Below are 57,671 nucleotides of genomic sequence, written 5' to 3'. Positions count from 1 at the left end.
GGCGCAGCATGCCTTCCGGGTCGGGGAAGGTCGCCGGGTCCCAGACGAAGTCGACCCAGTGGAACTGACGCATCCAGAAGCAGTCGAAGTGGAACACCGACAGCGGCAGTCCGCGGTCGGCCATTCCGTCGACGAACTCGGTCACGGTCTTCTCGTCGTACGAGGTGGTGAACGACGTGGACAGCCAGAGACCGTACGACCACGCGGGGATGCGGGCCGGGCGGCCGGTGAGCGCGGTGTACCGGCGCAGCACGTCCTTCGGGTGGGGCCCGTCGATGACGTAGTAGGTGAGCGACTGGCCCTCGACGCTGAACTGGGTCTGCGTGACGACCTCGGAGCCGACCTCGAACGACACGTGCTCCGGGTGGTCCACGAAGACCCCGTAGCCGGCGCTGCTCAGGTAGAACGGGACGTTCTTGTACGCCTGTTCGCTGGCGGTGCCCCCGTCGGCGTTCCAGATGTCGACGGTCTGCCCGTTCTTGACGAACGGGCCGAAGCGCTCGCCCAGTCCGTACACCGTCTCACCGACGCCGAGCGCGAGCCGTTCGTGCACGTGCCGGCGGCCCTCGGCGTCGGTGACGACGCCGATGCTGCGCGCTGTGGACGCGGTGACCAGCCGGTCGCCGTGCAGGAAGTCGACCTTCCACCCGTCGATCAGCGCGACCCGCGCGGTCAGCTCGCCGGTGGTCAGTGTCGCGCTGAGCCCGGTGACGTCGACGGTGACCGGGTGCGTCGCGTCGGTGCTGAGCCCGAAGCGCGGCTCACGGGGCAGCCCTCCGGTGTGGTGGGCGATCGTCACGCCGATGACGCCGGGGGCGGGGGAGAAGAACCGGACGGTGACCAGGGGACGGTTGAGGGTGTCGCCGCGTCCGGTGATCTGACCGGTCGGTGCGAAGACGGTGAAGCCGCGCTCGTCCGGCTCGACCGACTCCACGGTGCCAGGGCGCAGGACGCTGACGCCGGGGCGCAGCTGCCAGTACCCGTCGGTGAACTTCACTTCTCGGCTCCTGCCGTGATGCCGCGCGCAAGAGTGCGCTGGAAGATGAGGAAGAAGAGGATGGCCGGCACCAGGCTGATCAGCGCGCCGGCGTTGGTGGTCGGAGCGTCCATCAGCCGGTCGCCCTGCAACGACGCCAGCGCGACCGGAATGGTCTGCGTCTGGTTGTCGATCAGCATGACCAGCGGGATGAGGAACTCGTTCCACGTCCAGATGAAGAAGAAGATGAGCAACACCGCGAGGGTGGGCCGCAGGTTGGGGAAGACCACCCGCCACAGCACCGTCCACTTGCCGGCACCGTCCAGCGCGGCGGCCTCCAGCAGCGAGCGCGGGAACGTGCTCATCACCGAGGCGAGCAGGTAGGTGCCGAACGCGCTCTGGATCACGGTGAAGATGATGATCACCGAGAGCTGGGTGTTGTAGAGGCCGACCTGCTTCGCCACGTAGTACAGCGGGTAGATCAGCGCCTCCTGCGGCAGCATGTTCGCCAGCAGGAAGAGACCGACGATCCACAGCCGGCCACGGACCCGGCCGATGCCCAGGGCGTACGCGTTGAGCAGCGACACGGCGACGCCGAGCACGGCCACGGAGCCGGCGATGATCGCCGAGTTCCAGAACTTGAGCGGGAAGTTCACCTCGGTCCAGTACGTGCGCAGACCCTTGGTGTAGAACTCCGTCGGCCAGCTCAGCGGGCCGCCCGACGAGTAGTCGCCGGGTGACTTGAACGCGTTGAGCAGCATGAACGCGAACGGCACCAGCATGACGAGCGCGCCCAGGGTGACCAGGGCGAGCACCACCCAGCGGCTGACGCCGCGGTGGTGTCGGTCGCGTACCGGTCGGGCCGGCGTCACCGGCGCGGCGCTCGGTGTGAGCGTGACGGCCATGTCAGAACCCCCGGTCCCGGCGCTCGCTGCGGGCCTGCATCCAGATGAAGATCCCGGCCACCACCACGATGATCAGTGTCAGCACCATGGAGATCGCTGAGCCGTAGCCGACCTGCAGCTTCTTGAAGAACGTGTAGTAGGCGAAGTACGACGGCACGTTGGTGGCGTTGTCCGGGCCACCCCGGGTCAGGGCGAAGATCGGCCCGAACACCTTCAACGCGGCGATGGTGCAGGTCAGGGCCACCACGAAGGTCTCCGGCCGGATCTGCGGGAGGGTGATCGCCCGGAACCGGTGCAGCCAGTTCGCGCCGTCGACCTCGGCCGCCTCGTACAGCTCGGGGTCGACCCGCTGCAACGCCGCCATGAAGACGACCACCGGGTAGCCGATCTGCACCCAGATCATCACGGCCATCACGGCCGGCAGGGCGGTGCCCGGGTCGCCGAGCCAGTCGTGGCGTAGCGCGCCGAGACCGACAACGTCGAGGAGGCTGTTGAACGCGCCGTCGGGGCGCAGGATCCAGCCCCAGACGATGCCGGCCACCACGACGGGCAGCACCTGCGGGAGGTAGAACGCGGCCCGCAGCGCGGCGGCGGTGCGCGGCTTGAACCGGCGGCCGATGACGTCGAAGAGCACCGCGGCGAGCAGCAGCCCGAGCACTGTGGGCACCACGACCATCGCGACGAGCATCCAGACGGTGTTGCGGAACGACGCCCAGAACACGTCGTCGTGCAGCAGATGCTGGTAGTTGTCCAGGCCGACCCACCGGGGGTCGCCGATGCCGGACCACTTGGTCAGCGACAGATAGAGGGTGCCGATCAGCGGCGCGCCGATGACGAGGAGGAAGAGCGCCGCTCCGGGGAGCAGGTAGAGCCAGTAGGCCGCGTTGCGGCCGCGGCGTCTGCGGCTTGGCGCGGGTGGAGTGGGGGTCGCGGCCGGCGGTGTGGCGGCGACCGTTTCGGAGACTGCCATGGAAGATCCTTCCCGGCGGGGCGGGCGGGCGCGCCGGTTGTTCCGGTCACGCCCGCCGCTCGCCGTGTCACTTGCCGGTGATCTCCTTGACGCCCTCGGCGTACGGCTTGGCGATCGTGTCGAGGACCTGGTCGGGCGACTTCGAGCCGTTGATCAGACCCTGGAAGCCGGAGACCAGCACGTCGTAGTAGCCGGGGACCGGCCAGTCCGGGTAGAAGGCGAGCCCGTCGGACTTGCTGACCGTGTTGAAGTCCTCGATCAGCTTGCGGTCCTTCGGGTCGCTGATCTTCGAAGCGTCCGCGGCGACCGGAACACCACCGTTGTTGCCGATCAGGTCCTGAATCTCCGGACGCAGGGTGATGTCGATGAAGTCGTACGCCAGGCTCTTGGCCTTGCTGTTCTCCGGGACCACCCAGAGGTTGCCGGAGGAGCCGGCCTGGAGGGTGTTGCCGGGGAAGAGGAAGGTGTCCCAGTTGGCCTTCATCTCGGCCTTGAACCGGCCGTACCACCAGCTACCGGAGACGATCATCGGAACCTTGCCGCCGATGAAGGCGGTACCCATGTCCTCGGCCTTGAGGCTGGCCGAGTTCTTGGCGACGTAACCCTTCTGTACCCACTGGGCGAAGGTCTCGGCGCCGTACTTGAGCGGGTCGGCCTTGAAGTCGACCGGGTTCTTGTAGAGCTGGTAGTTGTCGACGAACTGCCGGTCTGCCTTGGACAGGGCGAGCTGGTAGAAGAGCTGCCCGGCCGGGTACTCGGCGCCGGCCATGCCCAGCGGAGTGACGCCCTTACCGACGAAGGTGTCCATCGCGGCGGTCATCTCGGCCATGGTGGTCGGGACCTTGACGCCGTTCTGCTGGAACAGGTCCTTGTTGTAGTAGACAGTGACGTACTCGCCGTAGTTCGGCACACCGAACCAGTTGCCGGAGCCCATCACGCCCTTGTCGCTGTACCGGGCGGTGGTCTGCAGGCTGGGGCTGAGCTTGTCGGCCCAGCCGCGCTTGTCGGCCTCGCTGCTCAGGTCGGCCAGCAGGCCCTGGGAGGACAGCAGCCCGGCGGTGGCGTTGCCCTTGTTGTACTCCATGATGTCCGGACCCTCGGACGAGTTGATGATCATGCCAGCGTTCTGCTGGATCTGCTCGAACGCCTTGCGCTCGAAGCGCACCTCGACGCCCGGGTGCTCGGACTTGAAGATCTCGATCGCCCGGTTCCAGCCGACCCCCATCGCGCTGGTCTCGCTCTCGTAGTGCCAGAGCTTGAGGGTCTTGGCGTCGCTGTCGTCCCCGTTGTCACCACCGCCGCAAGCGGCCACGGTGGTCGTCGCGGTCGCGGCCAGGGCGATCGCGGCGACGAGCCGGCGGAATCGCTGCATTACTATCCTCCTCGTTGAGTACTAGCCGGTACTTCACGTGGCCCGTCGTCGCGTTGCAGCGCGATGGCGGGCCGTTTTCGCTGGTCAGCCGCCGTTGTTCGGGGTTGGACCAGAGGTTGCCAGTGCCGGCCGCCGGGGTGCGGCGGTCGACCCGCGGATCTCCAACGTGCACGGCAGCAGTTGCTGGTGACGCTGGTCCGCGGGGCCATCCAGGTGGCGCGTCAGCGCCTCGATCGCGATCCGGCCCAGTGCTGAGCCGGGCGACGTCATAGCGGTCAGCGCAGGGGTGGCCAGCTCGGCGACCTGCGGCGAGGTGACCATCGAGACGACGGAGACGTCATCGGGCACCGACAACCCGCGGCCGGTCAACTCGCCGAGGATGCCGAAGATGGCCGTCTCGTTCATGGCCAGCACCGCGGTCAGCTTCGGGGCCTGCGCGAACGCGGCGGCCAGGGCGGCCCGACCACCGGCGGCGCTGTCCTCGGCCGCGATCATCACCGGCTCCAGGCCGTGCCCGGTCATCGCCGCGGTGAAGGCGTCCCGGGTACGCAGCGCCGGCCCGTAACCGCTGGCCAGTGTGGCGGCCGAGTGGTTGACGTAGACGATCTGCCGGTGCCCGAGGCTGACCAGGTGCGCGACGGCCTCCCGGACGGTCTGGTCGAAGTCGATGTCGACGTAGGAGAGCGTGCTGGTGTCGCCGGTGCGGCCGATCAGCACCAGCGGCACCCCCACCTCCTGGAGCACGGTGACCCGCTCGTCGGCCAGCTGGACCTCCATCAGCACGACCCCGTCGAGCATTCGCTGGCTGGCCAGCCGACGCAGGTCGTCGGGGTTGCCGCCGCCGACCGGGGAGAGCACCAGGTGGTAGCCGGCGACGCTGGCCGCGGCGGCGGCACCGGTGACGAAGGCGGTCTCGGTGGCGCCGAGGCCGCGTTCGTCCATCGGCATCAGCAGGCCGAGGATCCGGCTGCGGCGACTGGCCAGCCCCCGGGCCATCGCGTTGGGCTGGTAGTCGAGCTGTGCCATCGCGGCGAGCACCTTGTTGCGGGTGGCCTGCGAGATCGGCCGGGTGCCGGTGAGCACGTACGAGACGGTGCTGACCGAGACTTGTGCGAGGCGGGCGACGTCGTGCATGGTGGCCACCGCGTACCTCCTTTGGCCTGGGGTGGGACCGCTTCCCGAGACTTCGTCGAAGCGCTTCGACGAAGCGGTTCGACAGGACGCTAGGCCACCCGTTACGGCGACGTCAATAGCCGATGTCGAAAAGAATTCAACGGTCAGGCGGCGCCCGCGCGGTGCCGGCGTAGCGAGAGGGCCGCGCCGATCTTGCAGTTTCTGTTGCCGCTATGGGTGGATGTGCACCTTGCGTTGGGACAGAAAGTGCAAGATCGCGGAGCGGGGGCAGCGCATGGTCAGGGCAGGTCGAAGAGGGTGGCGGCGTTGTTCCAGCAGACCGCGCGCAGCCAGTCGTCGCCCAGGTCCAGCCGGGCCAGCCCGGCCACCTGGTCGGCGTACGGGTACGGGATGTTCGGGAAGTCGCTGCCCAGCAGCACCTTGCCGGCCAGTCCCAGCTCGCGCAACCGGGGCAACTCGTCGGTGGGGAAGGGGACGAACTGGTCGAAGAAGGGCGTGAACGCCATGGTGGTGTCCAGCCGAACCCGCTCGTACGTCTCGGCGAGGTCCAGGAACGCCCGGTAGTCCGGGGCACCCAGGTGTGCCACCACAGCGGTCAGCCGAGGGTGCCGGGCGAGCAGCGCGGCGAACGGGTCCGGACCGGTGTGGGCGGTCCCCACCGGGGCGTGCCCGGCGTGCACCACCACCGGCACACCCGCGTCCGACAGCATCCCCCACACCTGGTCCAGCGCCGGATCGGTCGGCGCGAAGCCGCCGACCTGCAGGTGCACCTTGAACAGCCGGGCACCCTCCGCGAGGGCCGCCGCAACGTACCCGGGGGCCTCCGGCTCGGGATGGAACGTGGCCGAGGCCAGGCAGCCCGGGGTGTCGCGGGCGAAATCCAGCGTCCAGCGGTTGAGTTCCGCTGCCATGCCCGGCCGGTGCGCGTACGCCAACGCGCTGAACGCCCGAACCCCGAGCCGGCGCAGGTGCGCGACCCGGTCGGCGTCACTCCACCGGTAGCGGATCGGCCACTCGGTGCCGACCAGCGGCCCGGCGGCGTCGAAGTAGGCCCACACCCGGCGCAGCAGTCGCGGCGGCAGGAAGTGCACGTGCACGTCGGCGAGGCCCGGCAGCCCCAGAGCGCGGCAGAAATCCGGCACGCGCTCGTCCGTGACCGGCGGGACCACCGACGCCGGATCGGTCATATCTCGATGTCGAACCGGCTCAGCACCGAGGGAGCGATCAGGCCGACGGTCGCGAGCGCCGAGACGACGGTCAGTGCGATGCGCATCCCGACCACTTCGGCCTTGCTGCCGACGCGCAGGGCGATGCGGTTCGGCAGGCCGATCATCATCCACATGCGCCGCTTGATGGGGATCGGCCAGAGGATCGGCACGCCGGCTCGGGTGATCATGTCGCCGAGGATGTGCACGAAGCAGCCGACGCCCAGCGCGGTGCCGATCAGCGGATAGCCGCGTCCGCCCGGCAGGTTGGCGAAGGTGAACCAGGCCGCACCGGCCGACGCGAGAGTGATGATCACCCAACCGGCACGCTCGGCCCACTGGTCGAACAGGCCGCGCAGCGCCAGGCCGAACATGAAGAACAGGATGGTGATGACCGCCCACTTGCCGTACGCGGCGCAGAGCGCGGTGGTGCCCCAGCCGACCAGCACGGTGAACGGCAGCGTGTGGGTCAGCGTCCGGTGCCCGTTGTTGCGGCGCGGATCCTTGCTGAGCTTCGTGGCGTAGTAGACCCCGAGGGAAATCTTCTCCATCACCTCGGCGGCGAAGAGCGAGAAGACTCCGAAGGTGCGGGCCACGGTGGCCCCGCCCTGGTTCTTGGTCACCTTGCCCGACATGTCGAGATCGGGAAAGAGCGCCCCGCCGGCGCACACCGCGGTGCCCACCGCCAGCGCGAGCGGCGACTGGTGGTAGTCGGCGAACTGCTCCAGTGCCCAGGAGCCAGTTAGCCACACCGCCGCGCCAGACAGCGCGTGTTGCGGTCCCATCATCTCGGCTCACCCTCCCCAAGGATCTTGAGCGCCAAAACTACGCCACTGTAGTCGGCGTCGGCGCCGCAGGGGCATCACCCGGAAGGTCCACATCGGACGGCGTCACAGGGTGGGGGTGAAGCTCTGCCGGATCATCGGCAAGTATGCCGCGTTGACCTGCCAGTCGAACTCTTCTGTCAACCAGGAGACGGTGTAGGAGCGGTCGGCCGACGTGTTGATCAGCAGCCGGAAACTGTGCACCGGAACGCCGAGAGTGTTCTGCCAGCCGCACTCCCACACCGCGCCACCCTCGAAGATGTCCATCGCGGAGATGTCCACCTTGCGATAGCCCGGCAGCGCCGCACTCGCGGTCAGCCGAACCTCCTCGGACTTCCAGTGCGCCACCGGATCCGCGCGGGCCGGCCCCGCCTCGACGCTGAGCACCCGGGACCCGCTGTATCTCCGGAAGCAGGTCACCGGACCCTCGGTCCAGCGCGCCCACCCCACCGGGGCGGCGATCCGAAACCGGGTCGGGTCGTCGTACCAGGTCCACCCCTCGGGCAGCCGGTATTTCGCGTCGGCTGGCGGTGACACCGACACCACCGGGGTCGCCGACGGTGGCGGGGACGACGCGCAGGCGAACGCCGCCGGCCGGGAGGTCGGCACGCCGCCACCCGAGCCCGACGGTGGCGTCCGCTCGTCGTTCCGGTTGACCAGGGCCAGCGTGATGCCTCCGGCGACGAGCAGAGCGGTGAGCGCACCACCCAGGGCGATCAGGCGTTGTCGCCGGACGGGCCGGCGCGCCGGGCGCGGGCTCGAGGTCGGCGTCAGCGTCGGCGGCTCGCTCGGCGGGGGCACCGGTTCCACCGGGTGGGGCGTGATGGCCCGGCCGGCGCTGCGGACCGCCGCCACCGCCGAGGACCGGGCCGGCCCCGCCGGCTCGTCGTGGCTCACCGCGGCGCTGCGCAGCAGCGGCTCCGCCTCGACGGCGGTCAGCCGCCGCCAGGGGTCGCGCTGCAACAGGCCGGTGAGGACGGGACGCAACGGACCGGCTCGACGCATCGGGTCCGGTGGTTCGGTGGCCAGCGCGCTGAGCGTCGCCATCGCACTCGACCTCGCGTACGGTGACTGCCCCTCGACCGTCGCGTAGAGCGTCGCACCCAGCGACCACATGTCGGTTCGCGCGTCGGACACGCCCTCGCGGGCCCGCTCGGGGGCGACGAACTGCGGTGAGCCGAGCACCGTGCCGGGCCCGGTCATCGTGCCGTCGCCGCCGTCGAAGGTGGCCAGCCCGAAGTCGGTGAGCAGCACTCGCCCGTCGTCGGCCACGAGCACGTTGTGCGGCTTCACATCGCGGTGCAGCACTCCGGCGGCGTGCGCGGCCCGCAAGGCGGCGAGCACCGCCAGCCCGATCCGGGCGGTGCGCTGCGGGCTCAGTGGCCCCTCGGCGTTGATGATCTGCTGCACCGAGCGGGACGGCACGTACTCCATCACGATCCAGGGGCTGTCCCGGTCGTGCACCACGTCATAGAGGCGGACCACGTTGGGATGGTTGAGTCGGGCGGCGGTGCGGGCCTCACGCAGGGTTCGCAGCCGCAACTCCTCGCGCTCGGTCTCGGCCAGCCAGGACGGCGGCACGACCTCCTTCAGCGCCACGTCGCGATGCAGCATCTCGTCGCGAGCAAGCCACACCCGGCCCATTCCGCCGGTGCCGACCAGGTCGAGCAGCCGGTACCGACCCGCGATCAGCAACTGATGCACGGTCGCTCCCCCTCGGTCACCCCGGGATCCACGATAGCCACCAATGTCGGCTTTCTCATCCACTGTGCGGCCTCGATCCAGACCGGACGGTGGCCCGGATCATGGCCATACGGTGCAGGTCAGCGGGGTGCTCGGAAACTCTTTCGCACCAGTTCCCAGTCGGGTGCGGCCCCGGTCCAGTCCTCGTCGTAGGTGATCCAACCCAGCGTCCAGCGGTCGGCGCCGAGGATCTGTTGGCGGGCGCGCAACCAGGCTCCGTGCGGTGTCCGCCAGCGGCACTCCCACTCGGCTGAACCGCCGCCGGTAGCGAGCCGGATCTCGTCGTAGCCGGGCAGGGCCCCCGCCCCGGCCGCCGCGTCGCGCAGCGCCCGCAGCCGCTGGAGAGGATCGACAGCGCCGCCCTCGGCGACGCTGAACGCCCGGCCGGTCGCCGGGTCCTGGAAGCACACCACAGCGCCGTCGCGGGAGGTCAGCCACGTCGCCGGTACGGAGACCCGAAAGCCGGCGGTGTCGGCGTGCAAGACCCAGCCGGGCGGCGGTTGGAACTCATCGCCGGAGCTCGGCGTGCCGGGCCGCACCGGCGTGCCGACGATGTCCGGGCGGACACAGGCGAACGGGGGCGGGGGAATGCCCTGCCGCCTCGGTGGCGGCCCGGGACCGAACGGCCCGCCGTTGGGCGGCTGGTTCGGCGGCGGGGAGGACCAGCCGGTGGTGTCACTGGGCTTGTCGCCGGTGACGGTCAGCGCGGTGCCGACGCCGGCCACGACGGCCACCAGCAGCGTCACGGCCACCACCGCCACCCGACGCGCGGTATGCCCGGCGGCCGGCGGTCCCGGGGCCGGAGTGGGGGAGGCGTCACCGGTTACGGCCGGGTCGGGCAGCGGAATTGTGGGTTCCTGGTCGTCGGGGTCGTCGGGGTCGTCGGCCGCGGTGGCCTGGTCGACCAGCACCGGCGTCGGCTCGTCGGCCGAGGGCCGGTCGGTCACCGCCGGCGGGCCGGTCGCGGCCGTCCTGAGTAACCGACGGGCCGCGTCGTGGTCGAGGCGGTCGACCGGGTCGCGACGTAGCAGCCCGTGAAGCACCGGTGCGAGCACACCGGCGTGCGGGGCAGGGTCTGGCGGGTTGGCGGCCAGCGCGCTCAGGGTGGCCATCGCGGTGCTGCGGGCGTACGGGGACTGCCCCTCCACGGCGGCGTGCAGGGTCGCCCCGAGCGACCACAGGTCGGCGGCCACCGAGGACACCCCCTCGGCGGCCCGCTCCGGGGCCACGTACTGCGGGGAACCGAGGACCATGCCGGGGCGGGTCATCGCGCCGTCGCCACCGTCGAAGGTCGCCAGCCCGAAGTCGGTGAGCATCACCCGCCCGTCGTGCGCCACCAGCACGTTCTGCGGTTTGATGTCGCGGTGCAGCACCCCGGCGGTGTGCGCGGCCTGGAGCGCGTCGAGCACGGCCAGGCCGATCCGGGCCGCGCGGGCGGGCTCCAGCGGCCCCTCGGCGTCCACGACGTCCTGAAGGGTGCGGGACGGGACGTACTCCATGACGATCCATGGGCTGCCCTCGACCGCGACGACGTCGTAGAGCCGGACCACCGCGGGGTGGTTGAGTCGGGCCGCGGCGCGCGCCTCCCGCATGGTGCGCGAGCGCACCTCGGCCCGTCCACGATCGTCCAACCAACTCGGTGGAACGATCTCCTTGACCGCTACCTCGCGGTGCAGCATCTCGTCGCGGGCGCGCCACACCCGACCCATGCCCCCGCGACCCACCAGGTCGAGCAGCCGGTACCGACCGGCGATCAGCACCTGTGCACGCTCCTCCTCAGCCGCTGTTCGGGATACACACCCTAACCAGCGGATCGGAAGTCACCTATAGGTCATCTGACGTACGTCAGCACGCGGCGGGGTCGGCCTGGGTCAGCAGATTTCCCTCCGGGATGGCGATCCGGGGCCGTCCGCCGGCCAGTCGGGCCGCGGCGCGGCGGGCCTGCACGGGGCCGTGTTCGCGACGAGCGGTGGCGTAGCTGGCGGCGGTGCGGCCCGCGATGGTGGCCCAGCCGTACCGCTCACCGACCATGGTGCGGGCCCGGCGGGCCAGCCGCCGGGCGAAGATCTCGTCGCCGAGCAGTTGGCCGACCGCGCCGGCGAGCGCGTCCGGGTCGCTGTGCGGGAACGTCACCCCGGTCACGCCGGGTTCGACGATCTCGGCGAGACCGCCGGTCCGGGCCACCGCCAGTGGCGCTCCGGCGGCCGCCGCCTCCAGCGCCACCATGCCGAACGGCTCGTAGAGGCTGGGGACCACTGTCGCGTCGGTGGCGCCGAGCATCGCCGGCAGTTGGGTGGAGTCGAGAAACCCGGTGAACCGGACGGTCGAGCTCAGCGCCAGCCGCCGAGCCTCCGCCTCCAGCTCGGTGCGGTACGGGCCGTCGCCGGCGATCACCACGCGCAGCCCCGGATGCCGTTCGCGCAGTCGGGGTACGGCGTGCACCAGGTGCTGGACGCCCTTCTCGTAGACCAGCCGTCCGGCGTACCCGACCAACGGGCCGTCCCCGGCGAACCGTGCCCGCGCCGACGCGACCGCTCGGGGACGGGCCCGCCAGGCGCGGTCGTCGACCCCGTTGGGCACCACGTCGACCTGGCCGGCCGGTACGTCGAAGAGCGTGGTCACCTGCTCACGCATGTATCCGGAACAGGTGATCACCCGAATGGAGGAGCCGCTGAGCCAGTGCTCGACGCCGTGGATGGTGCGGTTCATCTCCTCCGGCAGCCAGCCCTGGTGCCGCCCGGCCTCGGTGGCGTGCATGGTGGTGACCAGCGGGAGGTCCAGGTGCTCGGCGAGGGTGACGGCCGTGTGGGCGACGAGCCAGTCGTGGGCGTGGATGACGTCGTAGGAACCGGCCTCGGTGGCGCGGAGGGCGGTGCGGGTGAGGGTGTGGTTGAAGGCCATGGTCCAGGCCAGCAGCGAGTTGGTGGCGAGGGGGAAGGTGACCGGGTCTTCGGGGGCGCGCAGGATGCGGACGCCGTCGGCGTACTCCTCCAGGGGTGCGCCCTCGGAGTGGCGGGTGACGACGGTGACCTCGTGGCCGGCGGCGGCGAGGGCGACGGAGAGGGCGTGCACGTGTCGGCCGAGACCGCCGACGAGCACCGGCGGGTACTCCCAGGAGAGCATCAGCACCCGCAGCTGTCGGGCGGGGTTGATGTCGATCACGTGGGCATCGAGTGACATGCGGCCCCCTTTGAATTGTCCCCGGGCGCGCGCCGACCGACACCGGAATCGATGTCGCCGTCGCGTCTGGATCGAGGCCAATCCTGCCGGGATCGCGATAACCAGCGGCGACACCACCGTTGCGGTCGTGTAAAGCGCTACTGGCTCTTTCGCCGCACCCGCAGCAGCTCGGCCACCGACCATGCCTGGAACGGGCACCCGGTAGCGGTGTGCGGCGCGAGGCCATCGGCCGTCTCGCTCACCGAGCCTATCCCATATTCCATCAAATGTGCCTCAATGCCAACGAACACGTCATCGACGGACATCTTGCCGCGGCGCGCGGCGTCCACGTACGGGCCGAGCAACCACGGCCACACCGTGCCCTGGTGGTAGCCCCCGTCCCGGTCGGCCGGGCCACCCCGGTGCCGACCCACGAACTCCGTCGCGTCCGGGACGAGACTGCGCGGCCCGAGCGGGGTGAGCAGCCCGTCCGCGATCCGCCGCAACGTCGCCTCGTCCGGCTCCATCGGCGCGTACGGCAGCGACCAGGCCAGCAACTGGTTGGGGCGCAACGCGTCGTCGTCGTGCAGGGCCGCCCCACCCAGCGGGTACGCCGGTGCGGGCGCGTCCAGCACGTCGTGCAGCCAGCCGGTCGGCGTCGGGAACCGCTCCCGGAACGAGGCGGTCGCCTGCCCGTGGTGTCGCCACAGCTCGTCGGCGCTCTGCCCGGCCAGCTCGGTCAGCTCCGCGAGCCCGGCCAACCCGTTGATCCACAACGCGTTGACCTCGACCGGCTTACCGGTACGCGGAGTGACCGGCACCCCGTACACCCGGGCATCCATCCAGGTCAGCGCGGTGCCCGCCGCGCCCTGGGTGAGCAGCCCGTCGGTCGGGTCGACGCGGATCCCGTACCGGGTGCCGGCGACATGAGCGTCGATCACCGTGCGCAGGGCGGGCAGCAACTCGTCGCCGAGGTCGGTGTCGCCGGTGACGCTGACGTGCCGGCTCACCGCGTGCAGGAACCACAGCGTGCCGTCGACGGTGTTGTACTCCACCCGCCCCGTGTCGGCGGTGTTGGCGAGCATCCCCTCGGACAGCGTCGCCGCGTACGCCCGCAGCAGTTCCCGCCCCTCGTCGGCGCGGCCGGTGCAGAGGAACAACCCCTCGTACGAGATCATCGTGTCCCGCGACCAGGCCCCGAACCACGGGTACCCGGCCACCACGTCCACCGCCGCGTGGTTGGTGCGCACCACGAACGCGTCCGCGGCCAACGCCAGGGTGGCCGCCACGTCGTCGGTCGGCTTCGCCGCCGCCACCACCTGCCGGTTGCGCCGTCGGGCCGTCGCCACGATCTCCGTGGCCGGCGGCGGCTCCTCGTCGAGTCGACCGGCCCAGGCCCGCACCGACACCGTGTCGCCGGGGCGTTCCAGCTCGCCGGAGAAGCGGCCCGCGTACCAGAGGTCCTCGTCCGGGTGCAGACCCCGGTTGGCCTCCTCCCGGTGGTGCACGCCCAGCCACCACTGCCCCTCGGGGGCCCAACCCGGGCCGGCGAGCCGGTACGCGCCCTCGACCACCGCGCCGTCGGCCACCGCCTCGACCTGCGGGATCGGGCCGTCGGCCCGCCGTTCGCCGTGCGCGTCCCGCCAGGTGCAGGCGGCCGACAGCTCCAGCCGGACCGGACCACCGGCAACCAGCCGGTGCACCACCGCGACGCAGGAGCGGCCGGGCAGCATGGCCAACTCCCGTTCGATCACCACCGCGCCGATCCGCCACCGCCACCGGGGCAGCCCGTCGACCAGGTCGAAGCGCTCCAACAGCTCGAAGCCGCGCGGGTCCACGTCACCGGAGGCCCACTCGTGCGCGCCGAGGCGCACCCGCGCGCCGGACGGCAGGGTGACCGCCGGATCGAGACTGACCAGTCCCACCTGACGGGACGCCGGCGTTTCGCCGGGAACCACCAACAGACCGTGGTAGCGACGGGTCCGCAACCCTCCGACCGTGCCCATCGCATAGCCACCAAGGCCGTCGGGGACCAGCCACTCCCGGCTGGCGGCGCTGGTCAGATCGCCGCAGATCTGCGGGCCGAAGTGAATGTCGATCAACTTTCCTCCACCGGCGGCGGGGTGTAACACGCCACGACGAGAATGGCCGCTGTGGTCAAGTACCGCGGCGACGTCAAAGATGTGCACGTGATCACTGACCGATCGTCCTCCGACGCCTCGCCACCCGACGCTGAGCGGCTCCGGCTCGCCCAGGCCGACTCGGGGGAGCAGGACTGGCGCGCATGGGGTCCCTATCTGTCCGAACGGGCGTGGGGGACGGTACGGGAGGACTACAGCGAGCACGGTACGGCCTGGGACTACTTCCCGCACGACCACGCGCGGTCCAGAGCCTACCGGTGGAATGAAGACGGGATGGCCGGCGTCTGCGACGAACGACAAACCTTCGCCTTCGCCCTCGCCCTCTGGAACGGCAAGGACCCGATCCTCAAGGAGCGGATGTTCGGCCTCGGCGGCGACGGCGGCAACCACGGCGAGGACGTCAAGGAGTACTGGTGGTACGAGGACTCCACGCCCACCCACTCCTGGATGCGTTGGCGCTACCACTACCCGCAGGCCGCCTTCCCGTACGACGAACTCGTCGCGGTGAACGCGTTGCGCGGCCGCGACGACACCGAGTACGAGCTGGTGGACACCGGAATCTTCGACGACGACCGGTACTGGGCGGTGACCGTCGACTACGCCAAGGCGTCCCCGACCGACCTGTGCATGGTGGTGACCGTCGCCAACCGGGGCGACCAGGCGGCGACCCTGCACGTCCTGCCCACCCTCTGGTTCCGTAACACCTGGGCCTGGGGTCTGCCCGGCGGCGACCGGATCCCCCAGTTGACCGGCCAGGGCACCCGGCTCGTCGGCGAGCACCGGGTGCTCGGCCAACTGCTGCTGGAGGGCGACGGCGGCCCCGTGCCGCTGCTCTGCGACAACGACACCAACGCCGAACGGCTCTGGGACCTGCCCGGCCGCTCCCCGTACCCGAAGGACGGCATCAACGACCACGTCGTCAACGGCGCGGCCACGGTCAACCCGGCCCGGGAGGGCACCAAGGGCGCGCTGCACTACGTGCTCGACGTGCCGGCCGGCGAGCAGCGCCAGATCCGGCTGCGGCTCACCCGTACCGCGTCGCCCCCGGCCGCCGCGCCGCCGCCGCCGGCCGACCTCAGCGACGGCTTCGAGGCCGTGGTGTGGGCGCGACGGGCCGAAGCGAACCGCTTCTTCGCCGGGGTGATCCCGGCAGCCGCCAGCCCCGACGAGGCGCTGGTCGCCCGGCAGGCCATCGCCGGTCTGATGTGGGGCAAGCAGTTCTACCACTTCGACGTCAAGCGCTGGCTCGAAGGCGACCCGGGCTCGACGCCGCCGCCGGCCGGGCGTCGACACGGTCGCAACAGCGCCTGGTGGCACATGACCAGCTTCGACGTCATCTCCATGCCCGACCCCTGGGAATATCCCTGGTACGCGGCCTGGGACCTGGCCTTCCACTGCGTGAGCATCGCCCGGGTCGACCCGGGCTTCGCCAAGGACCAACTGCTGCTCCTGCTGCGCGAGTGGTACCTGCACCCCAACGGCCAGATCCCGGCGTACGAGTGGGCGTTCGGTGACGTGAACCCGCCGGTGCACGCGTGGGCGGCGCTGAAGGTGTTCGAGATCGACGGCGGCCGGGACTACGACTTCCTGGCCCGGGTGATGCACAAGCTGCTGCTCAACTTCACCTGGTGGGTCAACCGCAAGGACACCGGCGGCAACAACGTCTTCGAGGGCGGCTTCCTCGGGCTCGACAACGTCGGGCCGTTCGACCGCTCGGCGGCGCTGCCGGTCGCCGGTGTGCTGGAGCAGTCCGACGGCACCGGCTGGATGGCCATGTACGCGCTGAACATGCTGGACATGGCGATCGTGCTCGCCGAACACGACCGGACCTGGGTGGACACCGCCACCAAGTTCTTCGAGCACTTCGCCTACATCGCCGCCGCCGCGTACGAACAGGGTTTGTGGGACGACGAGGACGCCTTCTTCTACGACGTGCTGCGCCTCGCCGACGGCACGAAGGTGCCGCTGAAGGTCCGTTCCGTCGTCGGCCTGCTGCCGTTGGCCGCGACTACCCGGCTCACCGCGAAGACCCTGCACCGCATACCCGAGTTGGGCGCGCGGTTGCGCTGGTTCCTCACCAACCGACCGGAGTACGCCCAGGTGATCGGCGTCCGCCGGCTGGGCCCGGACGGCCGGCAGCAGCGACTGCTCTCCATGGTCGGCCCGGAGCAGGTCGTCCGGCTGCTCGCCCGGATGCTCGACCCGGACGAGTTCCTCTCCGACTTCGGCCTCCGGACGCTGTCCCGCGCACACCTGGACAAGCCGTTCTCGGTCACCCTCGGCGGGCAGGAGTTCTCCGTCGGCTACGAGCCGGCCGAATCGACCAGCGGACTGTTCGGCGGCAACTCGAACTGGCGCGGTCCGATCTGGATGCCGACGAACTTCCTGCTGATCAGCGCGCTGCGGGACTACGCGGCGTTCTTCGGCGACGACCTCCAGGTGGAGTACCCGACCCGCTCCGGCGTGAAGCACACCCTGGACGAGATCGCCGACGACCTCTCGGCCCGGCTGATCGCGCTCTTCACCCAGGACGACTGGGGTCGACGCCCGATCTACGGCGCTGCGCAGCTGTTTCAGACCCACCCGGACTGGCGGGACCTGATCGCCTTCCCCGAGTACTTCCACGGTGACAACGGGGCCGGCCTGGGCGCGTGGCACCAGACCGGCTGGACAGCCCTGGTCGCTGACCTCATCCTCACCCTGCGCCGCTGACGTCCTCGTGGAGATTTCCCGAGCCCTCGCTCGAATGGGGGTCGCTGCTGGAAAGTAGCTGAGCGATGCCGCTCCGTATATCACCCGTTCCTAACCTCCACCCGACGTGTCTGTCTGCAGACCGGAGGGAAACGGGTGAAGACGAGATTGCGGGGTCCCCTGATCGGGGGGCTGGCGCTGGTTCTGGTGGCGACGCTGGGCGGGACGGAGGTCCTACCGGACCGGTATTCCGACGCAACGGACCGTGCGGACCGTACGGCGAGCGCCGTTGAGGACGCCGGTTTCCTCTCCCGGGTCGGTAAGGCCGCCGGAAGCCTGGTCGGAGGCGGAGGATCGGACCGGGCCAGGCCCGAGGCGGTCAGCGCCGCGTTGGCGGTCCACGAGAAACCGCCGCCGGCCAAGGTGTGGTCGCCGCAGAAGCGGGTCAAGGAGCTGACCGGCAAGCGCACCGCGAACAGCCGCGTCTACCAGCTCGCCGATGGGCGGACCCAGGCGGAGATCTCGGCGGTGCCGCTGCACTACAAGGATTCCAAGGGCCGCTTCCAACCCATCGACACCAAAGTCAAGCCCACCAACGACAAGGGCTACGTCCAGAGCAACCGGACCAACACCTTCACCAGCCTCTTCGGTGACAGCTCCAAGCAACTGGTCCGCTTCGAGCAGGACGGCCGCAGCATCGAGTTGGGCCTGGCCGGAGCCGCCAAGAGCGTGAGCCCGACGGTCACCGGTTCGACGGTCACCTACAAGAACCTGGCCGGTGGTGCGGACGTCGTCTACGACGTCACCGCCACCGCCCTCAAGGAGAAGATCGTGCTGCGCAAGGCCCCCGCCGGGCCGGCGTCGTACACGTTCACCCTCGACACGGCCGGCCTTACCGCGCAGCAGCGCCAGGACGGCTCCATCGCGTTTCTGGGCCGCGACGGCGGCGAGCCGGTCTTCGTGATGCCGGCGCCGTTCATGTACGACGACAAGGACGACGCGTCATCGCCGCACGGCAAGGTGTGGAGTGACAAGGTCTCCCAGCGTGTGCAGCAAATGTATGGGCAGACGACGGTCACGGTGTCCGCGGACGCCGCTTGGCTGGCCGACCCGGCCCGGGTCTACCCGGTGGTGATTGACCCGACCATCAAGATCCAACCGGTGCCGGACGACGCCCAGGACGTGGCGATCTATTCGGGTGCCACCACCACGAACTACAACGACACCTACCAGTTGAACGTGGGCACGACCGCGGCGGCCACCTGGCGTTCGTTGCTGAAGTTCAACCTGGACACGATCCCGGACAACACGCCGATCGACGACGCCCAGCTTCAGCTGTACTACTCGCAGACCCACACCCACTGGGCCTACGACGTGCCGATGCAGGCGCACCGGGTGACCGCGGACTGGACCGAAGACACCGCGACGTGGGGCACCATGAGCGACAAGCTCGCCGGTGCGCCAGCGGCCAACACCGTCACCAAGGACGACGGCGACGCCGGTACGTCGGTTACTGGATCGTGGCCGTACTCCGGGAACACCACGTTGACGCCGAAGGCGATCAACGGCGACTACAAGTACCACGCCAGCAGTCTTTCGACGGACACCCACACCTGGGTGCCGACCATCACCGAGTCTGGCGACTACCAAGTGGAGGTCCACTACGTGGGTGCCTCCGACCGACCGACGAACGCTCCGTACACGGTGCACTTCTCCGGCGGGTCCAAGAAGTACACCGTCGACCAGACCACGCCGTCCAGCGCGGGCAAGTGGTTGACGCTGGGAACCCATCCGTTCGTCGCGGGCACCACCGGCAAGGTGGTACTCAACGGCGTTCCGGGCACGTCCGCCAACGCCGACGCGGTGCGGTTCACCAAGGCCGGCGCGGTGAAGCAGTACGCCAAGTCCAGCGTCTGGAACTCGTTCCCGGTGCGCAACGTGGTGCAGGAGTGGGTCAACGGCACGGCGAACTACGGGTTCATGGTCAAGGCCCTCGACGAGGCGACCAAGGGTCGCGGCGGGCCGACCTACGAAGCCTCGGAGTACGCCTACAACAATGATCGCCGGGACTTCAACCTGCCGAAGCTGGTCGTGACGTATGGCCGGCAGGGTGTGACGGTGGCGCCGCCGACGACGATCACGTCGACGGGTGCGCTACTCGACTGGCCGGGGTACGCCGATCCGTCCACGTCGACCGGTGACGACATCGTCGAGTACCAGGTGCACCGTAGCGTGCACCAGAACTTCTCCCCGTCGGCGGCGACACTGATTGCCCCGGTCTCCACCGGCACACGGACGTACCAGGACACCACGGCGGTGCCGACGGCGGCCGACAACACCGACCCGATGGACCGGAAATTTTACTACTACATGATTGCGGTGAAGACCCGCGACGGGCAGGTGCTCGCCGGTCCGACACAGGCGGCGATGCTGCCCAAGGCGGGCCGGATCACCCGGATCTACCGCACCGGTCAGACCGACACGACACTGTCGGCGGGACGGCCGACGGAGAACGTGGACGTCTACGACGGCGACCCGTACGTCAGCCCGGGCAACAACTCGTCCTATTACGGCGACACCCGCGGTCTGGTCAAGTTCCCCGACCTGGCCGGGATTCCGAGCAGCGCGCAGGTGGTCGACGCGCAACTGCGGATGTACAACACCTACCTCTACCCGGGTGACGACACTGACGAGAACGTCGACGTCTACAGACTGACGACGGCGTTCGATGAGACCAAGGCGACCTGGCGCACCAGCAACGGCACCACCCCGTGGCTCACCACCGGCGGCGGTGGTGACTACGACGCCAGTTGGAAGGCGAGCTTCAACGGGTTCACCAACGATCCGGAGTGGGAGAACTGGAACGTCACGCCCGCGGTCAAGGGCTGGCTCGCCGCGCCCGCCGACAACAAGGGTTTCCTGTTGCGGCAGCGCGATGAGACTAACCAGACGGCGCGTGCGATGCTGCTGTCCTCCGAAGGCGCCGAGCCGATGCTGCGCCCGACGCTGGAGGTCACCTACCTGGAGCAGACCGCCGAGTCGACCTACTACGCGGCGGCCACGCCGAAGCTGACCACGCCGAACAGCAGCTACAGCGTGCCGGTGACCCTGTCGAACCCGACCCTGGCCGCCTGGAACCCGACGGACTGGGAGCTGGCGTACGACTGGAAGCGGGCCGACGGCACCACCGACGGCGCCGACGCCACCTACGAGCTGAAGACGCCACTGCCCGAGAGCATCCCGGCCGGTGGCACGGTCGACGTGACCGCGCAGCTGAAGACCCCGCCGTCGTCGACGGAGGGAAACAAGCGCACCGACTACGTGCTGCAGTGGGACCTGCGCAACAAGCTGACCGGTAGGAAGCTGTCGGAAACCGTCCCGGCGATCACGCCACTGCCGCAGAACGTGGCGGTCGAAGAGCCCACTTCGGACCAGCTTGGCCTGGAGAAGTTCTACTCGTACGCGGGGAAGAACACCGGCGCCGGCGGCACCCTCATGAACAACCTGTATGCCGGCAACACCGTCTGGTCGTACAACGCCCTCACCAACCCGTCGCGTGGCCTGTCGACGTTCGTGCGGATGTCCTACAACTCGCTGGACACCACCGACAGTGTCGCCGGGTTCGGCTGGTCGCTGCAGGCGTCGTCGATGATGCGCCTGGGCACTCCGCTGGACTTCCACCCGAACCCGAACCCCACCAAGGTCACCATGACCGATGGTGACGGCACCAGCCACTGGTTCACCTGGGACGCGGCGGCGAGTGAGTGGAAGAGTCCCAAGGGCGTCCACCTGTACCTGGAAAAGGTGACCAGTCTTGACTGCAAGCCGAACACGCAGGAGCCGCGGGCCTGGCGGCTGACCAAGCCGGACCGCACGCAGTTCTACTACGACTGCGAGGGCTTTCTCTCCAGTGCGGTGGACAACAACGGCAACGAGATGCGCTTCACCTACGAGGAGCGTAAGTCCAACAACAAGCCGACCAAGTTCCTGCGATACCTGACCGACGCAACCGGCCGGCAGACGTTGACCATCGACTACTACGCCAAGGGGCAGAGCTACTCCTACATCGACGACACCACCTGGGCCAAGGCGTCGGCGACCAACCTGACCAACCCGCACATCATCGATCACGTCTCGCAGATCACCGACATCTCGGGACGCAAGCTCACCTTCACCTACACGGACAAGGGTCTGCTCGGTGAGCTCATCGACGGTGCAGGGTCGACCAATGGCGACCCGAAGACGTTCAAGTTCGCCTACGACATGACGCAGGGAAACAAGAACGTCAAGCTGGTGAAGGTCACCGACCCGCGGGGCAACGCCACCGGCCTCGTCTACAACTACCCGCAGACCGGTGACGACCCCGCGTTCCACTGGACGACCAAGTCCTACTCCGACCGGCTCGGCCACCCGACCCAGTTCGGCTACGTAGACCCGGATGGCTCGCAGGGCAAGAACATCAACGCCACGGTCCTGGACGCGGAGAACCACACGACCGCGTACCAGATGGACGGTTATGGCCGGCCCGTCCAGACCAACAACGCCAAGTCCGAGATCACCAAGCTTGGCTGGGACGACGACCACAACGTCATCCGGCTGGAAGAGGCCAACGGTGCGGTCTCCACCTGGGCATACGATGCCAAGACCGGTTACCCGACCGAGACCAGGGACGCCGAGGCCGTCGCCAACGGCACGCCGGGCACCGTCCTGGCCTACCAGCGCCAGCTCAACGGCTATGTCGCGGACCTGACGGAGAAGACCAGCCCGGAGGGCCGTAAGCACACCTTCGGCTACGAGGCCGACGGCGACCTGGCGTGGTTGGTCGACCCGATCGGCAACACCACGTCAGATCCGGACGACTACCGGACCTCATACACGTATGACGCGTGGGGCCAGATGCTGACAGCGACCGACGCCAACGGCAACACCACGAAGAATGACCTGTTCGACGCGAACGGCTACCCGCAAAAGATCATCGACGCGAAGACGAAGGCGACGACGTTCGCCTACGACGTCCGCGGCAACGTCCTGAAGGTCACTGACGCCCACAGCAAGGACACCACCCAGACGTACGACACGTTCGGCCGTCCGCTGGAGAACAAGGCCCCGGTCAACCAGGCCGGCGGCGATTACATCACTACGCCGGCTCCGAAGTACGACGAGAACGACAACGTCTACGAGTCGTTCGCCCCGAACGGCGCCGTCACCACGGCGTCCTACGACAAGGCTGACCAGCTCAGCTACTCGCTGGCGCCGGTCGACGTCATGGGTGATCCGGAGCGAAGGACCTCCTACACCTACGACAAGGTTGGCAACCTGCTCACCACCACCGAGCCGAAGGGCAACCTGACGCCGTCAACCGGTGACTTCGTCACCACCAACGCCTACGACGAGATCTACCAGGTCACCAACGTCACGAACGCCGAGGGCCACAAGATCTCCTACGAGTACGACAACGTCGGCGACGTGAGAAAGGTGATCGACCCGCGGAAGAACGCGTCGACGTCGACCACCGATTACACAACGCTGTACGACTATGACAGGGCGCATCGGTTGATCAAGACCACGGACGCTCTGGGTAAGTTCTCGACCACCACGTTCGATCGTGATGGCCTGGTGAAGGCCACGACCGATCAGCTCGGTCAGACCACCGAGGTCGTTCTCGACCCACGGGGCAAGCCGAGTGAGGTCAAGGTGCCGCACAAGAACGAGGCTGGGACGATCACCTATCGCACCACCAAGTACGAGTACGACCAGGTTGGCAACCAGACCCGACTGATCACTCCGCGAGGCGTCGCGAGCACCGACGACCCGGACGACTTCGCCACGGTCACCGTCTACGACGAACTGAACCGGGTAAAGGAAACCCGGACCGCGTACGACAAGGACGATGCCCGCTACAAGACCGCAGATGTCACCACATACGAGTACGACGATGTGGGCCGGCTGGCGAAGGTCAGTGTGCCGCCGTCGGCGGGCGAGTCGGTCCGCAACGACACGACCTACAGCTACTTTGACAACGGTTGGACGAAGACCAGCAGCGACCCGTGGGACGTCGTCACGTCGTACGACTACAACAAGCTCGGTGCCCAGACCGCGCGCACGGTGACGTCGGCGGGTGGGTCGTCGAACCGGACGATGACCTGGTCATACTTCCCGGACGGCAAGCTCGCGTCCCGCACCGACGACGGCGTACCGGTCGGCAAGCACGTGGTCCTGGTAGACAACTCCGATTTCAACAACGTCACGGCTGCCGGCACCTGGACCACCGCGACGTCGGCGACCGGGAAACACGGCCCCAACTACGCCACCCGGCCGGCGGGGACCGGGACGAACACCTTCACCTGGCAGCTCAACGTGCCGCAGAACGGTACGTACGAGGTGTTCGCCCGTTACCCAGAGATCACCGGCGCCGCCACCGACGCGAAATACACCGTGAAGCACGGCGGCGGGGACGCAGTGAAGACGGTCGACCAAACCACCAACACGGGAACGTGGGTCAGCCTCGGCTCGTACAGCTTCGCCGAAGGCAACAGCCACAAGGTCACTTTGACCGACGAGGCTGGTGGAACCGTCGTCGCCGACGCGGTCAAGCTGGTCCGCGACAACTCGGGCGAGACTGACGACGAGAAGGTCGACTACCGATACCACTACGATCCGAATGGCAACCAGACGACGATCGAGGACAAGAGCCTCGACGCACTGATCGACGCCTACGAAATGACCTACACGGGCCTCAACCAGGTCGAGGAGGTCCGCGAGTACAAGACGGACGCGCTGAAGAACGCGACGTCCTTCACCTACAACGAGAACGGATCACCGCTGACGGTCGGGCACGACCGAAAATATGCCGCATACACGTACGAGGCGCGTGACCTGGTGGAGACCGTTGTCAACGGGGCGTCCGCGAACGATCCGGATAGGAAGACGACCAGCTTCACGTACACCGACCGGGGGGAGCGACTCCAGCAGGTCAAGGGCAACGGCAACCTCGTCAACTACACGTATTACCTGGACGGGCAGCCGAAGACCCAGGTTGAGAAAACGGCCGGCGGCAACCTGGTCGCGGACCACCACATGGAGTATGACCTCAACGGGAACCGCAAGCGCGATACGACGACCAAGATGGACGCCGACGACAATTCGGCGACTCTGAGCACGCAGTACGACTACACCTACGATCCGCGGGACCGGCTCGCGTCGGTCACCAAGACCGGCACCGGTGCCGGCGCCGAGAACTACGTCCATGACGCCAACAACAACGTCGTCAGTCAGTCGGTCGGTGGCGTCAACACCACGTTCGACTACGACCGAAACCGGTTGCTGACGTCGACGACCTCCGGGATCACGTCCTCGTACAACTACGATCCGTTCGGCCGCCTGAACACCGTCACCTCCGGTGGCACGCTGCTCCAGCGGAATGTCTACGACGGCTTCGATCGGATCATCGAGAACCGGACCAGCACATCCGTCACCAAGTACACGTTCGATCCGCTGGATCGCACCAGGACCGAGACGACCAACGCCGGCACCGGCCAGGAGAAGACCGTCACCTTCAACTACCTGGGTCTGTCGCGCGATGTCATCGACGAGGAGGTGGCGGGCTCGATCACGCGTTCCTACCACTACTCGCCCTGGGGCGAACGGCTCGCGCAGCTCACCCACAAGGCGGGCGGCACGACGGAGTACGCCTACTACGGGTACAACACGCGCACTGATGTCGAGGTGTTGACGGGGAGCAACGGAGACACGCTGGCCACCTACGGCTACAACGCCTACGGGAGCGACGATACGGCCCAGTTCACGGGTCTCGACAGGCCGGATCCCGCGAACCCGGACAAGGAGCCGTACAACACCTACCGGTACAACGCTAAGCGAGTGCAGGGTGGTGGCTCGGGAACCTACGACATGGGCTTCCGAAACTACGACCCGGGCCTCAACCGGTTCCTGACGCGAGACAGCTACAACGGCGCTCTGGCCGATCAACGGCTCGGCCTTGACCCGTGGAACGCCAACCGGTACGCGTTCGCCGGGGGTAACCCGATCTCCCGGGTCGAGATCGACGGTCACTCGTCGTGTAGTTGGAATCCTCTTACCTGGGGGGACTGCGCGGAGGACGCCTACAACGCGGCGGATGAATTCGTCACGAACACAGTTCCGGAGTTCGTTACCGAGGACATTCCCGAGTGGTGGGACGAGACCGCCGTGCCGGCGATGGAGGACGCGTGGGAGGACGTCAAGAAGGAAGCCGGTGAGGCCTGGGAGAACACGAAGGAGGTCGCCAACCAGGTCATGGACTCGGAGCTCGTCGCGGGCGCCGCCGACTGGTGGAACAAGTACGGCGGATATGTGGGCTTGGCGGCTGCGGGCCTCTGCATCATCATCTCCGCAGGTGCCTGCACCGGGCTGGCACTGATCGTCGCCGGGGCGAGCATCATGTCACGCGGCTACAACCTCCGGGAGAAGGAGAAGGCCGGGACAGCCACGGCGACGGACTACGCTGACACGTACACCGGTGCCTTCATGGATGGAATGTTCGCTGCGGTACCGGGGGCCCGCGTGGCCGGAGCCAAGTTCTGGGACACTCCGTACAATCACTTCGTTGCCGGATCTGCCGCTCAGGCGGGAGCCTGGACGGCTGGCCAGCTTTACCCGGGCGGCCTTCTGTTCAACCAATTTCTCGATGGTAAGTAGGCAGTCCGAGATCATGTCGTGACGACGTGTCGGGGGTCGCTAGGTGAAGTGCCCAGCGGCCCCCGACCACGGTGTTGAGGGAGCAGAAATGCGGCCTGACTTTGACGACCGCCGAGCGCGTGTACTTGTGGCCCTGATCGCCGTCTTGGCGATGCTGTTCCTGGTGGCTGCATCGTCAGTGGCGGGCGCGTTCTGGTTTCGCAATGGCACGTACAGCGACGGGCAGGTCGTCAGCGGGTTGGCGCTGGACGTCGTGCCGGGCCGACAGGGCGAGGCGAAGGTTGAGTACTTTGTCGATGCCACCCGGTATGAGGCCTGGGTCTACTGTGGCACTTCCTGCCCGAACGAGGGCGACCGCATGGAGGTCGAGTACTCCGCCGGTGATCCGACGGAGGTGGTCCGGAACCGGACGCGTCCGTACTCGGCATTGGCCGTGGGGGCGCTGTCTCTCACTGCCCTCGGAATCGTGGCCTGTGTGGTTCTGCTGCGCCGCGACATGGTGGCGCAACGTCGGTGAGGCGCCGCCGCTCCGGCGACGGCATTGAGAATATTCGGGATCGACCCCGGAGGTGGCTTCAACAATGACGAATGGGTTTGACGATGAAGAATGAAAGCCCCGCCGTTCAAGAGGGGAAGGTGTCCGTCACCTTCAGCCGCCCGGCCGGTAGCTTCCTCTACTCGGCCAGCAAGCCCCGGCTGTCACTCGACGGCGGGGAGCCGATGACGCTTTCCTGGGGCACTCACCGTCTTTCGGTCGCCGCAGGTCGCCATCGCGTACAGGCATGGGTGCCCTACATCCTCCCTCTTCGGGCTGGTCGCGCAGAGGCGGTTGTCGCTGTCGGGTCCGGGCGAACCGCCGAGATCGAGTACGTTGCACCGGTGGTCACTTTCGCAAAGGGCTACCTTGGGGCGCCGACTCGGCGGAGCGCGAAGCGCTCCTCGATGGTGATGACCTTCAATGGTATTGCTGTTGCCCTCTTCGTGCTCATGCTGGCGGTAACACTCCTGGCGAGGTAGTGACCGAACGCGCGACCGGGTCCTAGTTGGTGTCGAACAGGGTTCGGTCGTCCACCAATCGTCGTGGCGGGAATGCCCTCGCAGCCCTCGCAGCCCTGGCCGCCCTGGGCATTCCCGTGGCTCGGTATCCGGTGTGGCGACTCTCTCGCGGGTCGTCTAAGAGCCCTGCACCCGGGGCCCGCCTACCGAAGCGCCCGATTTGTTGCCTACCATCAGATCACGGAGCCAGTCGGTTCGGGCGGCCTGGTTGCACAACCATCCCGGGCGTTTTTTCTGCCAATTCCGTTACATCGACACGCCGTCGTCAAACATAGACGTTCGTCACCATTTCGATGCCCCGTGCAAGTCTTGTCGTGCCGATGCGACGCCGCCTAGCCTGAGAGCGCGCTCAAGGTTCAACGGGGGAGCGGTGAGATGAAGATCGATATTCGATTGTTGGGCAATGTGGAGCTACGGGTCGATGGTCGGCTCGTGACGGTAAGTGCCGCAAAGCGTCGTGCGGTGCTCGCCGGGCTTGCCCTTGAGGCGAACCGGCCGGTCTCGCTGGACCGGCTATCGAACATGGTCTGGGCGGATGCCACTCCCGCGTCGGCGGTGGCGAACCTCCGCTCTCACGTGGCCGGCCTACGCCGCGCGGTAGGCGACCGGATCGTCGCCCACCCGGGCGGGTACGAGCTGCGGTTGGCCGCGGGCGAGTTGGACGTCGTCGAGTTTCTCCGCCTGGCGGGGGACGCTCGGGCGGGACGTGACAGCGGCAACGCCGTGGCCGTGATCGTCCAGCTCACCGATGCCCTCGCCCAATGGCGCGGGCCAGCCGGTGGGGGTGTACCGCGCAGCACCTCCTTGGACAATCGGTGGGCGACGCTGGACGAGCAGCGGCTGCAGATCTTCGAGGAGTTGGCCGAGGTTCGGTTGACTGTCGGTGAGCACGCCGACTTGCTCGCCGGTCTGCGGGAGCACCTTGCGGCCCATCCGTTGCGGGAACGGGCGTGGGGTCAGTTGATGCTCGCCCTCTACCGATGCGGCGACACCCCCGCCGCGCTGTCGGCGTACCGAGCCGCCCGAGACAGCCTCTACCACCAACTCGGCATCGAGCCGGGCAGCGAGCTGGCGACACTGCACCGCTCGATGCTCGACCGGTCGCCTGAGCTGAGCTGGGTGCCGCCCGTGTCGGCTGCGTGGGTCGAGCGGGTCGTTGTTGCCCGTACGCCCGAGCCGGCCGTCGACGAGGGCCGGGTGGCGCCCCGTGAGCTTCCGGCGGACCTGGTCGCCTTCGTGGGGCGTACCCGGGAACTGGCCGACGTGGTCGCCGCGGTGACTGGCCCGACGCCCGCTGTCGCGGTCGTCTGCGGCACCGCTGGCGGTGGTAAGTCCGCGCTCGCGGTCCGCGCCGCTCACACCGTCGCGGACGCCTTCCCCGATGGTCAGGTCTACATCGACCTCGGGTACCGGACCGATGTGGCGGCCGAGGAAGTCGTCGCACGGGTGCTGCGCAGCCTCGGCGTCGCCGCCGTCGACGTTCCGAAGCGCCCAGAGGAGTGGGTCGGTCGGCTCCGCTCCCAGCTCTCCGGCCGCCGGATCCTCGTGGTGCTGGACGGGGTCACCCACGCAGCGCAGGCGCGCCCGCTGATCCCCGCCGGTCCCGGGCCCGCGCTTGTCGTGGTCGGCCAGCGCCAGTTGCAGAGTCTCGACGGGGTACGTCGGATCACGGTCGGCGCGTTCGGTGACGCCGAGGGGCGGGTCCTGCTCGGCGTGCTGGCGGGCCCGGAGCGCCTCGACGCCGATCCTGCCGCGACGCGTGAGCTGCTCCGGCTCTGTTCCGGCTCGGCCCTGGCCCTGCGGGTCGCTGGCGCCCGACTGGCCGGCCGACCGGCGTTGCCCGTAGGTCGGCTGGTCGAGCAGGTCGGCGACGGGCGTGGGCGGCTGGACTGGCTGGCCCACGGTGACCTCTCCATGCGAGATCGACTCGCCACCGGCTACGCAGCGGTCCGCTCGGAGGACGAGGTGGCCGGTCGGCTCTTCGAGCTGCTCGGCGGCGCACCGGACGGGCAGTTGCTGCCGGACGGCGCCGCGGCGCGGCTCGGCGTCAACACCGAACGGGCGTGGCGGGCACTGGAGGAGCTGATCGACACGCACTTGGTCTACCTCGACGAGCCCGGCAGGTACCGCCTCCCGGCGTTGGTCCGCGAGTACGCCGCCGAACTGGCCGCGCTGCCGTCCGTGCAAGGGCAGCCGAGCAACGGGCGGCGTCCGCTCCCGATGACGGTCCGGCGCTGACCGGTTTGCTCGGGCACTTCCGAAGGGGCGCGGACGCGACGATCGGTCAGATGGTGATCGAACCTATTCGGTGAGCACCTTCACGGAGTCGGCGAGCCCGTCGTTTCGGTTGACACCGACGAAGAATTCGCTCCCCACATGGGTGACATCTTCGATCTCGTCGGTCAGGTTGTTCCCCGGAATGCCGATGTCGCTCTCCACGTCGCCGCCGGACCAGTTGTACTGGTACACCCAGTTCCATCCGGTGGTGGGCGTGGAGGTGTTGATCGACCTGGTGTTCCAGATGTAGTTCTCCGAGCAGTCGATGCCTTGGTCGGACCGATTATCGTGGCTGGTCAGGTTGCTCTTCACCAGCGTCCATCCACTCGTGAGCGCGCCGGCACCGGGATGGGTCCACAGGCTGCCCAACCGCCGAGCGGCATATTTGCCAGCCCCGCCGGCAGCCGTCGCGCTGTAGCAGAGGCCGCTGATGTTGCCTATCGGTAGGCGCACTTCCCCGGTAGTGCCGACAGACCCGTCGGCGTTCAGGCGCACGATTGTCACCTTGTCGCTCAGAAACGCGGACTGGCTCCCCTGAGTGGCAATCAAGGCCGGACCCTGGCCCAGGTAGTTCGAGTTGTAGGCGAGGTCGTTACCGTGGCCGAGGGTGGGTATCGAGGTTGGCGCCCCGGCGCAGACCCAACTGGTGCCGTCCCAGGTTGAGCCGTCCCGCAACCACCTGGACAGGACCGGTTCCGCGCCGGCCGCCTTCGTGAAGATGATGTAGAGCTGGCCGCCCGGCCCTGCCACCATGCCCTGCATGACCGTACGGCCGGCCTTGCACGCACTGCTGTTCGGGATGTTCAGCCGTTCCGCCCCGCTCCTGTTGGTGGCGGCGTAGGCAGCCGCCGCCGGGGCGATGGCGATTCCCATCGCCAGTGCGAGCACGGACGCGACGCTCGACAGTTTCTTCACCTGGGTGTCTCTCCTTCAGGGGCCAAGGCGAGCGCATGGTATCAGTTGATGCCGACCCGTCTATGTGACGTCCGCGCGGTACGGCAGGGCGACGACGCCAACCGGGGTCGCTGATTGGTTGCCCGGTCGGGACGGGACTGCCTAGCGTGTCACCGTGCAGATCATTGGTCCTGGTGCATGTGGGCGCGTCGGGTGAGTGGCCGTCTTCGCGAGATTGCTCGACAGACGGTCGCGATCGCCGAGTCGGGAAGCTATCGCAACGGCACCGGGAATGATGTTGTCATCGGTGGGTCCGTCCGTGCCGCGGTCGCCGGCACTCGTCATCACCTGCCGGACGAGGTGCTCCCGGTGGGAAGCCCGGGGCCTGGCGCCGGCAAGGTCGAGGTGACGGACGAGTCGACGTTGCAGGCGGCCGGTCGGCTTGGACCGGGTGCGGCGTGCCTGGTGTTCGCGTCGGCCAAGAACCCCGGTGGCGGGTTCCTTGGTGGGGCCAAGGCGCAGGAGGAGAGCATCGCTCGTTCGTCGGCGCTGTACCCGTGTCTCCTCGCCGCGCCGGAGTTCTACGCGTTCCATCGCGGACAGCCGGATCTGCGATACAGCGACCGGGTCATCTACTCCCCGGGCGTGCCGGTGTTCCGCGACGACAGGGGCAACCTGCTCGATCAGCCGTACTCGACGGCCTTCCTGACCGCTGCGGCGCCGAACCTGGGCGCGATCCTCCGCAACCAGCCCGAGCACGCGGCGGACGTGCCGGCGGTGCTGGCCCGGCGTGCCCGGCGGGTGCTGGAGGTCGCCGCCGCGCACGGGCATCGGACGATCGTGTTGGGTGCGTGGGGGTGCGGGGTCTTCCGCAACGATCCCGCCACGGTGGCGGGCGCTTTCGCCGACGCACTGCAGGTGGTCGACCGATTCGACCACGTGGTGTTCGCCATCCACGACGGCCTGCCCGGCACACCCGTCTATCGCACGTTCGCGAAACGTTTCCCAGGAGCTGCCGCGAGGTCGGCGGGAGACCACGGCTGGTAGGCAGTCAAGCTGCGCGGGATCTAAGCGCGACGAACCAGGCGTCGTCGATGCGACGCAGCCAGATGACGTCGGAGTACGGCGACCCGTCCAACCGTCCTGAGATTGTGGCGCGAACCTCGGCATCGGACGCTGTCGTGTCGAACCGGCGGTCCGACACGACGAGACGACCGCCACCGAGTTCGGTGAGTCGCCGGCTGATCTCAGCCGACGAGTCGGTGCCCGGATCCGCGAGGTCGGTGAGCTTTCCACGATCGCGGTCGTGAAGTGCGGTGACGTAGTCGGCCACGGCGGCCTCGGGCGAGGTGGCGCCACCGGGAGCCGCGAACCGAAGAAATAGGACCGTCACGATCACCGCACATGCGGCGAAGATGCCACCGACAAGGATCCATCTTTGCCGCCTCATGTCCCGTGAGCATACGTCGGTAGTCGTGGTCGGAGCCTCCGCGATCCTTTCCACGGAGGCTCCGACCACTGCTGGGTGATGCGGTTCGGCTAGCTCACAGGCGCGGGTCCTGTTGGACCTTCACGGCGTTGAGGATCGGGTCGCCCTCGCCCTTCTCGCGGAGCAGCTCGATCTTCAGGTCGCCACCGGTGTGCTCGACGGTGACGCTGTTGAGGTCCGCGGTCAGCGCACCCACCTTCGCCTGCACGTCGTGGTCGTGGAGCACGGGCTTGCCGTCGACCAGGACATCGAAGGCGCGCTTGCCGGCCTTGACCTTCTCGATCTCCGCGAAGTCGAGACCGATCCGGTACTTCCCGGCGGGGGCGTTCTTGAACACGTAGCTGAACGTCTCGCCGGTCCGCTGGGTGCGGAACAGCGCGTCGTCCTCCGTGCCGGCGATGTCGGCCTTGGTGTTACGCGCCTTGCCGCCGACGTAGCCCCACGACAGCTTGCCGAGCCCCTGGTCGGGCGACCAGACGAAGCCGTCGGCACCGACGTGCCCGGACCCGCCCACGTCGACGCCCTGCCAGTAGGCCGAGGTCGCCAGGCGGACCGACTTGAGTTGGGTCTCGCCCTTGCCGGCGTTCGACGCCACGAGCACGTCCCCGAGGAGCACACCGGGCTCGACGCCGGCGTTGTCGGCCGTCGCCTTGACCGTGGTGGACTCCCCGGCCGCGAGCGTGACCGTGCCGGTTGCGGCCGCACCCGTGAGGGTCAGCCACGAAAGGTCCGCGGCCTCGTGCCCGCCGTCGCTGGTGCGCTTCTGCTCGCTGAGCCGCACCTCGAGCGGGGCGGAGCCGGTGTTGGCCACTGTCACGTCGGCCGTCGCCTTCTGGCCCTTGTCGAGGAGCCAGTCGAAGTCACCTCCGGTGACGGTGGCGATGCCCGTGGTCAACGCCGTGTCGACCACCTCGGCCTGGTCCTTCCTGGTGATGGTCACGGGGTGGCTGGCGGTGACGTAGTTCGGCGCCTCGATCTGCACGGTGTTCTCGCCGACCAGCGCCTGGGCCTTCCACCGGCCCTTCACGTCGGTCGTGATGACCCGCTCACCGGCCGGCCCCTTGAGGGTGACGATCGCGCCCTCGATCGGCTTGGCGTCGTTCTTGTCGGTGATCGTGCCCTCGATCGTGCCGGCGGCCGGGAGGGTGTACTCCAGGCCCAGACCGGCCTTCAGGACGGGTTGGTTGAAGGAGTGCTGGCCCGCGGGGTTGCGCGTCAGACTCTCCACACCGACCGTCGCCGACGACCCTCGGGTCAGGGGGTTGTCGCCGCCGACGCCGTCGCCGTACCCGATCTGGATTCGTCCGTCGGCGATCAGGGTGACCGAGAAGCTCACGCGAGCCGTCCGGTCGTTGTAGAAGGCGGCGTTGCGCCACTCGATGACCTCCGCCGCCACGCCGTCCACCTCGGTCCTGCCGAAGTAGATGCCGGCCTCGTCGTCGACGATGAGGTCGTCCCAGAACGGATAGATCGCGTCGATCGGACTGGACGTGGGCAGTGCCGTGTTGCCTCCCGACGTGTTGGCGCGGTCGAAGGTCAGCGTGCCGTTCGTCGTCACGCACACCCCGTCCCAGGCCGTGTCGTAGAACGGGAACAGGAAGCTGGTGTCGAACCACAGCACGCCGCAGAGGTCATCGCCGTGCCACCCGGACTCCTCCGTGCCCTGGCGGTAGAGCCCGTCGGTCACCTTCATCGCGTACGAGCGACCGGCGGGGGCGACCGGCACGGGGCCCGGCTCCGGCTGCTCGGGCTGGGGCTCCGGCTCCGCCGCGTCTGCGCGCGGGTCGAGCGTCACCCGCAGCGCGGCGATGGTCGGGGCCTTCAGGCCCTTCGAGCCCCGCAGCTCCACGGTCAACGGTCCGCCCTCGTGCTTCACGGCAGCGGTGCGCCAGTCGGCGGTGTTCGGCCCTACGGCCGCGGCCGGGTCGTACGCGTACTCGGTCAGCGCTCCGTTCACGAGGACGTCGAACACCCGCTTGCCCTTGGCCACCTTGTCGATCTCGGCGAACCCGAAGTCGATCGCGTAGGTGCCCTTGGGAGCGTCGGGGAAGCGGTAGAACAACTGCTTGTCCGGCGTGGTGCGCTGCGACTGGAACAGGGCGTCGTCCGTCGTGCCGTCGATCCCGGCCTTCGTGGAGGCGACCTTCGTCTTCCCCTCGTAGCCCCACGCCGTCTTGCCGGCGGCCTGGTCGGCGGACCAGGCGTAGCCGGAGCCGTCGGTGAACTGTGAGCCGCCGGCGTTGACGCCGACCTGGTACTTCGTGGTCGTGAGCGTCACCGGGACGTAGGTCTTGGACTGGCGTCCGGAGTCGGATCGCACCACGATGTTCGCGCCGAGGACCCCCGGCTTGGCGTCCTTCGAGGAGATGGAGACCTTGACGGTGGTCGACTCGCCCGGGGCGAGGGTGCCGCCGGTCGAGGAGAGCGCCAGCCACGGCAGGTCGGTGACCAGGTCGTCCTCGACGTCGACCAGCACGACGTCATCGGCGATCTGGTCCGTCGCCCACAGCGCTCCGGTCGCATCGGTTTCGAGGCCGCCGCCCTGGCCCACCTTCTGGCCGGGGAACCACCACGCGTTCACCAGCGAGCAGTCGTCGGGGTCGACCTGCAGCAGGCGGGTGGGCCGGTTCGAGGTGAGGTCGGTGTACCAGATGGTGTCGGACGCCTGGTTGTAGGCCAGGCCCATCACCTCGGGCAGCGGCGGGGCGCAGAAGGACAGCAGCGCACCCGCGTTGTCGTGCGACGTCCCGGCGACCGTCCCGATCATGCCGTTCGCCCGGCCGCCGACGTAGAACACGTCCTGGGTCGGGTTGTAGGCGAGGCCGGTCAGTTGCAGCGTCGACCAGTCACCCTTGATCTGCCGGGTTTCCTTCCCGGTCTGCCGGTCGAAGCAGTGGATGTAGCTGGCCGGGCTGTCCTCCATCTGGCACATGTCACCGGTCTTGGTGTCCAACGCCATGTCGAACGCCCGGTACGCGGGGTTCCACGACGCGTCGAAGACCTTCCCGGTCGGTTTGCCCGTCACCGTGTAGGCGGTGTTGGTCCGCGCGATGTAGTCGTGGACCCAGACGTCGCCGTCGTACCCGATGCCGGAGGGCTCCTTCTCCGCGATCGTGCCGGGGATGGCGATCCGGGTGATGACGTCACCGCCGGCGGTCGGGCCGACCTTGGCGGCCGCCTGTGCTTCCGCCGTGCTCTTCGTCGCCGCCTTGCCGTCGACGTTCGACGGCTTCATGCCGCTCGCGCCGGCCTTCCAGGCGGCGAGGTCGATCATGCTGTCCGCGCCCTTCCCGGTGCGCCCGGTGGCGCCGGTGGCGTCCAGGTCGGGGTGGCGGGCGGCCTCGCCCAGGGTGTACGTGAGTGGGGCGGAACCGTTGTTGGTCAGCGTCAGCGCGCCCGCACCGTTCTGGTCGGTGCCCAACAGCGCGTCGAGTCCGTCGGCCTTCAGGCCGGCGGCACCCGTGGTCAGACGCGCGTCGATCTTGGCGCTCGCGTAGAGCTTGTCGAGGGAGAAGGGGTACGCCGCGGTGGTGTAGTTCGCCGCGTCGACCGTCATGGTGTAGTCGCCGACCGGAAGCTGACGGTGCACGATGCCCGTCGCGTTGGTCGTGACGGTCTCGACGAGCCCCACCTTGTTCGTGAAGGAGACCTTGGCATCGGCCACCGGCAGCCCGTCGTTCTGGTCGACGACGGTCGCGTCGAGGTACCCGAAGTCCGGCATGTCGTAGGTGACGGTCATCCCGTCGCGCAGCACCGGGGCGCTGTCGGAGAACCGGATGCCGTCGACGCCGGCCCAGCCCTGGATGCCGGTGACGGCGTGCGAGCCGGCGGTCACCGGGTCGTCGGCCCCGACGCCGTCGCCGTACCCGAAGATCACCGTGCCGGAGCGGGTGAGCGTGGCCGAGAAGTTGACCGGCTCCGTGTAGTCCGATCGGTCCGGATAGGCCCAGAGCTTGGCGTTGCGGTACTCGACGACGAACGCGTCCTCGCCGTTGACCTTGGTGGCTGCCGTGAAGACGCCGCCGCCGGCGGCGAACTCGACGGGGGTCTGGACGTAGAACGGGAAGATGCCCGCACCGCCGCTGCCGGGTCCGGTGCTGGTGTCCGGGGATATCACGCCGCGCCGGCCGATGCCGAGGGTGTCGTGGCTGCCGTTGTAGAGCGCGATCGGGAATGGCAGCTTGACCGTCGCCCACACGCCGCTGGTGAAGGTGACCGGGTCGGTGCCGCGCAGGTACTCACCTTCGGAGACGGCGCAGCTGTAGCCGCCCTTGTCGACGACGAGCCCGACGGGAATCTCGGGCGACTCGTTCTGCGCGCCGACGGTCAGCGGCACGGTCGTCGGCGAGAAGCAGGCGTTGGGCTTGACGTTCAGCTTGTAGCCGCCCTCGGGGACAGCGGTGATCGTGAACGCGCCGTTGGCATCCGTGCGTACCGGCTTCAGCGGCGTGTTCATGACTGTGACGTCAGCGTTCCCGACGGGCTGCTTCTTGTCGTCGATGACCCGGCCGCTGATGTCGTGCCTCGCGGCGGCGGTGAGCGGCAGCTTGACGGAGGTGTCCTGGCCGAGGGTGACAGTGACGTTGGCGGTCGCGGTCAGGTAGCCGAAGACCTTGGTGCTGAGCTGGTAGTCACCGACCGGAAGGTTCGTGGTGAACCGACCGTCCTTGTCGGTTCCGATCGACCGGCTGAACGGTCCGCTGATCGTCACCTCGGCGGCGGGCACCGGGGCACCGTTGGCGGTGACGACACCGGTCAGGGTGCCTCCCGTGCGGGGCGCCAGCTCAAGCAGGCGGACGAGGTCGAGCCGGCCTTCGCCGTACTTGTTGTTGAAGGCGGCGGTGCCGCCACACTCGGTGTCGTCGACGTCGACGGCCGACGCGGCGAGCAGGCGGCGGGTCTCCTCGACCTGCCCGATCAGGGTCGGGTCGTAGCTCCACAGCGCTGCGGCGGCACCGGCGACGTGGGGTGACGCCATCGAGGTGCCGGACATCTCGACGTAGCTGTTGTTCGGGTAGGACGACCGGACTGCCTCGCCCGGAGCGGAGATCTCCGGCTTGATCCGACCACCCTCACCCTCGCCCTTGCGGGAGAACGACGCGAGCGTGCCGTCCGACGAGTACGCGCCGACGGAGTAGGCACTCTCGGCGGAGCCGGGCGAGGAGACGGTGTCGCAGGCCGCGTAGGGCGCGGTGTTGCCCGATGACCAGACGCTGAAGATGCCCGCGGCGGTCCAGGCCTCGTCGATGGCCTGGAAGAAGTCGTCGAAGCTGTGCTCGACGGTCTGGCCCCACGAGTTGTTGATGATGTGGGGACGCTTGGACGGGTCCGGGTTGTTCCCCTGGACGTCGGTCGGGGCGAGCAGCCACCAGCCGGACCGCAGCAGCGATTCGACGCCGCTGCTGTCGCAGCAGCCGTTCGTCGCGATCCACTGCGCGTCCGGGGCGACGCCGACGTGGTTGGTGCCGTCGTCGCCGACCATGGTGCCCATGGTGTGCGTGCCGTGTCCGTTGTCGTCACACGGTGCGTCAGCGCACGTGCCTCGGGTGGCCATCCAGTTGTAGTTGTGGTCGGCAGTGCCGTCGGGCTTCGTGCCGCGGTACTGCCGCGTGAGGGCGGGGTGGTCGAACTGGACGCCCGAGTCGAGGTTGGACACGGTGATGCCCGCACCGGTGGCGCCCATGGCCCACGCCTCGGGGGCGTGGATGGCGTCCAGGCCCCACGAGACGGTGCCTTCCGCGGCGGTCTTCGGGGCGGCGGGGCGGGCGGCCTGGTCAGCCGGGATCTTCTCGTCCACGGGCTCGACCAGCGCGACCTGCGGCGTCGCGTGGATCTCGGCGACCTGCACCTTCGAGGCCACGTTGAGGGCGAGCTTTTCGGTGCCGCCCTTGACCAGCACGGTGTTGGCGATCGGGTAGGAGGTGTATTTGACACCTGCCCGGTCGAGTTCGGCGGAGACGGATGCCAGGGAGTCCTTCGCCGCTGCGGTCAGCGCCTGGTAGACGAACTGGCCGCGAGCGTTCCAGTCGGCGATCTTCTTCGCCGGCCCGAGGTCGGGTCTGGTGTCGAAGGTGATCCAGAAGTCGGAGGCCGGCTCCGAGCGGAAACGGTCCTTCAGGTTCGACGCGATCTTGTTGGCGGCCGCGCCGGAGTCCGGCTCGGCGGCGGACGCCGGTGTTGGCGGGGTCATGCTCAGGCCGACCGCTACGGCAAGCGTTGCCGCGAGGGCTTTGAGTCTCATGGGGGTCCTTTGTCCTACAGGGGTTGGTAGGGGTCGTGGCTCTCGTGCTCGTCGGCACCGTCGGAGTCGCGGACGTCACGGGTCTCGCGGACGTCGCGGGGGTTGGCACCACTGACGCGCGGCTCGCGCGACAGCTCGGGTGGTGGCTGGTGCTCGATGGCGGAGTCGTCCCGCGCGGCAGGTCGCTCAGGCATGAACTGCCCTACGTCGATGGATCATGAACTCATGCTCTGGGGGCGCGACGGCCTTCGCTATCCAGCGGATACGTCAATTTTCACGACGCGTCGTCGAGGGAGTCCTCTTCGGCGAACACTCCGGCCTCCACCGCCTTGACCGCCAGCGCGGTCCGGGAGGTCACCTTCAGCTTGCGCATCGCCGCGCGCAGCTGTTGGTCCACAGTGGCCGGCGACTTGGCCAGGATCCGGCTGATCTCCCGGTTCGTCTTGCCGGCGACAACCAGTTGAACCACGTCGAGCTCGCGTGGTGAGAGCTGGTCGCCGTATCCCCGTCGGCCGCCGCGCCACAATCGCGGGACCTCGGCGCCGTGTTCGCGAAGCCGTTGCGCGACACGGTCGGCATCGCCGCGTGCGCCGAGCCTGAACAGTTGCTCGTACTGTGCGGCCAGCAGCTCTCGGCCCTGTTCGATCTGACCTTGCGCGATGAGCGCCTCAGCTTGACGCTCGCGGGCGAGCAGGACGTCGTAGGGGCGCGGCAGCGCGCTCCAGGCGCGCGCTGCCCGGTCGTACGCCGTCGCGGCCCGGGCGTGGTCTCCGGCGGCGGCGGCCAGCAGGGCACGGCAGACGGTGAGGGCGGCGCGAGGCGCAGGCGCCGTACGGCCACGCAGCCCTCTGGCGAACTGGTCGGCCAGGCGGGTCGCGGCCCGGAGATCGCCCACGGCGAGGTGCGCCTCGATCCGGGCGGGGACGAGGTCCGTCGCCCAGACCCAGATGCCCTTTCTCCGAACGGTTTCCATCGGCTCGTTCGTGATCTGCAACGCCCGGCCGCTGTTTCCGTCCGTCAGCCACAGTCTGGCCAGCGCGGCGGCGGCCTCCATCGTGTCGTCGGCCGCGCCGAGACGGGCGGACTCCTCAAGGACCAGCCGGAACTGCTCCTCCGCGGCGCGCCGCCGTCCGGCCGCGGCTGCCAGCCGGGCCGCGAGCCGAATGCTGCCGAGGTAGTGCGCCGGCCGGTCGCGGTCGGCGTCGGCGAGTGCCGCGCCCCGCTCGGCCAGGCCCTCCCACCGGCCGGTGAACCACGCCAGGTTGGCCTGTTCGAGGCGGACGTTGTGCAGCAACCGGGACGCCTGCTCGGCCTCGGCGAGGCGCATGGCCACGGCGAGGTGTTTTTCCGCGTCGGCGTATCGACCCCAGATCAGCGCGCCGGTCCCGACATTCGCGTGGATGCGGGCCACGTCGAGACGCGCCGCCGAGGTCCCGCCGTCGGTGGGCAGGTCGGCGACGACGTCCCACGCCTCCTCTTCGCCGAGCATCAACAACGCCGCGGCTCGGTTGCCGGCCAGGTTCAGCCGTTCGGCGGGAGAATCGGCTTCGGCGGTGAGCTCGGCGGCGCGGTCCAGCCAACGCCGGTGGGTCGACGCCGGCCACGGTCCCGCGTACGCCCACCCCAGATAGGTCATTGCCCGAGCCGCCTCGACCGGGTCGTGGTCGAGGTTGGCCACCGCCTGCTCCAGCTCGCTGAGTGCGGCCTGCGCCTCACCTCCGGTGATCAGGAGCCGGCCCAGGGGGTTGCGGATCTCGGCCTGCTGGCGGGCGGAGAGACCGGGGGTCTCCAGCACCGAGCGCAGGGTACGGATCACGCGGTGGTAGACCTCGTCGACCGGTTCACGGCGGCCCAGTGCGGCAACCCCGGCGATGCGCGCGACCCGGGCCCGGTCCTCCGGCGGCAACACGGCCCACGACAACAGGTCGACCAGCAGGTCCACCGCCTTGGTGTGGTCACCCGAGGCGATGGCCAGTTCGGCGCTCTGCTCGGCGTACCGGGCCCAGGACTGCGTCTCGCCCGCCTCGCGGAAGTGGTGGGCGAGGCGCGCCACGGGCGGCGGTTGGATGTCCTCCAACGCCCGGCCGGCCAGCAGGTGGAAGTGCCTCCGGTCGGTCAACGGGATTGATTCGTAGACCGCCGTCGCGGCCAGCACATGCCGGAATCGCCACTGGCCGCGGTCGTCTCCGTCCAGGATGCCGGCCTCGGCCGCCTCCGCGATGGCTCCTCGACACGCAGCTGGGGACAGGTCGGCGGTCACCGCGACCGTCGCCACCGATGACCGCTGAGCCAATGTGGCCGCGGCTCGCAACACCTGCTGCGCCGTCGGCGACAGACGGCCGACCCGCTCGCGGGTGGAGTCGCGCACCGTCGGCGGCACCTGTAGCTCGCGCAGCTTCAACCGGACCCACTGCCCGTCGCGGAAGACGAGGTCGCCTCGGTCGCACATGAGGCGAACCGACTCCTCCAGCGCCAGCGGGACGCCACCGGTCCGCTCGTGCATGAACGTCGTGAACTCCTGCGATATCGGATTGCCGTCCAGCATCGAGGACACCAGAGCCGCCGTGTCGTCGGGTCGCATCGGCGCCAGGGCGATCCTCAGCTGGGTCACGCCGGCGGGCAACCGGGAGGTCAGCCGCAGCAACAGCGATCCGACGTCCACCTCCTCCGGCCGGTAGGAGATGACGAGGCTGGGCCCGTCCGACTGTTGTCGGGAGGTGAAGAACAGCAGGAACTCCAGGGTCACCTCGTCGGCCCAGTGGGCGTCCTCCAGGACGAGAACGTCGACGCGCTGAGCCCGGAGCAGCTCGTCCAGGGCCCGGAACAGGCGATGCCGTGCCGCCTTCGCGTCGCCCAGGGGTTGCAGTGCGGGCGGCAGGTCCGAGGACCATTCGGGAAACAGGGGTCGTAGCGCGCCCGCGAGTTCGGTCAGCCGCAGTCGCGACACCGGGTGGTCGATCCCACGGAACGCGTCGACGATCGGCCCCAACGTCAGCGACTCGCGAAGCGGTGGGCACACCGAGACCAGGGCGGTGCGCTGGTCCGGTGCGGCCAACCACTCGCGCAGCAGTCGGCTCTTTCCGATCCCCGCCTCGCCCTCCACCAGTACGATCGCCGGTGGCCGGGCCAGGGCACCTCGAAGCGCCGTCATCTCTCGATCACGACCCACGAAGTGCGGCGTGGAGACCATCGGTGAAGTCGCGTCGTCCTCGGGCGAGGGGTCGATCATGCGTGATGATCTCGCTTTTCGTCGCTCGGACACAAGTGCCATCCCGGCGACTCGCGTTGCGGGATCCTCAGTCGGAGCGCCGAGCGATCCTCACTTCGTCCGGTATGTCTGAAATGGCATAACTTGCACCTTTCTTCCTCGTTCATTCGTTGACGGGTGCCAACACGCCGAGCGGACCCGTCAATCGAACTGAACGGGGGAATCGGTGAGTTCTGTCCTGCAAAGAATCACGACCGCATCCACAGCGATGCTGGTCGCCGGCCTGGCGACCCTGGGAGCGGGGACGCCGGCACGGGCCGCACCGGGCGACGCGAACGCGCGGGGTGTCGTCGTCGACCTGTCCGCGGAAGTGCTCGGCATCGCCGTGATCAGCGCAGACGCCACCATCGGCTCCGCCACCGCACCGGCCGCCGGAGGAACCGACACCGAGACGCTGCTGGCCATCTCGATTCCCGGTGCGCTCGGCGTGACCGCCGGCGGCACCGTCGAGGAGGTCACCGCCACCCGGGCGGCGGCCTCGTCCTCGGCATCGTCCAGCGTGAACGGCCTGAGCTTGGCGGTCCTCGGCGTCGACGTGCTCGACGCGGGGGAGGTCACCGCCACCGCGACCTGCCCACAGGTCGGCGCGACCAGCGCGGACACCACGTTCGTCGGGTTGGAGCTGTTCGGCTCAGCGGTGACGCTGACGGCAAACGCCCCCGCCGTGGTGGGCAGCGCGGCCGTGGTCGTACCGGGCCTGGTGGGCGCGAGCCTGAACGCCTCGTTGACCCGGGTCGAGACGACAACCGCCACCGGCGCCACCGCGATCGCCGTGCGGGCAGTACTCACCCTGTCGGGCACCATCCTCGGCGTGCCGACGACCATTCCGGTCGGGACCGTGATCGTGGCCGAGGCCGCCTGCGAGCGGCCGCCGGCGGCGCCCGCCGCCGCCACGATCACGCCGGACGAAGGCCCGCAGTCGGGCGGCCAGACGGTGACGATCACCGGTACGGGCTTCATTCCGGGCGGCACCACCGTCACGTTCGACGGTGTGCCGGCGACCGGGGTCACTGTGGCGCCCGCGGGCACCTCGTTGACGGCGGTCACCCCGCCCGGCGCGGTCGGCCCGGCGTCCGTCGTGGTCAGCACGGTGAACGGCACCGCGCCGCCGCTGGGCTACACCTACCTGGCCGACGGTAGCGCGGCCGTGATCACCGACCTCACGCCGACCTCCGGGCCGACCGTCGGCGGTACGACGGTGACGATCACCGGCACCGGCTTCATCGGTGTGACGGGTGTGGACTTCGACGGGGTGCCCGGCACCGGGTTCACCGTCAACCCGGCCGGCACCACGATCACCGTGGTCACCCCGCCGAATCCCGCCGGTCCGGCAGTGGTCGAACTCGTCTTCCCGGCCGGGCGGGTGACCGCGCCGACATTCACCTACATCGCGCCGACGATCACCTCGATCGTGCCGGACTCGGGCCCGAACACCGGTGGTACGACGGTGACGATCACCGGCACCGGCCTCACCGGGGCGACTGGGGTGACGTTTGGCAACAACCCCGGGACCAACCTCGTGGTGGACCCGAGCGGCACCTCGCTGACCGTGGTGACTCCGCCTGGACCGGTCGGTCCGGTGGACGTGACAGTGCTGATCCCGGGCGCGAACGTGACCGCGCCGGACGGGTTCACCTATGTGGCGGCGGCTCCGATCGCGGCGTCGATCACACCGGACGAGGGCCCGCAGTCGGGCGGTCAGACGGTGACGATCACCGGCGCTGGCTTCATCCCCGGTGGCACGACCGTCACCTTCGACGGGGCGCCCGCCACTGACGTCACGGTCAACGCGGGCGGCACGTCGTTGACCGCTGTCACCCCGCCCGGGGCGATCGGCCCCGCGGCGGTGGTGGTGAGCACCGGGAGCGGTTCGGCGGCACCACTGGACTACACGTACCTGGCCGACGGCAGTGACGCCGACGTGACCGGGTTGACCCCGACGTCCGGGCCGACCTCCGGTGGCACCACTGTCACCATCACCGGGACCGGCTTCACCGGGGCGACCGGAGTCACCTTCGATGGGGTGCCCGGCACCGGGTTCACCGTCAACCCGGCCGGCACCACCATCACCGTGGTCACCCCGCCGAACGCGGCCGGGTCAGCCGTCGTACGACTGGTGTTCCCCGCGGGCACCGCCGCCGCGCCACCGTTCACGTACGTCGCGCCGACGATCACCTCGATCGTGCCGAACACCGGACCGAGCACCGGTGGTACGACGGTGACGATCACCGGGACCGGCCTCACCGGCGCGACCGGCGTGAACTTCGGCAACACGCCGGGAACCAACCTCGTCGTGGACCCGAGCGGCACCTCACTGACAGTGGTTACCCCACCCGGCCTGCCTGGCCCGGTGGACGTCACGGTGCTACTGCCCGGTGACGACGTCGTCGAGCCGGACGGGTTCACGTACCAGATCGCCCCGCCGGTCACCGACGAGCTGAACCCGGGTCAGGGGTCGACCGGTGGCGGCACGACAGTGACCGTCGGTGGCTCCGGCTTCGTCCCAGGTCGGACCGTGGTCACCATCTGCGGCCAGACCATCGCGGCGAGCCTGGTCACCGTGGCGCCGGACGGCCGTTCGTTGACTTTCCGTACGCCGGCCTGCGCGGCCGGGAACACCACGGTCGTGGTGAGCGTCGACGGGCGAGCCTCCAACGCGCTGACCTTCCGCTACGTGCCGCGAATCCTGCCGGTTACGGGTGACACCGTGGCCGCGCCGCTGAGCGTCGGCGCGTTGCTGGCTCTCCTCGGCGTCGTCCTGGTGCTGCTGACCCGACGCCGGCAGCGTGCCGGCCGGATCGGCTGACCCGCTGAATTACCGCCCCGGTCAGGGCCCAACCCGGGCCCTGGCCGGGGCGAACAACGCGGCGGGCACCCGTTCAGCCTGCCAGGAACACGACAACATCGTCCCGCCTCGGCGCTCACCGATAGCCGAGGTGGACGACCAGCTTGCCCTCTCTGGAGTGGGCCCCCACGTAGACGGACGCGGGGTCGAACAGGGTCGGCGGCAGGCTCAGTTCCTCGGACAGACCCATCTCGTGCGCCAGGTCCTCCGGGGACTGCCCCGGCGCGGGCACCACGGTGATCGTTCGCCAGCATCCACCGGAGGCGCATTCCGTGCTCTCATCGGTGACCGTCGCTCCGGACGGCACCCCCGGCATTCGCGATCTCGGTGGCAACGCCCCCTCGGTACCGAACACCTGCAACCACAGGAACGACAGGACCCACAGGCACGACAGCAAGCCCAGCGTGACGGACACGGCCACGAGAACATGCTTCGTGCGCCTGCGCAGCGCGGTCTGCGACGTCATCGCGCGAGGATAGTGGAGCACTGTCGATCCGCTGGTCCTCCGGTTCGACGGCGAGATCGACTCGGTGGTCGCGCTGCGCGTCGACGATGGCGTGATCACCGCGCGCGCCGCCCGTCGCGGCTAGTACGGGGGAGTGGGTGTCTCTGCTGGACGCCGGCGTGAGCGTCGCGCGTCCGCCGTGGCGACGCCGAGCAGCACCACTGCGGCAACCGCGCCGGCGGTGAGCGGCTGGAGGTGCAGAGCTGGCGGCGTCAGCAGGCCGAGGGCCAGCAGGCCGGCCAACCGGGACCGGGAGACCCGTCCGAAGACCTGGTATTCGAGGGTCGAACGCCCGACGAGGAAGAGCGCCGGGCCGCCGAAGATGGCGATGAGCCAGGCCGACGGGAGGTGCCCGAGCGGTTCCGCGATGAACAGCTCGAAGCCGACACCGGTCAGCACGATCCCGGCGATCATCACCATGTGGGCGAACGCCATGTCGGTCGCCAGCCGGGCCGCGTCGCGGGAACGGTCGATCGCCGTGCCCAGCACCCCTCCCGCCACGTGGAAGTAGATCCGCCAGAGCAGGACGGTGCTCACCAGCGCCAGGACGAACCCGCCCGTCTGGTCGTTGTGGAACTCGCTGCCGCTGAAGCTGAGCCCGATGACGAAGATCGCCTCGCCGAGAGCGATGAGGAGGAACTGCTGGTACCGCTCGGCCAGATGCTCGGCCGCGATCATCTGAACGCCGAGCCGTTGCGCGCCGAGCCGGGGGGTCGGCCAGCCGAGGAACAGCCCGGTGTAGTCGATCAGCACGGCGAGGGTCCAGAGTGCCCCACGGACCGTGCCGTCGTTGACCAGGCCGCCGACGACCCAGAGTGGTGCGCTCAGGCCGAACCAGAACAGGATCCGGATGGACTGGTGTGGGTCCGGCCGGCCGTGCCCGGCGAGGTGGAAATACACCACCCGGCCGATCTGGAGAGTCACCAGGGTGATGGCGAACAGTGAAGCCCGTGCGCCGAAGCCGTGGGGCACGGCGACGGCCATCGTCATGGCACCGACCAACGTCATGATGATGACGGTCTGGACGATCTGGGCGTCCGGGTCCAGCCAACTGGTCGACCAGACCGTCACCGACCAGACCGCCCACAGTGCGAGGAACAGCAGCAGAGCCTGGCCGAGGCCCGCGAGCACGCCAGGTTGGCCGTCGGTGAAGTCGACGATCAGCCGCGCGGAGATCCGGGTGAGGGCGAAGACGAAGACCAGGTCGAGGAAGAGTTCCAGGAAGGTCGCCCGTTGCCGGGTGGCGTCGTCGCGAAGCAGCCGTACGCCGCTCGTGTTTCTCATCGGCTCGCCGCGCTCCGGTGCCCCCGAACGACCACGTGCCCTCCCGTCGCGGTGATCTCCTCGCCTAACGAGCCAGGGGGCGGTGGTGGCACGTGGGCAGAGGCCGCCGGCCAACCACAACAGTCACCAATCCGTCACCCGGCAACTGCGGCAGGTGTCCGCCCTTACGCTCGGTTGCGTGCCCGGACCTGCCGAGAAGGCCGCTGAACAGGACCGGCGTGACCTCATCGTCACGGCCGCGCGAGAGTTGGTCGAGACGGAGGGCTGGTCGGGTGTGACCACCCGACGGCTCGCCGAACGGACCGAGATCGACATGGGTGACATCTATCGGCACTTCGCCGATCTGGAGGCGCTGATCGCCGCCGTCGCGGTGTGCGCCTTCGCCGATCTGGCCGCCGATCTCGCCGAGGCGCACGCGGAGACCGTCGGCAGCCCCGAAGGGGTCTGGCCGGCCGTCGCGACCGCGTACCTCGACTTCGCGTACACGAATCCCGAGGTCTATGACGCGATGCTCGCGCTGACCCCCGACCTGGCCCTCGGCGCGGATGGTGTGCCGGCCGCGCCGCGGGCGGTCTTCGCCGAGCTGCGCGCGGCGCTGACCCCGCTGGCCGAGGGCCGGGACCCGGACACCCTCGCCGAGGTGGGCTGGAGCTTGCTGCACGGCGTGGTGATGCTCACCCGCGGTGGCCGGCTCCGACCCGAGGGGCAGGAGGACCGCGAGGTGTTGATCGCGCAACGGTTGCTGAGGTGGCCGTGACCACGCCGCCAGGTGGTGGGTGGGCGCCCGGCCGGGCCGTTGTCGACGAACCGAAACGTGAGTGAGCGGGAAAAATCGTGGGCTTTGGCGTCTGCCCGCCGCCTACCCTGTCTCCTGGCCTGCCGGGCGGTGGGCCGGGGAGGGGATGGCATGACGGTCGACACGGCGGCCCGGCGGCACGCACAGGTGCTGATCTTCGATGCGGACGACACGTTGTGGGAGAACAACGTGGTCTTCGAGCGGGTGATCGACGACTTCCTGGGCTGGTTGGACCACCCCACCCTGGACCGGGCGGAGCTGCGGGTCGTCCTCGACGACATCGAGCGGGCCAACGCGGTGGCGCACGGATATGGCAGCAAGGTCTTCCTGCGCAGCCTGGCGGAGTGCCTGGAGCGGCTGCGTGAGCGGCCGGCCACCGACTCCGAACGCCAGGAGATCGACCGACTGGCAGTGGCGCTCGTCGAGCACCAGGTGGAGCTGATGCCCGGGGTGGCCGACGCGCTCGACGAACTGGCCGGCCGGCACGAGCTGCTTCTGCTGACCAAGGGCGACCAGGAGGAGCAGCAGCGCAAGCTGGACGCCTGTGGCCTGCTGCACCACTTCGGGGCCGCGCACATCGTCGCCGAGAAGAACGTCGACACGTACCGGTGGCTCACCCGGGAGCACGGCTTCCCGCCGGCCGGCGCGTGGATGATCGGCAACTCCCCGAAGTCCGACATCCTGCCCGCGCGGGCGGCCGGGTTGAACGCGGTGTTCATTCCGAACGCGAACACCTGGGTGCTGGAGGACGACGAGCTGGACCCCACCGACGACGGCGTGCTGCGGCTCGCCGCGTTCCGGGACCTGCTGCGGCACTTCTGACCGTGCGGGAGCCAAACAGCGTCGGCGATCATGGTCGTGTTACGCCGACCTGCCCGATTTCCAGCGTGGGACAAGTCCTGCCATCGGTCGTCCGATGCGGCTTGTCCGCCGGGTCGGAGCCCACCTAGCCTGGTCCGGCGCTCCCGGCCTTTCGGGGTGTGTCGGGGGCGCGTCGGCGTTCGGCGGGTGAGCACCGTGGAGCTGAGTGCGGAGTGGCCGGCTCACCCCGTTCCGGCGCGTGGCGTCCTGCCACGCCCGCGCGACGGGTGCCGGAGCTGTCCGCTCCCTTGCCGGACGGCCGAGGGTCAGGGCCGGGTAGTTGCGGACCCGGTCCTGACCCGACCCGCGAATTCCTCGACCGTGGCGAGTGGGCAGGCCGTGCGGCCGTTCGGCTGTCAGGATGGCGGGCATGAAGCGCAGATCTCTCCTCCTCGGCGCGGCGGCAGGTCTGGCCGCCCCGGCCGTGCTCACCTCGGCCGGGCCCGCACTCGCCGCGAGCGGGCCGCTGCGGCCGGCCTGGGGCACGCCCCCGACGCAGCGACCCTGGCCGGGGCGGCAGCGCCAGAACCGGGCCAGCGCGTTGACCACGCTGCCGGCGGCGACGAAGCAGGTGATCATCGTCGGCGCCAGCAGCTACACCACCACGTACGCCACGGTGGAGGCGTTCGTGCGGGCCCGCAACGGCTGGCAGCCGGCCTCGGCGGCGTTGCCCGCCCGGATCGGCTCGAAGGGCTTCAGCGACAACCACGTGGAGGGTGTGCCGACGACGCCGACCGGCGTCTATTCAATCGGCCCCACCATGTACGGCATCGCCGCGAACCCGGGCGTGCGATTCCCCTACCACCGCCTGGTCAGCGGTGACTGGTGGAACGAGAATCCGTCGTCCCCGCGCTACAACACGTTCCAGCACACTGCGACCAACCCCGGCGGGGCCAGCGAGGCACTGTGGAAGGAGGTCCCCGCGTACACGCACTTCGCGGTGATCACCTACAACATGCCGCCGAACGTGCCGAAGCCGGTGCCGAACGCGGGCAGTGGGATCTTTCTGCACCAGTTCAGCACCAGCGCCGGCAACGCCACGGCTGGTTGCGTAGCCCTCGCACACGGTCACCTGGTCGACGTGCTCAACTGGCTGGACCCGGCGCTGTCACCGCGCATCGTGCTCAGCCCGTACGCCCAGCTCGGCCGATACTGAGATTCAGCCGGCCTCGCGCCGGACGATCGCCACCGCCACCCGGCAGAACTCGTCCATGTCCGGGTTGAACCCGGCAGCGATGTCGGGGTGCAACCCGGAGCGGGTCTCTTCCAGGAGTCGCTGGCAGACCTGTTCGACCGGTTCGCCAGCGTAGTCGGCGCGGACCCGGTCGGTGGCTGCCTGAAGCGCCGAGGTCAGCTGCTCTTCCAGCGGGCCGCGCAGTTTCCGCTGCACAGGGTCGAGCCCGCGGGGGTCGAGCGTGACATGTGGCTCCGACATCGGTGCTCCCTTCGTCGGCGTCCGCGGTACCCCACCGCGGACGTCGGTCAAACCCCGTTAGGTACGGCGGCGACCCGCACCTGGTATGAGAAGTCCTCCGCCGGCTCCTCGTGGTACGACAACCGGCGGATCTGCCGGTCGTCGTCGTAGAGAGCGACGTCCACCAGGACGCCGAGGTGGGCGAGGCCGATGGTCGACACCCGCTTCTTGTCCTGCAACACCGCGCAGACGCCGCCGAGCAGGGTGCTGGCGTCGGACGTACGGTGCCCGGGCGGGCAGCGCAACACCAGGTCCACCTCGATCGGCCCGGGCAACGGCGTCCAGCCGGTGCGCTGGGCCGCGGCGAGGGCGGCCTGGAGCAGGGTGCGGACCCTCGTCGCCTGCCGATGCCCGGCGGCGAAGATGGACAACGCTTCGGTCTTGACCGGTGGCAGGCCGCTCACCTCGAACGTCAGGGCGAGAGCGCGGGTGTCCTGCACGACGGCACCTCCTCGTTGGGACGATCCTGCCGAACCGGGGGAGCCGCGGTGGGACGTTCCCGCGATTACCAACCGTTCGGGCAGGCATGGGTCGGCCGGAGGCGTGTCGACGGCAGCGGCGAACGCGCCGGCTGCGGCGCTAGGAAAACGCTAGCCGACGATGCCCGCGCTCGGTAGTCGGTCGTTCACCCGGTGGGCGCTGGTGCGAAGGCGCAGAACTCGTTGCCCTCCGGGTCGGCGAGGATCCACCACCAGTGGGCCTCGTCGAGCGGCTCCCGGAGCAGCGTCGCGCCCGCCGCGATCAGCGCCATGGGCTCCGGGTCAGCCAACTCGACGTCCCAGTGCAGGCGATTCTTGACCGTCTTGGGCTCGGGAACCCCGTCGAACACCCAGTACTCCCAGGGGAAGCCGGCCGCGCCGAACACCGACGAGGTGGTCGACCCGTGCTCGATGGTGCCGCCGAGCACGCCGGCCCACCAGGTCGCCTGGGCGGCCGGGTCGAGCGCGTCCACCACCAGCTGGAACGGACCCGGGCGGCTGTTGGCGTCGGCCGGGAACGCGCAGAACTCGTTGCCCTCCGGGTCGGCCAGCACCCACCGGCCGGCGTCGTCGTCCGGCTCGCGGACCAGCCGGGCGCCCTGCGCGAGCAGCGCCGCCGGCTCCGGGTCGGCCAACCGCAGATCCAGGTGTACGCGGGGCCGGCCGACTCGCGGCTCCGGCACCTTGTTCACCCAGATCGACTCGGCTGGTGAGCGGGCGGAGCGGGGATCGACCCGGGTGTCGCCGTCACCTGCGTCGGCCACGTCGCCGTCGAGCATCCGCGCCCAGAAGCCACCGAGGGCGAGCGGGTCGGCGGCATCGAGGCAGAGGTCCTTGAAGCGTGCGATCACCGTCCCAGCATGCCTGGTCGAGGGGTGTCCGTGGGGCAAGCACGGCGCGGCGGCGTCGGGTCGACGTGCAGCGTGCAGCGTGCCGCTGTCGCGGTCCTTGGCGTCGTGCACCAGCACCACACCCGGCTTCAGGGTAGATCTTGGACAGTTTCCGTTACGTCCTAGCGGAAACTGTCCAAGATCTCCAGATTCGGGACTGATCGTCTTCGGCTGCTACTCGCCATCGATCGACCGACCGGCCGTGGGCGTGGCGCGGGGTTGGGCCGGTCGCGGTATCTCGCTTCGGAGAAGCCCTCAGCGCCAGGTTTTCTCCGAGTTCACGGTCAGTGCTGCTTGGCGAACCCGACGAAGGCCTTCCAGGCCGTCGGGGCGATGTGCAGGGTGCCGCCGTCGCGGTCCTTGGTGTCGCGTACCAGCACCACGGTTTTCAGGTTGTCGGCGACCTCGACGCAGGCTCCGCCGTTGCCGCCGGACCGGGTCGACTTCCGCCACTGCGGGGTCAGCATGCCCATGACTTCGCCACTTCCTTGATCAGGTCGATTGACTGCCGGCGGGGGAGCGCCTCGTTCCGCACGATCTCCCACGTCTTCGCCAGCTTAGCGACGTCGGCCGAGGCATCGACGATCTGCGCGGTGAGCTGGTTGTCGGCATAGGTCACGCGCTCGCCGTCCGGCATCTCGGCGATGATGAACTGGCCGCCCATCCCCAGATACATCCCAGCATCCGTCGGGACGATGTGCACCTGGATATGCTCCGCCGCCGTCAACTGGGCCAGGTGCTCGCACTGCTCGACCATGAGGCCCGGCTGGTCGAGCACCGGCCGGCGCAGCACCGCCTCGTCCAGCACGGCGATGAGCTGCGGCGGGCGCGGACGGTGCAGGATCGCCTGGCGTTCCAGCCGGGAGGCGACGATCCGGTCCACGTCCTCGGCGTCGAACCGGCCGCCGGCCAGCGTCGCGCGAGCGTACCGCTCGGTCTGGAGCAGACCCGGCACGTACGCCAACTCGAACCAGCGCAGCGTGGTCGCCTCCCGCTCGAACTCGATCCACTCGCGCAGCCAGGCCGGCTCGGCGTCGAGCCGGGCCAACCCGTCCAGCATGCGGAGGAATCGTCCGCCGGTCCGGTGCTGGGTGTCGACCGCCCGCATGTACTCCTTCGTGGGCGGTCGCCCACCGGTCTCCACCGAGCTGACGTGTGAACCCGAATAGCCGATGGCCCGGCCGAAGTCCTCCTGACTGAGCCCTGTTTCCGCCCGGAGCAGGCGCAACTCCTCCAGCACGTAGTCGGTCACGGTCCCCATCGATTCCCCAACCTTCACTCAGTGTGGCTCGGCGTGTCCCTCATGGGTGCTCACCTGGACCGCTGAGCTGCACGAATGGCGTGAGCACGTATCGACGGTAGTCGCCTCATCACCAGACTGTCACCAGTGGCGGGTCCGCTGGTGGCCGACGTGGCGGCGGCAGGCTCTGCCCTCGGGGTCGCTCCCGTCTCCCCCTTGCGGGAGCGGCCCCTCCCCACCCCGAGGAGGTCGATGTGTTGAGCCCGGCAGCCCAGCAGCCCGCAGTGCGGTGGCCGTGATGGTGGTCCGGCCGCCCGTGCCACACGTCGCCATGCGCCCGCTGTGGCGGTGCCGCAACTGTGGCAGCGAGTGGCCCTGCCAACCGGCCAAGCTCGCCCTGCTGACGGAGTACCGAACCAGCCGGACCGCGCTGCTGATCTACCTCGGCACTCTGATGCACGAGGCGACGAACCAGCTCACCCAACTCCACCCGGATCATCCACCGACCAGGATGACCGAGCGCTTCCTCTCCTGGGCCAGGGCCCGGGGTTGACGCTCGGGCAGCAGCACGCAGAAAGTCAGGTCCAGCAGCTTGTGCGCAAGGGCTGGTGTTGGTCGTACCGTCAGGCGGGTTTGACTCTGGTGGCTTCCGGGTGCGAGGTGTCGGAGTCGGTCCGGCCCTCGCGCAGTGACAAGCGACGCGCCAGCACAGTGGCGCCCGCGAGCGCGGCCAGGACCATGGCGATCTCCGCGACCACCACCGACGGTGCCGTGCTGTAGTCGGTGGACCAGGCGAAGCCGACGGTGACCGGCGTGATGACGATGCCGGCCGCCGGCACGAGGATGATCATCATCCGAGCTGTCCGCCGGATCCTGGGTAGGTCGCGTAGCCGGGTCCGCACCGCGATGACCGCTCCCGTGACGACCACGGCGGCCGGTATGCCGTATCCGACGGCGACGGCGAGCTGGACCGGTACGTCGATCGAGCGGGGGATGTCGACCACGCGGACGAATATCGGGTAGACCGCCACCAGGAGGCCGTAGCCGAGCATCGCACCGGCCATCGCGCCGATCAGTGCGGTGCCGAGAATGCGGCCGTAGTCGCCGCGCACCCGTTGGACGCCAGCCTCGTCGGCGAGCCGCCGCGCGAAGCTGGCAACGTCACCGCCGAGCAACCGCACGGGATCGCCCCCGTCGGCGGCCGCGGCCCGCAGGTCCAGGCGCAGATCCGCGGCAAGCGCCACGCGATCGGCCGAACCGACGCCGTACGCGCGCCATGCCTGGTCGGCTTCGCCCAGAAGGCTGTCGATGGTGTCCATGGTCAACTCCTCGTGGGGCTGTGGTCGAGCGGGTCGAGAACGGCACTGACGGTGTCGGCGAAGCGATTCCACTGCTTTTGCCAGGCGTCCAGGTGGACCCGGCCGGACCTGGTCAGCGCGTAGACCTTTCGGGGTGGGCCGGTCGGGCTGGCCTGCTGCTCATGAGCGACCAGGCCGAGTCGGCGCATCCGGGTCAGCAGCGGATAGATGGTGCCGTAGCTGATTGCGCCAAAGCCGGCGGTCTCCATCCGCCGAACCAGCTCGTAGCCGTGCGCGGGCTCCCGTGCCAGCAGCGCCAGGAGGCACATGTCCAGCGCGCCCCGCAGGAGTTGGGTCTGCCGGTCGTTGTCGTCGATCGACTGACTCTCCGCAGCTACCATGCGGCACATAGTACCCCGCTAGTGGGCGTCACGATATACCGGAACTGAAGAGCCGCTGTAACGGCCAGGTTTCGCCGCTTCGTGGGCGGGGCAGAGTAGCCGCTACAGAGCAACCGGGCCGGAGTTTCCGCAGCTTGCCGGCTCGGAACCGGCTCGCCGTGCGCCGGGGCACGGATGCCCTCCCCGGTCATTCGCCGAGGAGAGGGGGAGGGCGATGACGGACCCCGAAACGGCTCGACACCGACGCCGACCGGTTGTGCGGCTGGGCGCGGCCGCTGCCGCGCTGGCACTCGTCGCGCCGCTGGCCGCGTGCGGCGCGGAAGACGCCGGCGGCCCACCGACGATCAACCTGTACTACCCGCCGGAGCAGAACCTGCAAAAGGTCGTCGACGACTGCAACACGCAGGCCCAGGGGCGGTACGAGATCGCCTACCGGGTGCTGCCCCGGCAGGCCGACGACCAGCGGGTGCAGATGGTGCGCCGGCTCGCCGCCGAGGACAGCGGGATGGACCTGCTCGGGCTGGACGTCACCTGGACCCAGGAGTTCGCCAGCGCCGACTGGATCCGCGAGTGGACCGGCCAGGACAAGGCCGAGGTCGAGCAGGGCACCCTCGCCGGCCCGTTGGAGACCGCCCGGTACGAGGACAAGCTGTACGCGGCGCCGAAGAACACCAACGTCCAACTGCTCTGGTACCGCAAGGACCTGGTGCCGCAGCCGCCGACCACCTGGGACCAGATGATCAGCGCGGCCCAGCAGCTCAAGGACCAGGGCAAGCCGTACCAGGTGCTCACCATGGGCGCCCAGTACGAGGGGCTGGTCGTCCTCTACAACACCCTGGCCGAGAGCGCCGGTGGGAAGATCCTCAACGACGACGGCAAGAAAGCCGTGATGGACGACGGCACGGTCCGGGCGTTGGAGCAGCTGAAGAAGTTCGCCACGTCGGGCGTGACCTCGCCGTCGTTCAGCAACGCCACCGAGGACCCGGTGCGGCTGGAGTTCCAGTCCGGCGGCGGCGCGTTCCAGGTGAACTGGCCGTTCGTCTACCCGGCCCTCCAGGAGGCGAACCCGGAGCTGGCCAAGCAGGTCGGCTGGGCTCGGATCCCGGGCATCGACGACGGCACCCCCAGCAAGGTCACCATCGGTGGGGTCAACCTGGCGATCAGCTCCTACTCCAAGCACCCCGAGCAGTCCTTCGAGGCGGCCCGGTGCATCCGCAGCGCCGAGCACCAGAAGTTCTCCGCCATCAACGACGGCGTTCCGCCCACCATCGAGGCGGTCTTCGACGACCCGGAGATGACCGAGGCGTATCCGATGAAGGACACCATCCTGGAGGAGCTGAAGGACCCGGCGACGCGTCCGCTGACCCCCGCCTACCAGAGCATCTCCACAGTGATGTCGGCGATCCTGTCGCCGCCGTCCGGGATCCGTCCGCAGCAGACCGCCGACGAGCTGCGCGACGCCATCGCCGACGCCCTCCAGTCCAAGGGGGTCCTTCCATGAGTATCAACGCCACGCCGACCGGCGCCGATGTCGCCGCCGACGAGACCAGCGAATCCACCGGCCGGCACGCCACCGTGCCCACCCAGCGTGGCGGTCGTCGCAAGCCCCCACTGAGCGAGAACAAGAAGGCCGAACGCAAGCTGGGCCTGCTGCTCTGCGCGCCGGCCGCGCTGGTCATGATCGCGGTGACCGCGTACCCGATCATCTATTCGGTCTGGTTGTCGTTGCAGCGCTTCGACCTGCGCTTCCCCGACCAACGTGAGTTCATCGGGTTGGAAAACTACGTCACAGTGCTCACCAACGAGTTCTGGTGGACCGCGTTCGGGGTGACCACGCTGATCACGGTGGTCACCGTGGCCGTCGAACTGGTGCTCGGCATGGGCCTGGCGATCATCATGCACCGCACCCTGATCGGGCGCGGCCTGGTCCGGACCTCGGCGCTGATCCCGTACGGCATCGTCACCGTGGTCGCCGCGTTCTCCTGGCGGTACGCCTGGACGCCCGGCACCGGCTACCTGGCCGACCTGTTCAGCGACGGCGCGCCGCTCACCGAACGGGCCAGCTCGCTGGCGATCATCATGCTCGCGGAGATCTGGAAGACCACCCCGTTCATGGCGCTGCTGCTGATGGCCGGGCTGGCACTGGTGCCGGAGGACCTGCTCAAGGCGGCCTCCACCGACGGCGCGACCGCCTGGCAGAAGTTCACCAAGGTGATGCTGCCGGTGATGAAGCCGGCGATCCTCGTCGCGTTGCTGTTCCGCACCCTGGACGCGTTCCGGGTCTTCGACAACATCTTCGTGTTGACCGCCGGCGGCAACGAGACGTCCTCGGTGTCGATGCTCACCTACAACAACCTGATCCGGGGTCTGAACCTCGGCATCGGCTCGACGATGTCGGTGCTGATCTTCATCACCGTGGCGATCATCGCCTTCGTCTTCGTGAAGTTGTTCGGCACCGCTGCCCCCGGCAGCGACGACGGAGAGAGGCGCTGACATGGCTGTCGAAACCACCACCAGGGCAAAGCTGCGCTGGGGTCTGCTCGACGTCCTCGTGGTCGTCTTCGCGCTGGTCCCGGTGCTGTGGATCGCGTCGCTGTCGTTCAAGACGCCAGCCACCCTCACCGACGGGAACTTCATCCCCCGCGAGTGGACGCTGGACAACTACCGGACCATCTTCGACACCGACCAGTTCGTCCGGGCACTGATCAACTCGATCGGCATCGCGCTGATCGCCACGCTGATCGCCGTGGTGCTCGGTGCGATGGCCGCGTACGCGATCAGCCGGCTGGACTTCCCCGGCAAGAAGCTGCTGGTCGGGGTCTCCCTGCTGATCGCCATGTTCCCGCAGGTGTCACTGGTGTCACCGCTGTTCGAGATCGAGCGTCAGCTCAAGATCTTCGACACCTGGCCCGGGCTGATCCTGCCGTACATCACCTTCGCGCTGCCGCTGGCGATCTACACGCTGTCGGCGTTCTTCAAGCAGATCCCCTGGGACCTGGAGAAGGCCGCGAAGATGGACGGCGCCACCCAGGGGCAGGCGTTCCGGCGGGTGATCGCGCCACTGGCCGCGCCCGGGTTGTTCACCACGGCGATCCTGGTCTTCATCTTCTGCTGGAACGACTTCCTGTTCGCCATCTCGCTGACCTCGACCGAGCGGTCCCGCACGGTGCCGGCCGCGTTGTCGTTCTTCACCGGCGCGTCGCAGTTCGAGGACCCCACCGGGGCGATCTGCGCCGCCGCCGTGGTGATCACCGTACCGATCATCCTGTTCGTCCTCTTCTTCCAGCGTCGCATCGTGTCCGGTCTGACCTCCGGCGCAGTCAAGGGATAGGTGAGTAGTCATGGCTGACATCGTGCTGGACAAGGTGAGCAAGAGCTTCCCGGACGGGACCGTCGCCGTGCAGGACGTCGACCTGGAAATCGCCGACGGCGAGTTCGTGATCCTGGTCGGGCCCTCCGGCTGCGGAAAGTCCACCACCCTCAACATGATCGCCGGGCTGGAGGACATCAGCTCCGGTGAGCTGCGCATCGCCGGGCAGCGGGTCAACGACAAGGCCCCCCGGGACCGGGACATCGCCATGGTGTTCCAGTCGTACGCGCTGTACCCGAACATGACAGTGCGGGAGAACATGGCGTTCCCGCTGCGGCTCGCGAAACTCGACAAGGAAACCATCAACCGCAAGGTCGACGAAGCGGCGAAGGTGCTGGAGCTGACCTCACTGCTGGACCGCAAACCGGCCAACCTCTCCGGTGGCCAGCGCCAGCGGGTCGCGATGGGTCGGGCGATCGTCCGCCAACCGAAGGCGTTTCTGATGGACGAGCCGTTGTCCAACCTCGACGCCAAGCTGCGGGTGCAGATGCGCACCGTGGTGTCCCGCCTACAGAAGCAGCTCGGCACCACCACCGTCTACGTCACCCACGACCAGACCGAGGCGATGACCCTCGGCGACCGCGTGGTGATCATGCGCGGCGGCGCGGTGCAGCAGGTCGGGGCACCGCAGGAGCTGTACGACCACCCCCGCAACCTCTTCGTGGCCGGCTTCATCGGCTCACCGTCGATGAACTTCCTGCACGCCGCCGTGCAGGACGGCGAGCTGCACACCGCACTGGGTCAGGTGCCGCTCGGCGATCGGGTCCGCCGGGAGCTGGAGGCGGCCGACGCGCCCCGCGAGCTGATCCTCGGCATCCGGCCCGAGCACTTCGAGGACGCCGAGCTGGTCGACGACGACACCCGTCGGCGGGGCATGGAGTTCGAGGCGCCGGTGGACATCGTCGAGTCGATGGGCTCGGACAAGTACGTCTACTTCACCGTCGAGGGTGAGAAGGCCAGCGCCGCCGAGTTGGAGGAGTTGGCCGCGGACGCGGGCGCCGCCGACTTCGCTGGCGCCGGCGGCAACCTGGTGACCCGGCTGTCCGCGGAGTCGCCGGTCGCCGAGGGGCAGACGCGGCGGGTCTGGTTCAACCTGGAGAAGATCCACCTGTTCGACCCGGCCAACGGCCGCAACCTGACCCTGCACGAGGGCCGTGCCGCCGGCGCCCTAGCCGACTAACCCGCCCAC

40 protein-coding genes (1 of these 40 running past the window's edge) are annotated in these 57,671 nt (G+C 69.0%); 15 read left to right on the top strand and 25 right to left on the bottom strand.

The window, feature by feature from the left end:
- The 11 genes from yicI to DLJ59_RS32550 form a co-directional block, all read right to left on the bottom strand.
- On the bottom strand, window positions 1-997 hold the 5' end (the start) of the coding sequence (gene yicI / locus DLJ59_RS32600) for an alpha-xylosidase (RefSeq protein WP_124777883.1). It extends 1,235 nt beyond the left edge of the window; the window shows 997 of its 2,232 coding nt (coding positions 1-997); its start codon is at window positions 995-997; the stop codon falls past the left edge of the window.
- Window positions 994-1,881: a carbohydrate ABC transporter permease gene (locus DLJ59_RS32595; protein WP_124777881.1), complete on the bottom strand. Its 888-nt coding sequence runs from the start codon at window positions 1,879-1,881 to the stop codon at window positions 994-996. Before DLJ59_RS32595 ends, yicI begins: the two co-directional genes overlap by 4 nt.
- A 1-nt stretch (window position 1,882) precedes the next feature.
- Window positions 1,883-2,851 (bottom strand): carbohydrate ABC transporter permease, encoded by a 969-nt coding sequence (locus DLJ59_RS32590; protein WP_124777879.1) that lies wholly within the window; start codon window positions 2,849-2,851, stop codon window positions 1,883-1,885.
- A gap of 67 nt (window positions 2,852-2,918) precedes the next feature.
- A complete protein-coding gene (locus DLJ59_RS32585) occupies window positions 2,919-4,223 on the bottom strand; it encodes an ABC transporter substrate-binding protein (RefSeq protein WP_124777877.1) in 1,305 nt (434 codons plus the stop codon).
- Window positions 4,224-4,307: 84 nt separating this feature from the next.
- Window positions 4,308-5,357, bottom strand: a complete 1,050-nt coding sequence (locus DLJ59_RS32580; RefSeq protein ID WP_244236344.1) for a LacI family DNA-binding transcriptional regulator — start codon at window positions 5,355-5,357, stop codon at window positions 4,308-4,310.
- Between the two features lie 278 nt (window positions 5,358-5,635).
- The gene (locus DLJ59_RS32575) at window positions 5,636-6,544 is read right to left on the bottom strand and encodes an amidohydrolase family protein (RefSeq protein WP_124777873.1); all 909 of its coding nucleotides are present in this window, start codon (window positions 6,542-6,544) and stop codon (window positions 5,636-5,638) included.
- The gene (locus tag DLJ59_RS32570) at window positions 6,541-7,350 is read right to left on the bottom strand and encodes a metal-dependent hydrolase (protein ID WP_124777871.1); all 810 of its coding nucleotides are present in this window, start codon (window positions 7,348-7,350) and stop codon (window positions 6,541-6,543) included. The genes DLJ59_RS32575 and DLJ59_RS32570 overlap by 4 nt, the downstream gene beginning before the upstream one ends.
- A 102-nt stretch (window positions 7,351-7,452) precedes the next feature.
- Window positions 7,453-9,090 carry a serine/threonine-protein kinase gene (locus tag DLJ59_RS32565; RefSeq protein WP_124777869.1) on the bottom strand — a complete coding sequence of 546 codons (1,638 nt, stop codon included), beginning with the start codon at window positions 9,088-9,090 and terminating at the stop codon, window positions 7,453-7,455.
- Window positions 9,091-9,209: 119 nt separating this feature from the next.
- Entirely contained in the window at window positions 9,210-10,889 is a 1,680-nt protein-coding gene (locus DLJ59_RS32560; RefSeq protein ID WP_244236343.1) for a serine/threonine-protein kinase, read from the bottom strand.
- A gap of 85 nt (window positions 10,890-10,974) precedes the next feature.
- Window positions 10,975-12,309, bottom strand: a complete 1,335-nt coding sequence (locus tag DLJ59_RS32555; RefSeq protein ID WP_208648909.1) for a glycosyltransferase family 4 protein — start codon at window positions 12,307-12,309, stop codon at window positions 10,975-10,977.
- Window positions 12,310-12,446: 137 nt separating this feature from the next.
- Complete coding sequence (locus DLJ59_RS32550; protein ID WP_124777867.1) at window positions 12,447-14,390, bottom strand: amylo-alpha-1,6-glucosidase; 1,944 nt, start codon at window positions 14,388-14,390, stop codon at window positions 12,447-12,449.
- 42 nt (window positions 14,391-14,432) lie between these two features.
- On the opposite strand from DLJ59_RS32550, the gene DLJ59_RS32545 reads away from it, so the two are divergent.
- The 5 genes from DLJ59_RS32545 to DLJ59_RS32525 all read left to right on the top strand — a co-directional run bounded on the left by DLJ59_RS32545 (window position 14,433) and on the right by DLJ59_RS32525 (window position 29,108).
- The gene (locus DLJ59_RS32545; protein WP_124777865.1) at window positions 14,433-17,141 is read left to right on the top strand and encodes an MGH1-like glycoside hydrolase domain-containing protein; all 2,709 of its coding nucleotides are present in this window, start codon (window positions 14,433-14,435) and stop codon (window positions 17,139-17,141) included.
- Between the two features lie 135 nt (window positions 17,142-17,276).
- A complete protein-coding gene (locus DLJ59_RS32540; protein ID WP_124777863.1) occupies window positions 17,277-25,814 on the top strand; it encodes a golvesin C-terminal-like domain-containing protein in 8,538 nt (2,845 codons plus the stop codon).
- 88 nt (window positions 25,815-25,902) lie between these two features.
- Entirely contained in the window at window positions 25,903-26,331 is a 429-nt protein-coding gene (locus DLJ59_RS32535) for a hypothetical protein (RefSeq protein WP_124777861.1), read from the top strand.
- Between the two features lie 83 nt (window positions 26,332-26,414).
- Window positions 26,415-26,831, top strand: a complete 417-nt coding sequence (locus tag DLJ59_RS32530; protein ID WP_124777859.1) for a hypothetical protein — start codon at window positions 26,415-26,417, stop codon at window positions 26,829-26,831.
- Between the two features lie 414 nt (window positions 26,832-27,245).
- Window positions 27,246-29,108, top strand: coding sequence for an AfsR/SARP family transcriptional regulator (locus DLJ59_RS32525; protein ID WP_124777857.1), 1,863 nt, complete (start codon window positions 27,246-27,248; stop codon window positions 29,106-29,108).
- Between the two features lie 63 nt (window positions 29,109-29,171).
- Here DLJ59_RS32525 and DLJ59_RS32520 read toward each other — a convergent pair whose 3' ends face one another.
- Window positions 29,172-30,062 (bottom strand): hypothetical protein, encoded by an 891-nt coding sequence (locus DLJ59_RS32520; protein WP_124777855.1) that lies wholly within the window; start codon window positions 30,060-30,062, stop codon window positions 29,172-29,174.
- A 192-nt stretch (window positions 30,063-30,254) separates the two neighbouring features.
- Here DLJ59_RS32520 and DLJ59_RS32515 point away from each other — a divergent pair, with 192 nt between their 5' ends.
- Window positions 30,255-31,088, top strand: a complete 834-nt coding sequence (locus DLJ59_RS32515) for a TIGR02452 family protein (protein WP_124777853.1) — start codon at window positions 30,255-30,257, stop codon at window positions 31,086-31,088.
- A 4-nt stretch (window positions 31,089-31,092) separates the two neighbouring features.
- Here the strand turns inward: DLJ59_RS32515 and DLJ59_RS32510 are convergent, their stop codons facing one another.
- From DLJ59_RS32510 to DLJ59_RS32495, 4 genes are all read right to left on the bottom strand, one after another.
- Window positions 31,093-31,491: a hypothetical protein gene (locus DLJ59_RS32510; RefSeq protein WP_124777851.1), complete on the bottom strand. Its 399-nt coding sequence runs from the start codon at window positions 31,489-31,491 to the stop codon at window positions 31,093-31,095.
- Window positions 31,492-31,585: 94 nt separating this feature from the next.
- A complete protein-coding gene (locus DLJ59_RS32505; RefSeq protein WP_124777848.1) occupies window positions 31,586-37,771 on the bottom strand; it encodes a S8 family serine peptidase in 6,186 nt (2,061 codons plus the stop codon).
- Window positions 37,772-37,785: 14 nt separating this feature from the next.
- Window positions 37,786-37,965, bottom strand: coding sequence for a hypothetical protein (locus DLJ59_RS32500; protein ID WP_124777846.1), 180 nt, complete (start codon window positions 37,963-37,965; stop codon window positions 37,786-37,788).
- Between the two features lie 80 nt (window positions 37,966-38,045).
- The gene (locus DLJ59_RS32495; protein ID WP_124777844.1) at window positions 38,046-41,000 is read right to left on the bottom strand and encodes an ATP-binding protein; all 2,955 of its coding nucleotides are present in this window, start codon (window positions 40,998-41,000) and stop codon (window positions 38,046-38,048) included.
- Between the two features lie 205 nt (window positions 41,001-41,205).
- Here DLJ59_RS32495 and DLJ59_RS32490 point away from each other — a divergent pair, with 205 nt between their 5' ends.
- Window positions 41,206-43,845, top strand: a complete 2,640-nt coding sequence (locus tag DLJ59_RS32490) for an IPT/TIG domain-containing protein (protein ID WP_158630935.1) — start codon at window positions 41,206-41,208, stop codon at window positions 43,843-43,845.
- A gap of 115 nt (window positions 43,846-43,960) precedes the next feature.
- Here DLJ59_RS32490 and DLJ59_RS32485 read toward each other — a convergent pair whose 3' ends face one another.
- Both DLJ59_RS32485 and DLJ59_RS32480 read right to left on the bottom strand, forming a co-directional pair.
- Window positions 43,961-44,350, bottom strand: a complete 390-nt coding sequence (locus tag DLJ59_RS32485; protein WP_124777840.1) for a hypothetical protein — start codon at window positions 44,348-44,350, stop codon at window positions 43,961-43,963.
- Between the two features lie 120 nt (window positions 44,351-44,470).
- Window positions 44,471-45,673: a low temperature requirement protein A gene (locus DLJ59_RS32480; RefSeq protein ID WP_124777838.1), complete on the bottom strand. Its 1,203-nt coding sequence runs from the start codon at window positions 45,671-45,673 to the stop codon at window positions 44,471-44,473.
- Window positions 45,674-45,851: 178 nt separating this feature from the next.
- Between DLJ59_RS32480 and DLJ59_RS32475 the strand changes: the two genes are divergently transcribed.
- The 3 genes from DLJ59_RS32475 (at window position 45,852) to DLJ59_RS32465 (ending at window position 48,486) form a co-directional block, all read left to right on the top strand.
- Complete coding sequence (locus tag DLJ59_RS32475) at window positions 45,852-46,430, top strand: TetR/AcrR family transcriptional regulator (RefSeq protein ID WP_244236342.1); 579 nt, start codon at window positions 45,852-45,854, stop codon at window positions 46,428-46,430.
- Between the two features lie 150 nt (window positions 46,431-46,580).
- A complete protein-coding gene (locus DLJ59_RS32470; protein ID WP_124777834.1) occupies window positions 46,581-47,291 on the top strand; it encodes an HAD family hydrolase in 711 nt (236 codons plus the stop codon).
- Between the two features lie 409 nt (window positions 47,292-47,700).
- Window positions 47,701-48,486: a L,D-transpeptidase family protein gene (locus DLJ59_RS32465; protein ID WP_124777832.1), complete on the top strand. Its 786-nt coding sequence runs from the start codon at window positions 47,701-47,703 to the stop codon at window positions 48,484-48,486.
- Between the two features lie 3 nt (window positions 48,487-48,489).
- On the opposite strand, the gene DLJ59_RS32460 is transcribed toward DLJ59_RS32465, so the two are convergent.
- The 5 genes from DLJ59_RS32460 to DLJ59_RS32440 form a co-directional block, all read right to left on the bottom strand.
- The gene (locus DLJ59_RS32460; RefSeq protein WP_124777830.1) at window positions 48,490-48,765 is read right to left on the bottom strand and encodes a hypothetical protein; all 276 of its coding nucleotides are present in this window, start codon (window positions 48,763-48,765) and stop codon (window positions 48,490-48,492) included.
- A gap of 47 nt (window positions 48,766-48,812) precedes the next feature.
- The gene (locus DLJ59_RS32455) at window positions 48,813-49,244 is read right to left on the bottom strand and encodes a RusA family crossover junction endodeoxyribonuclease (protein WP_124777828.1); all 432 of its coding nucleotides are present in this window, start codon (window positions 49,242-49,244) and stop codon (window positions 48,813-48,815) included.
- Between the two features lie 185 nt (window positions 49,245-49,429).
- Window positions 49,430-50,134, bottom strand: a complete 705-nt coding sequence (locus tag DLJ59_RS32450; protein WP_124777826.1) for a VOC family protein — start codon at window positions 50,132-50,134, stop codon at window positions 49,430-49,432.
- 323 nt (window positions 50,135-50,457) lie between these two features.
- Window positions 50,458-50,640, bottom strand: coding sequence for a DUF397 domain-containing protein (locus DLJ59_RS32445; RefSeq protein WP_124777901.1), 183 nt, complete (start codon window positions 50,638-50,640; stop codon window positions 50,458-50,460).
- Window positions 50,634-51,434 carry a helix-turn-helix domain-containing protein gene (locus DLJ59_RS32440; RefSeq protein WP_124777824.1) on the bottom strand — a complete coding sequence of 267 codons (801 nt, stop codon included), beginning with the start codon at window positions 51,432-51,434 and terminating at the stop codon, window positions 50,634-50,636. Before DLJ59_RS32440 ends, DLJ59_RS32445 begins: the two co-directional genes overlap by 7 nt.
- A gap of 277 nt (window positions 51,435-51,711) precedes the next feature.
- On the opposite strand from DLJ59_RS32440, the gene DLJ59_RS32435 reads away from it, so the two are divergent.
- Window positions 51,712-51,966, top strand: a complete 255-nt coding sequence (locus DLJ59_RS32435; RefSeq protein WP_124777822.1) for a flavin reductase — start codon at window positions 51,712-51,714, stop codon at window positions 51,964-51,966.
- Between the two features lie 70 nt (window positions 51,967-52,036).
- Here DLJ59_RS32435 and DLJ59_RS32430 read toward each other — a convergent pair whose 3' ends face one another.
- A complete protein-coding gene (locus DLJ59_RS32430; protein ID WP_124777820.1) occupies window positions 52,037-52,732 on the bottom strand; it encodes a hypothetical protein in 696 nt (231 codons plus the stop codon).
- Window positions 52,733-52,734: 2 nt separating this feature from the next.
- Entirely contained in the window at window positions 52,735-53,112 is a 378-nt protein-coding gene (locus DLJ59_RS32425; RefSeq protein WP_124777818.1) for a PadR family transcriptional regulator, read from the bottom strand.
- A 214-nt stretch (window positions 53,113-53,326) separates the two neighbouring features.
- Here DLJ59_RS32425 and DLJ59_RS32420 point away from each other — a divergent pair, with 214 nt between their 5' ends.
- Genes DLJ59_RS32420 through DLJ59_RS32405 form a run of 4 tightly spaced genes read left to right on the top strand, consistent with a single transcriptional unit; the run spans window position 53,327 to window position 57,662 of the window.
- On the top strand, window positions 53,327-54,613 hold the full coding sequence (locus tag DLJ59_RS32420) for an ABC transporter substrate-binding protein (protein WP_124777816.1): 1,287 nt from the start codon (window positions 53,327-53,329) through the stop codon (window positions 54,611-54,613).
- On the top strand, window positions 54,610-55,605 hold the full coding sequence (locus tag DLJ59_RS32415; RefSeq protein WP_124777814.1) for a carbohydrate ABC transporter permease: 996 nt from the start codon (window positions 54,610-54,612) through the stop codon (window positions 55,603-55,605). The genes DLJ59_RS32420 and DLJ59_RS32415 overlap by 4 nt, the downstream gene beginning before the upstream one ends.
- A gap of 1 nt (window position 55,606) precedes the next feature.
- Window positions 55,607-56,443 carry a carbohydrate ABC transporter permease gene (locus DLJ59_RS32410; protein ID WP_124777812.1) on the top strand — a complete coding sequence of 279 codons (837 nt, stop codon included), beginning with the start codon at window positions 55,607-55,609 and terminating at the stop codon, window positions 56,441-56,443.
- Between the two features lie 10 nt (window positions 56,444-56,453).
- Entirely contained in the window at window positions 56,454-57,662 is a 1,209-nt protein-coding gene (locus DLJ59_RS32405) for an ABC transporter ATP-binding protein (protein ID WP_124777810.1), read from the top strand.
- Window positions 57,663-57,671 lie beyond the last annotated feature (9 nt).

The sequence above is a fragment of the Micromonospora inaquosa genome (genome assembly GCF_003857055.1).
Classification (GTDB): Bacteria; Actinomycetota; Actinomycetes; order Mycobacteriales; family Micromonosporaceae; genus Micromonospora; species Micromonospora inaquosa.
Note: the sequence above shows the minus strand (reverse complement) of the source record. Positions and strands in the feature narration are given on the sequence as shown.

What these genes read in the sequence shown, in the direction of transcription:
- DLJ59_RS32430 (WP_124777820.1), bottom strand. Translation starts at nt 52,732, where the DNA reads ATGGACACCATCGACAGCCTTCTGGGCGAAGCCGACCAGGCATGGCGC.
- DLJ59_RS32500 (WP_124777846.1), bottom strand. Translation starts at nt 37,965, where the DNA reads ATGCCTGAGCGACCTGCCGCGCGGGACGACTCCGCCATCGAGCACCAG.
- DLJ59_RS32415 (WP_124777814.1), top strand. Translation starts at nt 54,610, where the DNA reads ATGAGTATCAACGCCACGCCGACCGGCGCCGATGTCGCCGCCGACGAG.
- DLJ59_RS32480 (WP_124777838.1), bottom strand. Translation starts at nt 45,673, where the DNA reads ATGAGAAACACGAGCGGCGTACGGCTGCTTCGCGACGACGCCACCCGG.
- DLJ59_RS32470 (WP_124777834.1), top strand. Translation starts at nt 46,581, where the DNA reads ATGACGGTCGACACGGCGGCCCGGCGGCACGCACAGGTGCTGATCTTC.
- DLJ59_RS32590 (WP_124777879.1), bottom strand. Translation starts at nt 2,851, where the DNA reads ATGGCAGTCTCCGAAACGGTCGCCGCCACACCGCCGGCCGCGACCCCC.
- DLJ59_RS32405 (WP_124777810.1), top strand. Translation starts at nt 56,454, where the DNA reads ATGGCTGACATCGTGCTGGACAAGGTGAGCAAGAGCTTCCCGGACGGG.
- DLJ59_RS32465 (WP_124777832.1), top strand. Translation starts at nt 47,701, where the DNA reads ATGAAGCGCAGATCTCTCCTCCTCGGCGCGGCGGCAGGTCTGGCCGCC.
- DLJ59_RS32410 (WP_124777812.1), top strand. Translation starts at nt 55,607, where the DNA reads ATGGCTGTCGAAACCACCACCAGGGCAAAGCTGCGCTGGGGTCTGCTC.
- DLJ59_RS32575 (WP_124777873.1), bottom strand. Translation starts at nt 6,544, where the DNA reads ATGACCGATCCGGCGTCGGTGGTCCCGCCGGTCACGGACGAGCGCGTG.
- DLJ59_RS32425 (WP_124777818.1), bottom strand. Translation starts at nt 53,112, where the DNA reads ATGGTAGCTGCGGAGAGTCAGTCGATCGACGACAACGACCGGCAGACC.
- DLJ59_RS32445 (WP_124777901.1), bottom strand. Translation starts at nt 50,640, where the DNA reads ATGCTGACCCCGCAGTGGCGGAAGTCGACCCGGTCCGGCGGCAACGGC.
- DLJ59_RS32485 (WP_124777840.1), bottom strand. Translation starts at nt 44,350, where the DNA reads ATGACGTCGCAGACCGCGCTGCGCAGGCGCACGAAGCATGTTCTCGTG.
- DLJ59_RS32510 (WP_124777851.1), bottom strand. Translation starts at nt 31,491, where the DNA reads ATGAGGCGGCAAAGATGGATCCTTGTCGGTGGCATCTTCGCCGCATGT.
- DLJ59_RS32580 (WP_244236344.1), bottom strand. Translation starts at nt 5,357, where the DNA reads ATGCACGACGTCGCCCGCCTCGCACAAGTCTCGGTCAGCACCGTCTCG.
- DLJ59_RS32595 (WP_124777881.1), bottom strand. Translation starts at nt 1,881, where the DNA reads ATGGCCGTCACGCTCACACCGAGCGCCGCGCCGGTGACGCCGGCCCGA.
- DLJ59_RS32495 (WP_124777844.1), bottom strand. Translation starts at nt 41,000, where the DNA reads ATGATCGACCCCTCGCCCGAGGACGACGCGACTTCACCGATGGTCTCC.
- DLJ59_RS32530 (WP_124777859.1), top strand. Translation starts at nt 26,415, where the DNA reads ATGAAGAATGAAAGCCCCGCCGTTCAAGAGGGGAAGGTGTCCGTCACC.
- DLJ59_RS32420 (WP_124777816.1), top strand. Translation starts at nt 53,327, where the DNA reads ATGACGGACCCCGAAACGGCTCGACACCGACGCCGACCGGTTGTGCGG.
- DLJ59_RS32545 (WP_124777865.1), top strand. Translation starts at nt 14,433, where the DNA reads ATGGCCGCTGTGGTCAAGTACCGCGGCGACGTCAAAGATGTGCACGTG.
- DLJ59_RS32585 (WP_124777877.1), bottom strand. Translation starts at nt 4,223, where the DNA reads ATGCAGCGATTCCGCCGGCTCGTCGCCGCGATCGCCCTGGCCGCGACC.
- DLJ59_RS32570 (WP_124777871.1), bottom strand. Translation starts at nt 7,350, where the DNA reads ATGATGGGACCGCAACACGCGCTGTCTGGCGCGGCGGTGTGGCTAACT.
- DLJ59_RS32435 (WP_124777822.1), top strand. Translation starts at nt 51,712, where the DNA reads ATGGTGGTCCGGCCGCCCGTGCCACACGTCGCCATGCGCCCGCTGTGG.
- DLJ59_RS32525 (WP_124777857.1), top strand. Translation starts at nt 27,246, where the DNA reads ATGAAGATCGATATTCGATTGTTGGGCAATGTGGAGCTACGGGTCGAT.
- DLJ59_RS32535 (WP_124777861.1), top strand. Translation starts at nt 25,903, where the DNA reads ATGCGGCCTGACTTTGACGACCGCCGAGCGCGTGTACTTGTGGCCCTG.
- DLJ59_RS32440 (WP_124777824.1), bottom strand. Translation starts at nt 51,434, where the DNA reads ATGGGGACCGTGACCGACTACGTGCTGGAGGAGTTGCGCCTGCTCCGG.
- DLJ59_RS32555 (WP_208648909.1), bottom strand. Translation starts at nt 12,309, where the DNA reads ATGTCACTCGATGCCCACGTGATCGACATCAACCCCGCCCGACAGCTG.
- DLJ59_RS32505 (WP_124777848.1), bottom strand. Translation starts at nt 37,771, where the DNA reads ATGAGACTCAAAGCCCTCGCGGCAACGCTTGCCGTAGCGGTCGGCCTG.
- DLJ59_RS32460 (WP_124777830.1), bottom strand. Translation starts at nt 48,765, where the DNA reads ATGTCGGAGCCACATGTCACGCTCGACCCCCGCGGGCTCGACCCTGTG.